Source organism: Pirellulales bacterium, assembly GCA_035656635.1.
Lineage (GTDB): Bacteria > Planctomycetota > Planctomycetia > Pirellulales > JADZDJ01 > DATJYL01.
Map to the genome: position 1 here is coordinate 1 of DASRSD010000125.1, position 43,288 is coordinate 43,288.

The window sequence follows — 43,288 nt, forward strand, 5'->3', positions numbered from 1 at the left end:
AGCATTCTCCCCCTTAAATTACCTATCGAAAACGCGGCTTTTCTTGGTGCTTTCGGTTTCAAAAACAAGTTCACATGAACCATTAGTCCCGACAGAGCCGCAATCGTTTAAAAATCGTCTTTGCCCGCGGAAATACAGAGACGTATTGACCGCCGATAGGTCTTTGGTGATGGCAATGCAAAGATCGGGCCATAAATCTAAAATTGAACATGGAAATTGCTTCGAAGCTTAACACATCAAGATTGTTGAGCCGAGGAGCGCTTAGTTAAGATGTGACGCCGCGCGGAAAACCGCTAACAAATATCGAGGAAGCCGAGAGGATCGATTTGTTCCAGGTTGACTAGTTCAGCGATCCGAAGAACTCAGCCTATAATTCTTTCGATATCTTTCCTTTGTCATTCCCGCCGGAGAAACCCTTGGATTTCAAATCCGATTCACGAAACATTTTGCCCGAACCCTGGCGAACATCGTTGTCAGCTGAAATCCCTGAGGACGAAACGTTGATCGGGTGGTTTGAAACAGATCTCGACAATCAATTGCATTATGCCTCGGGTTTGGTGGTGGTAACGAACCGTCGGATTTTGGCCCTTGCACCCACGAGCCCAGTTCTACCCACGACACACCCTACTCCAAAATTGAATGGCCACCCCGGCATGTGGCAAAACTGGCCACTGACGTCAGATTTGAAATTGCACGTTGTGGAGCAGGCCGCTATTGGCATGTTGGAGCTTTGTAATTCGACAGGCCGTTTGGCACATTGGCGATATACAGCTGCCCGCAGCGCTTTTGCCCGCCGGCTGGAAGCCCAATGGGCGGTATTGCAGTCACGCCTGGAGAACTCGTCCGTTGGCACATCGGTTTTGCCTACCGTTTGCCCAAGTTGTGGCGCCATCATTACCACTATTGATGGCATCTGCACTGCCTGCGCTCCAGCAGCTCCTCCTCCACCGGTTTCCTCGTTGTTCCGTTTGCTTACCTTTGCTAAGCCGCGCGCCGCAATGGCTGTGCTCGGTTTGTTGCTAACCATCGTCGGCAATTTTGTCGGGCTCATGCCTGCTTATCTTACTGGTCCACTGATCGACAACGTTTTGAGCCCCTGGCACGATGGTCGGCAAATCGTCGGCCATTCGGCACAATTTTATTTGGTTCTGATGTTTGTCGCGGCCTTTGTGGCGTGGGGACTTAATTGGGGGCGCCTGTTTGTTACTTCCTGGGTTAGCGAGCGCATTGCTGCCGACATGCGAAGCCGCACCTATGAGCACTTGCAAAGCCTATCTTTAGAATTCTTCGGTAAGAAGCGCACTGGCGATTTGATGTCCCGGATCGATACCGATAGCGACCGCATTTGTGTGTTTCTGTCTGTCAGTCTGGTCGATTTCGTCAACGACATGGTAATGATTGCTATCACCTCTGTCCTGCTACTGTACAAAGATGCCCGTTTGGCCATTTGCACGCTGGTTCCTTTTCCGATCATTTTATGGCTCGTGTATGTGGTAAAGTTGAAACTGCGCCATGGCTTCAGCCAATCGGCAGTGGCGATGGGGCAGCTATCCAGTGTGCTGGCCGATACCATTCCCGGCATCCGCGTGGTCAAGGCGTTTGCCCAGGAACGGCGCGAAATTGAACGTTTCGAACGCGCCAATCAGCATCTGCTCACAGTGAACAGCCGACTGAATGTCATTTGGTCGTTCTTCGGCCCGGTCGTTTCGTTGCTCACCGATATTGGCATAGCCGGTGTGTGGTGCTTCGGTGTGTGGTTGATTTTTCGCACGGCTCCTGGCGAAACTTCAACGCTGGCAGTCGGCACGCTCGTCGTGTTCGCCACGTTGATGAGCAAGTTCTACGGTCGCATGGAAACGATGATTCGCATCGTCTACAGTACTCAGCGCGCCGCTGCCAGCGCTCACCGTATTTTTGAAATTCTCGATCGTGTTTCCAGCGTTCCCGAACCGGTCAAGCCGGTTCATCCCAATCGATTGGAGGGCCGCATTGAATTACGCGACGTCCGCTTTAAGTATGGCACGCGCGAAGTGTTGCATGGCCTCAATCTACAAATTGAACCAGGCGAAATGATCGGGCTTGTTGGCCCGACGGGGGCAGGAAAAAGCACGCTGATCAATTTAATCTGCCGCTTTTTCGACGTCGCCGAAGGAGCTGTTTTGGTCGATGGCGTGGATATCCGTTCTTATCCTGTCAGCGAATATCGCAAGCACATTGGCATTGTGCTGCAAGATCCATTTCTGTTCTACGGTACCATTGCTGAAAACATCGCGTATGGCAAGCCTGGTGCCAGCCAGGCCGAAATTATTGCCGCCGCGCGCGCTGCTCGGGCTCATGAATTCATTTTACAACTACCTGACGGATACGATTCGCTCGTTGGCGAACGCGGCCAATCCCTTTCCGGCGGCGAGCGGCAGCGAATTTCCATCGCTCGGGCGTTGCTCATTGATCCGCGTATTCTGATCCTCGACGAGGCCACTTCGGCGGTCGATACCGAAACCGAACGGGAAATTCAAATTGCACTAGACAATCTGATTCGCGGACGCACCACGTTAGCCATAGCTCACCGGCTTAGTACGCTGCGGAAGGCGAACCGGCTGATCGTGATAGAACGTGGTCGGATTTCGGAAATTGGTAAACATACAGAATTGTTAAAAGAAGATGGCACATACGCCCGGTTACATAAGGCACAAATGGAATTAATGCAAGGCATTGGAGTCTGATAAATTAATCCGTCGTAAACACCTTCAGGGCAAACAACTGATAATGAACAATCGTTTCACCACGACCGATTTCGAACTAACGCACGATGCGTTTGGCCGCGCCGTGCTTAACACAACCGATGGCGCGCGGCATGTAGGTGTGCATCCGGTTCGCGGCTTTCCAATTTCTGATCCGCAGCGCGGCATTGGGTTGTGCACGTCGGAAGGAACCGAATTGGTCTGGCTGGACGATTTGGCCCAGTTGCCTGCGGACGTTCGCAGCGCGGTTGAAGCAGAGTTGGCCCAGCGTGAATTCCTCCCCAAAATCGAGCGAATTTTTTGGGTTTCCATGGAAACCGATCCAAGCGAATGGGATGTGCAAACCGATCGTGGCCGCACTAAGTTTCTGCTCAAAGGAGCCGATGATGTGAGACGGCTGGATCGTCAGCGGGCACTGATTACAGACGCTCATGGCATCCGGTATTTAATCTGCGACCCAGCTTCACTGGACCGCTACAGTCGCCGTATCGTGGAGCGGTATTTGTAAATGGAATGTTGCCCCCGCCCGACATTGTAGGAATGGTGCCCAACAACTTCCTCTTCTGGAAAATCTGCAAAACCGCGTTCAATCGCCCGAGTTTTCCCGAAACGATTGCCTGAAGTTTGTTTGTCTGTCTGGCGCGGGTCTTTTATCTTCGTGCGGGGCAGCCGGAAGAATGAGGAAGTTGTCCCTATTCGCGCGGGGACCCGAAATGACATCGTTGATTTTAATCGCTTCGAACTGCTGAAAAGCAACGCTGCATCGGCCACAGTCGCAGCGCGCATTTTAACAGCCAGTCGACCCCAATTGTCAATGAGATTTTTCTTAGGGTCTCTTTCGAGCAGGTGTGGGAGATAATCGCTGAAATCGATGCTCAGCTTGCGGTGGACTGTGGGGGTAAAGTATGTTGAAAGGAAGGGAATGGCGAAGTGACTGCCGGTGATATGGTGAATTCCATGTGGGTGGATCGATTATTTCTACGGTACCGCGGCCCCGCTCCTATATCGTTAAGGGCAGAGGGATTCGTTTTCACCCTAAAAATCGTCCTGCTTCTGCAATTGCTAATCGCGTGGCCAGTATGGGCTGCAGGGGAAGGTGCTCACAGCGGCGTCGATTCAAACGCGAACGCGCCGGAAGCTAATAGTGGTACGATAATTGTTACGCCAGAGTTGACCGCGGAGCAAATGCAAGTCCGCATTTCGGGACTCATTTCGCAACTAGGAGACGAGCGGTACATAGTGCGGCAGGCAGCGCAGAACGAATTGTCTCGCATTGGGCCGGAGGCTTACGATGCACTGACCGGGGCGGAAGGCAGCCCTGATATTGAAATTTCGTCGCGCGCCAAATACTTGGTGCAAGCGATTCGCGTGCAATGGATCCATCAAAGCGATTCACCGCAAGTTCGGCATATTTTAGACAAGTACGAACTACAGGACGAATCGGGTCGGCTGGTGGCACTCCGGCAATTGGCCGACTTACAGCAAGATGCAGGGCTGGCTCCGTTGTGTCATCTACTGCGCTTCGAAAAATCGCCACTGGTGTCGAGATATACCGCCATGTTGATTATCAATCAGCCGGAGGATGGACGGTATTGGTGGTCGGACCGGCGAAAAACAATTGAAGCGAATTTGGTGCGCAATTCCGGGCCGGGCGCGCAGTGGTTGCGGGCGTATATCCATTATCGCAACGATCCGCAGGCGGCAGCAGCCGAGATCGACAAATTGGTGGATACGGAGCTTGAAGATCTTACGCCATTCGCTAATGAAATGGAGCGACAAAACACGCTCACTTTAGCAAAGCCGATGGTCAGCGCTCTGCAAAGAAAATTCGATCGGGGCGATCGCGCTAAGGAGGTGCTACAAAAACTAGTGCCACTAATGGCCAGCGACCCGCAAACTATCTCCGAATTTGCCAACATGCTGGTGCAACATCAAGCCTGGAAATTGATTGACGAATTGGCGCACCGGGGTGAGGTGGCGTTCAATAACGATCCGACGCTCTTGTATACGCTGGCACATTCGCGCCGCGCACAGGGGAACACCGTGGAAGCCGACGAACTTTCCAAACGTGCGTTCGAGCTGATTGGCGATTCTGTGGAACTGCATGCTGAATTGGGACATCGGCTAAGCAAGCGGGGCTTATTCGAGGCCGCCGAGAGTGAGTATCAGCACGTCATTAAAAAATCGCCGCAAGATACCGAGTTAACCATTGAAGTACAGGGTTTATTGGGTGAAATGCTGCATGATCAGGAGCACAACCAGGAGGCAGCTAAGGTCTTAAAAACCCTCGTCGATGCCATGGACAAAGATGCCACTGTATTGCAGCGCGTAAAGGAAAGTGGCGACACCTATCCGGACAATCAGCGGGGCCAAATGCATTTATACTATGCTTGCTACTATGCCGCCCTGCATAAATACGACGAACAACGGCGCGAACTGGAGGAAGGCGCAAAGTGCGATCCTACAAACCCCGACATTTTGATTGGATTGTATGAGATTTCTGCCAACGATCCGGCGCGCCGCAAACAGGTGCTTGATATGATTCGCGCGGCCGATGCTGGTTACCGCGAAGAAATTTATCGTGTTCCCAATGATCCCAAGGCATACAACGAAGATGCGTGGCTCATCGGCAACACGGAGGGCGATTTTGATTTGGCGATTCAATACTCGCAACAATCGCTGGCGTTGGCAACAGAGGGAGAGCAGGCCGGCCTGCTTGACACATTGGCCCATTGCTACGCTGGTAAAGGCGATTATGAAAATGCGGTGCAGTATCAAACGCGTGCTGCCGAATTGGAACCCCACACATTACAAATCACCAAAGCGCTTGATAAATTCACCAAGAAATTGGCTGAACGTCACGACGAGAAGTAGTAAATAGTGCGTGTATTATTTCCGGCGTCTCGTGCAGACCAGAAACCTACAATCGCCAAATGGTAGACGTCCAAGTACCAGAATGATCATCTACTAGCAGTAAACATCTTGCTCGAACTCAAGCATGAAACACATTCAGGTAGGAAATACAAAGTTTGCTGTAAAAACTGCAGGAGAGAAAGGTTATCCGCTGCTTTTGGTCCACGGATTTCCTCTGGATCACACGGTGTGGCAGCGGCAAATTGATTTCTTCGCCGATCATTGTCGTGTTATTGCTCCTGACTTGCGAGGCTTTGGTTCCAGCGATATCACGCCCGGTTCAGTGAGCATGGAGCAAATGGCCGACGATCTCGCGGGCTTGCTGGAGGCAATGGGCATGCAGGAGAAGGTGATTTTTTGCGGCCTATCTATGGGTGGCTACGTGGGCTGGCAGTTTTGGAAGCGGCACAAGCACAAAGTTCTTGCCATGATTGCCTGCGACACGCGAGCCGTGGCCGATTCGCCGGAAGCCTCCGCTGGCCGGCGCAAAATGGCCGAAAACGTATTGAAAGAGGGAGCCGGCGCTGCTTCAAGCGTGATGATGCCGCGAATGTTCGCGCCAAATACATATCAAGCCAAGCCCGATTTAGTACGACAAGTACAACAAATGATGGAGCGGCAAAAGCCGGAAGGAATTGCCGCCGCCGCGCTGGGATTGGCTGCCCGAGAAGACGTGCGCGAATGGTTGCACACGATTGATGTGCCGACATTGATCTTGGTGGGCGAGCAAGACGCGATTTCCACCATGGATGAAATGCGGCACATTGCCGATGCAATTCTCGACGCCGTGTGGGTTGCTGTGCCGGACGCCGGTCACTTGGCGATTCTAGAAAATCCAGCCGTGGTGAACGAGGCGATCGCGGAATTTATTACGCTCTAGCGTCTGGAAGGCGATTTGCTCAATGCCATCCACGGCTTTTCTACAAAGCCCACTTACCCGGGCAGTCTGAACAGTGATTGGCTACGGACAATGGCGTAATCGTCGGGGAAGGTGTGAAAGGCCTGAATTTTCAGCACACGATTACGGGCTTCGATATTCACGTAACTGAGTGCTCCGAGCGCCATACGGCCGCTGGAATCGAACCGGTGGAGCATCCCCTGGCGAATGTCGCCGGAAATTAGCTCATGCTGGAATGTCCAAAACACCTCAGGCTGGACGGGTTCGAGTTGGAAATTCATTTCATAGTGGACGCCGCCGCGGCACTCTAATTCATCGCTGCGCGCCCCTTTCAAGCGAAAATGCACCAAGCGACGTTTTTGCGGTAGTGGATGTGAAGCGCTGCAGGCCACTTCGGTGAGTATGAGGCCGCGATGCTGCCATGCGACCACGTGACCGGCGCTGGTAATGTGCACGGTAGCTTCATAATCGCCACGGCTCACACGGCGAGTGGCGAAAATTTCGAACAACTCCGGATGCAATGCTCGGCCGTACACTTGGAACACCAACTCAGCAATTTTCGGTCGGACAGAAAGCATTGGGTGTTAAAGCCCTTCTACGGATCTGTGGGATCCGGTTGATGATTTCAGGAAGCAACCGTGACTCTGCGAAGCGTGTGTTCGTCTGAAGTGTCATTATAGTTCAGCGGCAAAATGCCTCAAAGGGAAATTTCTGCACAAAAAATTGTGCCGCAAGGAGGGACTTGACAAAAATAACGGCGCAGCTTTCTTCCGCGATTTCTCGATTGCTAGCAGGAAAAAATTCCGCAAAAGCAATTTTTATGCCGCGCGATGTGGTAGGGAAAAGCGCGTTCGAGCAAAGAGAGTTTTTTGAAAATGTTGCGCAAAAAATCGCGCAGATTTTTTGCCAACTGCTCTTGATTAAGTTCTGTGAACTGTCTTGATTAAAATAGTCCGACTAGCATGTCATAAGCGGCGTGTGTACCCACGGCGATACCAAACCCGCGATATAAAAATAGTATGGCAAAAAATAATCCAGCGATGGCGCGAAACAAAAACGCGTACCACTGGAATGGTTCGCCTAATGCGCCTACATGATGGGCGGCAGCAAAAATCAGGCTGGAAAGCAACGCACTGCCGGCCCAGGCCTGCTGGCAGCCGCACCAGCGCAGGAGCCATGCCAACAACGGCATCATCATCAGGCGGAAAAGCAATTCTTCGTATATGCCTGCCCCCAGAAAGCTGACGAATCGTCGAAAGGCACTGGCCAATGAGGTTCCCAGCGAAGCGTGGAGCATGGCTGGCGGAGCTTCTCGAGTGACAAAGGCCTGTAAGTTCGCTTGAATCCGGGCAACCACTACCAGCGCTATTGCCAGCAACGCGCACTCGGCAAGTTTGGCATATAACACACTAGACGAAACGTGCCACGATTGCCTCGTCACATGGTGCCAGCCGGCCAGCAGGCTTAAAGTTAATAGCGGGAGCAGAAAATATTGGCTGAAGCCGAGCAGATCGAGCAATTGGCGGAGCCACACGTCGGCTCCATTGCGCATAGCTTGGGGCCCCAGCCACGCTACGCCCAATTCATAGATCAAAAGTAAAGGCGTTACAAACGCTAGGCTGGTGAGAGGCCGCCGCGATTGTTGCCAATAATCGCCGTTGAACTTGCCAACTGCGAGGAAATTGCTGGTAGAAGCCGCCTGCATGAACCGTGCGCCGACCGAGAGAATTCGACAATCGCCTTTGCTGAATGAAATCGGTCGACAATTCCGCGGCGCTTGAAGCAGATTGCGCGCGGCGATTTTGTGAGAATGATCGGTGCGCGTGGCATTTGGCGATTGTCAAATTCCCCATTCCAAGGACGTAGCGTGCGCCTCTATAATCGGCACAGCTGGAAGCGTGTATGAACCCGTGAGAATTCACCCACCATGGCTAAGACCTTGCCACCGCGTAAAAGCCGTATTCTAATTGCCGATGATAACGCTCCCAATGTCGAGTTGCTGGAGGCGTTTTTGGCTGATGTCGATAGCGAAATTGCCGTGGCCATGGATGGCCGCGATACTCTGGACAAAGTGGCATCGTTCAAACCGGATTTAATTTTGCTCGACATTATGATGCCTAAGCTCAGCGGCTTTGAAGTATGCCGCAAACTGAAGCAAGACCCCAAGACCAAAAACATTATGGTTCTTATGGTCACAGCGTTGAACGAATTGGGCGATATTGAACGGGCGGTCGATTCGGGCACCGATGATTTTTTAAGTAAGCCGGTAAACAAGCTGGAACTTCTGAAGCGTGTGGAAAACATGCTTAAGCTGCATCATGTGACCGATGAGCTCGAGCGCCTGCGGCGGTATATTGAAGGGATGGAAGATGGCGCTGGCCCAAAATGAGTTGTCTGGCTCTCGTTCACACCCGTTCCGCCGGTTCGGCTTCGAAGAAGTGTTCTACTCCTTCTGCCTTGGCGATGACCGTGATGCCTTTCTCGGTCACAGTGAAACCACGGGCGCGATCCTGTTCTGCGTCGTAACCAATTAACGTGCCGGGCGGAATGCGGACACGTTTGTCGATGATGGCCCGGCGAATTCGGGTGTGCCGCCCAATATCGACGCCTTCGAACAAAATTGAATCTTCCACATGGGCGAAGCTGTTCACGCGGACATTGGGACCGAGAATTGAACGCCGTATGTGGCCGCCGGAAACAATGCAACCGCTACAAACGACGCTATCAATCGCTTCGCCGCGGCGACCGTCGGGTCCATTTTCAGCAAATACGAACTTGGGTGGCGGAAAATTCGGCTGGTAGGTGCGGATAGGCCATTGCATGTCATACATGTTCAACAGGGGATCGACGGCCACTAGATCCATATTGGCTTCGTAGTAGGCATCCAGCGTACCGACATCGCGCCAGTAGGCATCTTGCTTGCGGTTTTCGTCGCGGAATGGAAACGCAAATACTCGGTGGGAATCGACAATGGCCGGCAAAATATTGCGGCCGAAATCGTGCTGACTGTTTTGCTGCGTTGCGTCCAGGCACAATTGCTCAAACAAAAAGCGCGCGCCGAATACATAAATGCCCATCGATGCCAAACAGTGATCTGGATCGCCAGGAATGGTTTTGGCGTTTGGATTTTTTTCTTCAAAGCCGGTAATGCGGCCGCCAGCATCCATTTGCATAACGCCGAAGTGCCGTGATTCTTCCCGCGGCACGCGCAGCGCGCCGACGGTTACATCGGCGTTTTTTTCCAGATGCGCTTGCACCATGGTTTCGTAATTCATTTTGTAAATGTGGTCACCGGCCAGTATGACCACATAGTCGGGCCGCTCTTTTTCCAACGTGTAAATGTTCTGGTACACGGCATCGGCGGTGCCTTGGTACCAATGTTCGTCAATGCGTTGTTGGGGAGGCAGGACATCTATGAATTCGCCCAGTTCGCGGCTCAACAGTTGCAGCCAACCCAGAGCCAAGTGCCTGTCCAAACTGCTGGCCTTATATTGTGTCAGCACCAACACTTTGCGTAACCCGCTGTTTAGACAGTTCGAAAGCGTGAAATCAATAATGCGGTACAACCCGCCGAAGGGAACAGCCGGTTTGGCCCGATCTCGTGTCAGCGGCTCCAAGCGAGTTCCTTTGCCACCGGCCAAAATGACCGCTAACACATTGGGGCGCTTGGGCTGGCCGTTCAAATGATGATGCATCGCATACTCTCCCAGGTATTGCCAAGCTTAAGGTCTTCCATTCTACCGCCGGATGAGTCGGCGGCAAAAGGGGAAGTTTTGATTTGTCTATGCACTGCAACGGCTCAGCTTGGATATCGCGAAACCAACGGCGAGAGTAACCGAATTTATGCATACACCTTCACAACTATGCAGCCCCCACGCGAATAATTCTCACGCTTTATGATTCGCATCACAACCTGCAGCCAAGAAGAAAATGCTGCCGCCACGGAAATCAAACTTAGACCCGACGAAGTAGCCGAAATTGAACAGGCCGTTCCGGAACACGAGTGTCAGGCGACCGCTGCACGGTGCAAGCCATGATAGCAATCGACCGCTGACACACACTAGCTGTGCGAATTTTCGTACAGTTTGGTATACGCCGCCAAAAGTTGATCGATCCGATGGCACTGTTCCACGCACTGCTTAGCGGCGCAACCCAACCGCCGGGCCAAGGCGGAATCTTCCAACAGCGGCAAAGTGGCGCGAGCAAATCCGGCGCGCTCATCCAGCGGCACCAAATAGCCCGTTTCGTTGGGTTTCACTAATTCGCGATTACCGGCGGCATCGGCCGCCACAACCGGTACGCCGGCGGCCATGGCCTCCAACACGGCAGCCGATTGTCCTTCGTGATCGCCGGCATGCCATAACACATCAAAGTGCGGCATAAACTGGAGCACGTCATTTCGGACGCCGAGAAAATGCACCCGATCTTCAATTCGATTCAGCCACGAATAGCGCTCCAAATGATCGCGGCGCGGTCCTTGGCCAATTACCAAAAAGTGCGCCGGCACGCCGACCGCCTTAAGTTGGTCTATTGCCCAAATCAACTCCTTTAATCGTTTTTGCTTGGTCAAGTGCCCCACGTACGCAATCAGCTTGGCGTCCTCAGGCAATCGAAATTCTGTAAGTAGATCACTGCGTGAAACCATATCGGGTGGAGGCGCGGCAGCAGCCCCAGGAATGACGGTGAATTTTTCCGGCGGCAGGCCATGTGCGACGTAATAATTTCGCACGGCGACGGAATTGGTAATCATTCGCTCGGTGCGGTGCGCCAAGCAACGGTCAATGGCCCATTTATAATCGATGCTCCAACTTTCGATGGTTCGTTCTGAGGTCACTAGCCGGCGCATGCCGGCGGCCAGCGCCGCTGTCCTGCCGTACGTGTTGGCCTCGAACTGCCAAGTGTGGACGACCGTAGGCTGCAGATGCTTAATGTGTGTGCGTAGTCTGCGGAACGCAAAGGGATCGATTTTCCAGCGTCGGCCAATTACCGTGACCTTCGCGCCGCTACGTTCTAAGTCGGCTGCAGCAGGCCCCCCGGCGTTCAACGCTGCAATATGAATTTCAAACTTGCTTCGCGGTAAACCGGCGGCCAGCAATTTCAACTGTGCGGTCGTGCCCGACGGCTGCAAATCGGAAACAATATATAAGATGCGCAGGCGCATGGGATCGCAACACGTCCTCTGGCGGTGGACAAATCAAAAAGTACAGCGGGGACGATCCCAGGCCCAGGGCGCGCCTCCTTCCGATCGATGTAAAGATAGCCTCTTCGTTTTCTCGATTCTCGCTCCCTCATTCAGTGTATGCTTTTTCCGATTTCGTGTTCCTCCAATGCCGCCAAATAGGGCAAGTTGCGATAAGCATCTTGATAATCTAACCCGTACCCGACAACAAACGCATTGGGAATTTCGAAGCCCACATACTCGGGTTCCTTGGTTACGGCCTGGCGACCTTGCTTGCGCAAGAGGACGGCACAGCGCACGCTGGCCGGTTTGTGTTTTTGAAGTTCCTCGACCAGCCCAACCAGAGTTTTGCCCGTGTCGAAAATATCGTCGATTAGCAAAACGTGTTGCCCGGCAACATCCGGCAACAAATCAAAGTTGATCGTCAACTGCCCCGGATCAATGGCCGCCCCGCGATAACTGGAGGCCTGCACCAGGCCGACCCGCAAGGGCATGGTGAGCCGGCGAATTAAATCGGCCAATAGCACAATGCTGCCGGTCAGCACGCCAACAATGGTCAGGTGCTGATTTCCGTAAAATTTGTTAATTTGCTGACCCAAACGATCAACGCCGGCGTGCAATTGGTCGGCGGTAAGAACGGTTTTCACAGTGCATCCTTCCGATGGATTTGATCCGGCCACGCGGTCTGGGCGAAATTCAAAGTAGCCGTTATTTTAGGGCGTCGGCGAGAAAATGCGAGGAGCGCCGAAAATAATTCGGCCGCTATTTTCGCGTCGCCTTCGCTACACGACCAAAGTCGCTCGTGGCCGCCTGTTGCGCCTTTTTGTAATTTCCATGATCTGTGCAGTTGGGTTCTCTTTTCGGTGCTCTTCATTCGCGGGGTTCGCTGGCGACAAGCAAATCTTTTTCCAGCGCCGCCAATCGCACCCTCAACCGCTCTTTCGTAGCGATTAAATCGGCCGATTTTTCCGGCGGCTCGTAAGCGAATAAATAGAATTTGAGCTTGGATTCCGTGCCCGAGGGGCGCACGGCAGCCCGATTGCCGGCCGGATCGAGATCGAAAATCAGCAAATCACTTGGCGGCACTTCGTCTAGTGCTTTCTGATCACCAACCACCGACCACTGGCCACTGTCCGCTGCCTTCAGCGCTTGCTGCCGCAAATAATCGCGCACTTGTAGCACGTCGAGGCCGCCCAATTGCCGGGGAGGATTATTCCGCAGGCGGTCCATCACGGCTTTCATTTTTGCCAAGCCATCGGCACCAGGCAGCGTGTGATTGATGCTCTTTTCCAGGTGGCAGCCGTATTGCAAAAACAGTGCGTCAAGTCGCTGATGCAAAGTAAGCCCCTGCGCTTTGCACTCCGCGGCCAGTTCCGCCAGCAGCATGGCCGCTACGGCTCCATCTTTGTCTCGGGCGTAGGTGCCGGCCAAATAGCCGTGGGCTTCTTCAAAGCCGAACACAAATTTTTCCGGGCCGACTTCATCCATTTTGCTGCCGATCCACTTAAATCCGGTAAGCAGATCGCCGAACGCCCGCACGCCAAACTGCTCCGCGATGCGGCAAATCATGTCGCTAGTGACCAGCGTTTTGATGATGTAATGTTCCGGAGTCAAACGGCCCGATTGCTTCAGCCGCCCCAGCAAAAACTCACCCAGCAAAGCGCCAATTTGGTTACCGGAAAAGGTGGACCAATGTTGAGTGGGGAGTGCGGAATGCGGAGTGCGGAGTGCGGAGTTGCTGTGATTGCTCGAAGAGAGCGAAGATTCCAAACTCCGAACTCCCCGCTCCGAATTTTTCAGCAGGGCGGCGCAGCCGATGCGATCGGCGTCTGGGTCGCTGGCCAGGACGATTTCGGCGCCAGTGGTTTTCGCGTGTTCGATCAGCGCATCGAACACGGCCGGGTTCTCCGGATTGGCCACGTGATTGGGAACGTTGGGAAAATCGCCATCGGGCGTGGCATGCGGCTGAAAGACTTCGATGTTCTGGAAACCATCCGCCTGCAAAATCGGAAGTACCGAGGTCAGCCCAACGCCGTGCAGCGGAGAATATAGAATCTTCAAATCGCGCGGACCGCTCGTGGCTTGCCCGAGCACAGCGGCCTGGTAACCGGCATCGCTTTCCACTTGGCAAAACTTAATGCGGCCGGCCGATACCGCCTCGGCGTACGGCGTGCGCTTGATTTCCGTGACACAACCCACGCATTGAATCACGCCTTCATCGTGCGGAGAGCGCAGTTGTCCGCCGGTCGACCAAAATGCTTTGATCGCATTATCGCTCGGCGGATTGTGACTGGCGCTGATCATGATTCCGCAGGCACACCGGTTGTGCCGCACGGTAAACGATAATTCCGGTGTCGGGCGGAAGCCGTCGAGGAATAGCACTTCAAAACCATTGGCGACCATGATCTCGGCGCTAAGCTCCGCAAATTGCCGCGACCTGTGGCGGGTGTCATAAGCAATGGCACAGGAAAGGCGATTTTCCCCATAATTCGCTCCCAGCGACTCGCCGGGGGCTAAATAGGCCAAAACATAATCGGCCAGGCCCTGAACGCTTTCCCCCATGGTCCGATCGTTAATGGCATTGGTGCCGATGGGGTACATCCGTCCGCGGCGGCCGGCGGTGCCGAAGGGAATGATGGTCCAAAATGCGTCGTCTAATTCCTGCCATTGCTGGCGGTCGATGTGTTCAAGCACCAGCGGCGCATAGGCGGCGTATTGCGGCCTGGCCAACCAGGTGCGGATATTTTCCACGGCGCCGGCCGAAAGCTTTCCGGCCAAGACGGCAGATTGAAGCGCCTTAAACGCCGCTTCCGTGGAGACAGGCTCGCTGATGGCAGATTTGATGGTCATGTCGGCAGGGTAGTTGCTGGTGAAAAGCGATGCTGTGTTTTGCCCGCGGTTTCATTCTTCTCCCGAATTTTTATTTTCGCGTCAAAACCCCACTCTTTTGTCTGGCGCGCAATCTCGCCGTTGCGGCAAATCCGCGGGGGGTCGTCCGCTTGCCGGTGACAGAATGCGTCGAGTTTGCGTCCGAGATTGTGCATTTTCGGTAGATTGTTGGGCGAGGGAAGTGACTAGGGGCTAGTGGTTAGGGGCTAGTGTGTGAACAGGTGAGCGGGTGAGGAAGTGCATTGCACAACTTCAGCCACAAGCCCTCGGCTCTGGTTCCTCAGCTCTAGCCACTAATCCCTAGCCACTAGCCACTGTCCTATGCCCGCGCATTTTACCAAACGAGTGGCCCAATTTTAGGAAGATTTTTTGCAGCGCCACTAAAGCCGCAGTTTTTATAAGGAAGCCAGGAAAGCAGGAATATTCTTTTCGCCCCCGGCTTCGCCGGGGGACGCACAATTTTGCACATAGCCCGACTGTGTCAGTCGGGCTGAGGTTGCCTGGGGTCGAGTGCCGCCGAGCCCCCAGCATGGCCAATGACGAATGACCAAGCACCACTGTCCAATTAAACCATGCCCGGCTTTATGTCGCGGAAGCGAGGCACCCTCACCCCGGCCCTCTCCCATCAAGGGAGAGGGAGAAAATGATCGGGCACTTTGCCAAATGATCCCGGCACTTTGCCAAAGGGAGAGGGAGAAAATGATGCGATTCGCTCTCAAAGGGAGAGGGAGTAGCAGCCGGCCTCACACCTTAATTTCGTAGCCTTTGCGTTGCTCGCGGGCGAGCCAGTTATTGGCGTCGGTGTCGCCGACGATTTCTTCCTTGTCCGGATCCCACTTGAGGGTGCGGTTCAAGCGGAGCGAAATGTTGGCGAGATGACAGGTGCTGATGGCCCGATGATGGGTGAACACGTCGGAAATGGGAAGCGAGCGATCGCGCACGCACTCGATAAAGTTGGCCATGTGCGTGCCCCCTTCGGTGCCGTGCTCGGGCAGCTTTTTGCCTTTGCAGAGCTTGATGAGCACGTCTTGGGGAATGGGGTTATCGGCCAGGCCGGCCACGGCATCGCCGGAAATATCTTTCAGCGTATCGCGGGAAACTTTGATTTGCCCCTTGTCTCCTTCGATCCAAATACTGTCTTCGCTGCCGCTGGAAATGGTCAGCTCCGTGCCGTTGGGGAATTTGCAAACCACGTTGAACTTGCGGGGGCAATTGTACTGATCGTGAACGGTGGCAAAGCCGTTTTCGTAGGGGACGGGCATTTCGCCGGTCGATTCAATGCTGGTCGGCCCACTGTGGTCCATTTGCAGAGCCCATTGAGCAATGTCGACGTGGTGGGCGCCCCAATCGGTCAGCTTGCCGCCGGAGTATTCGTACCACCAGCGGAACTCGTAATGGGTGCGGCCGGCCGGAAAGCTGCGGTTAGACGATTGCCCTTTGGTGCCTTGCACGAAATCGAACACAGGCGCCTGGCCCTGCCACAACTCCCAATTGAGCTCCGCCGGCACGTCGACCTTGGGCAGGGCAGGGCAAACCGGATTGGCGCGAATCACAATTTTTGCGCGCTGCACGTTGCCCAGGCGGCCGGAATGGGCCATGGCCACGGCCTGCAAAAATTGCCGATCGAACAACAGCTTGGTGGGAGCGGCGTTTTTGGCGTCTTTTGAATCTTTCGCGTCCTTTTGATCCTTGGCGTCTTTGCTTTCTTTGCCGGCGTTGTCGTCCAGAATGCGCTGGCGGACTTGGAATTCGTCGCGCTGCTGGGTGCCCACTTGCACGACGCGGCCGGTTTGCTTTTGCACCTGGCAGATTTTTTTCCCCTCATCGATGGTCAACGTCATCGGCTTTTCGCAGTAAACGTCTTTGCCCGCCTGCATGGCTTCGATCAGAATTTTGCTGTGCCAGTGGTCGGGCGTGACGACGGTGACAATGTCGATATCTTTGCGATCCAAAATGCGGCGATAATCTTCAAAGGCCTCGGCTTTATCGCCCGCCACTTTCAGGCCGTTCTTTTCCAAGTGGTTTTTATCGACATCGCACACGGCCACAATGTCGCCGAATTTTTTCACTTGCGGGCCAATGGCGCCGTGCCAACGATCGCCGGTGCCAATGCAGCCGATCGTGTGGCGATCGCTTTTGGAACTATCTTGGGCGCCGGCTCGGCTGGTGAACCAGTACGGAGTTAAGGTGGCCGCGCCGGCGGCGGCAGCGGTTTGCAAAAACTGGCGGCGATTTGGTCCGCGGTGCAACATGGAAGTACCTCGTGAAGGCCAGGGGTTGGTTTGGAGAGGCCCCAAGCCAGAAGGCGCGGCGCAAAGAGAGCGCCTGCTGTCGACGGCTTAGCACCAATCCCCCCGAGACGACAAATGTTTGCGTCTCCTTGCCCACTACTGTAACTTCTGGCCGCGGCGGATGCAAAGAGGGTGCGCCAGCGCCGCCAAGTAGAAATTACGCTGCGGCAGACAGCGATGTGGCACACGAACGAGCCACGTCATGCGGCGTGATTGAATCGCTTGCCCGCCAAAGGGAGGCATCGTAGGTTACTCGCCGTACAGCGGTGTGTGGAACAGGAGGGCAGTGCCTAACTCGCCGAGGGCCAGGAATCTGAGCTGTGAGCAACCGCCCCCCTGATCGACAAACCGCTGAGTGAGAGAGTGAAGTTCCGGAAGCGAAAGCGGATTAATACTTGTATATGCACTGTAATTCAGCTTGTCAAGCATTGGCCGCCTTTTCCACAAAATAATTTCTGTGCCGCAGTAATTAGAAATCCGTCTCTCGGCCAATGAATTCGGGAACGAGAAAACGAACATAGCTCGGCTGTGCCAGTCGGGTGCCGAAGTCTTCGGCGGCTTGAAGGTTCGGCGGCAAAAAATCAGCCGGCATCAAAATCGAACGAGGGATGCTTTAGAGGCTGTTTCAAAACTGGGCTTCCATAAAGGGTGGCTGGGGTCGAGTGCCGCCGAGCCCCCAGTAAATGGGCTGCTGGGGGCTCCCTTCGGTCGACCCCCGGCCACCCGATTCTCAGTTTTGAAACAGCCTTTTAGAAAAATCGGCAGACACTCTCGCCCCGGCCTTCTCCCGGAGGGAGAGGGAGCAGTATGGCAATTATTCCGCGGCGATGCCGCTGGCCCGGCGCATTTTTTCGCGGGCCCGAGAGAGCGTGGGCCCAATGCTGTTTTCCGGCATGCCCACCGCCGAGCTGATTTCCTGATAGCTTTTGCCTTCCAAGTGATACATGCGCACTACTTGGGCTTCGGTCCCTTCCAGCTCTTCGAGCAGACGAGCCACTTCATCGCGATCGCTCACCGGTTGCCCCGGTGCAGCGCCGTTGGCCGGTTGTGATTGCACGGCCTGACGTGCGACCCCATCCCCAGTGTGCACGTTGCGGTTGTGAAGGAGCCGGTTAATGACTACGCGGCGGGTGATGACCGTCAGATACGTTGCCAAGCTCGATTCGGCACGGAAGCGGCGCAGCACGGCGAAATCGCCTTTGACAATCATCAAGAATACTTCGCCGACCAAATCTTCGCGGTCGTGTGGAGCGATGCGCAGGCCGCGGCTTTGGGTTGAATGATCGATCACATGCAGCACCAGGCCCATGTAACGATCGACGAAATCTTCCCACGCCCGGGGCTGTCGGGAGAGACAGCGGCTCAACAAATTGCGATCGATTTCCGACAGTGCCACAGCAACAACAACCTTTCGCCCCCGCCAACTGCCCGATGGTTAGGACGATTCCCAGGTTTCGGCGGAGCTGGATGATTCAGCCGCGGTCGCACCGACCGCGCCGCCGACACCTCCTGTGTTTCCAGGAATCGGAAATCCTGTGCGAACTGCAAACAAAAAGTCCGGACTTGCTCGAGCGCGCAAAGGCCCTACGCTTTAGATTTTACGTACAATAAATGGCTGAGGCAAGGCGAAAGAAATTGCGGCTACCAACCCAGTTCATCAGGAATTCTTGTCCGCCGCGCCGTTAAATCTGTGGGAATCTCCGACTTACCCCGACTGTGAGATGATCACGAGGGGGCTCGGTCGGTGCCGTCAAGAATTGCCTGGTCGGCACCGGCCGAATGTCTTTCCTGATCGGCACGCTAGATAGGGCCTCGGGCACGGCGAAAAAAGGACGCAAAACTTACGGCTTTGGCACGTCCAGAGCGGTTGACAGTGCCCGCCAGCGTTACTATGATTCGCGCAGAATCGCTGAATTACCCGCTCAAGTCTTTTCGATATAACAAGTTGTCTCTGGCAACCTGTGATGCAAAGTTTTCTGTGAAAGGAGTGGATGGTCAATGACTCACGTTGTCGCCGAGCCGTGCTTCGGATGCAAGTACACCGACTGTGTCGTGGTTTGCCCGGTCGAGTGCTTTTACGAAGGGGAAAAAATTCTGTACATCCACCCGGATGAATGCATCGATTGCGAAGCCTGCGTTCCGGAGTGCCCGGTCGAGGCCATCTTTCACGAAGATAATTTGCCTGAGCAATGGGCCGATTTCAAACAGCTCAATGCCGAAATGGCGCCGCAGTGCCCGGTGATTACGGAAAAGAAAGAGCCGCTGGCCAAGGAAAGTGAGTAGCAGCAAGCGCTGAAGGAAAGAATTGGTGCCGCGCGACATGTGCTTATCGTGCGCCTCTGTTAGTAGGATGACCGGAGCCGTCGAATTTTTCGATGGCTTTTTTTTCGCGCGAAGCTACGATTTGCTTCGCGCCATTCCGGGGGCTCGGCGGCCTCGACCCCGGCCACCCAAGCGCCCGGTCATCCAGGCTGCAGCGTAGTTAAAAAATTTCACTTCACTGCCAGCATCCGTTCCAGCGCCACCAAAGCGTAGTGGGCGGTTTCGGGCAGCACTTCGATGATGTTCACCGGCGTGCCCGCGGCCAGGTTTTCCAAGGCCCAGCAAAGATGCGCCAGGTCGATGCGGTACATCGTGGCGCACATGCAGACCACGGGCGAAAGAAAATGAATTTCCTGTTCCGGATGCTCGTGCTTCAAGCGGTTCACTAAATGCAGCTCGGTGCCGATGGCCCACTTGGTTCCCGGCGGCGCTTCGCTCACTGTGCGAATAATTTTGCTGGTGCTGCCGCTGACATCGCTTTTATCGACCACTTCCATCGCACATTCCGGATGGACCAGAATTTTGATGCCGGGAAATTTCGCGCGAAACGCATCGACGTGCTCGGGCCGGAACATGGCGTGTACGCTGCAATGTCCCTGCCAGAGGAGCACTTTGGAATTTTCGATGGCAGCGGCCGTGTTGCCACCGAGCGACGAAGCGGCGCCCGCCATGCTGGCGTGCGGATTCCACACGGCCATTTCGGCCAGCGGAATGCCCATGGCCTTGGCAGTGTTGCGGCCCAGGTGTTGATCCGGGAAAAACAGCACGCGCTTCGTGCGTTGGAAGGCCCAGTTTAAGACGGCGGCGGCATTGGACGACGTGCAAACAATGCCGCCATGCCGGCCGCAAAACGCTTTCAAGTTGGCGGCCGAGTTGATGTACGTGACCGGCGTGATGTCAGCCGTGTCGATGACTTCGCCCAGCTCTTCCCAGCAGCTTTCCACCTGATCGATGGCGGCCATATCGGCCATGGAGCAGCCGGCGGCCAGGTCGGGTAGCACTACGGTTACGCGCTCCCCGCCACGCTCCGCCAGTTTGTCGGGCCGGTTGGCGACGATGTCGGCGGTTTCGGCCATGAAGTGGACGCCGCAAAAAGCAATGGAGCGGCAATCGTGGCTGTCGGCCGCCATGCGGCTGAGCTGGTAGCTGTCGCCTTGTAAATCCGACAGCGCGATCACTTCGTCCTGCTGATAGTGATGCCCTAGAATCAATAACCGCGAGCCCAACTCTGCACGCACCGTATTGATGCGGCGCGCTAGCTCCTCGTTCGACAAGCCGCGATACGGCTTGAACTCCTGAGCTGGCAATCCGGAAGGTGTAAGTTGGGCAGTGCTAGCGGGCATGGGCAGTGTTCATGGTTGGTGATCAGTGACCGGTGGTCAGTGGTCAGTGCGGAATTATGGGCCAATTTGTTCGCTATGGAATTATATCGCGCTGGCGGTGCTAGCACACGCACAAACGTAGGGCCGAAAAACTCTGGGCAGAATGGCACATTGGAGCGGCAAAACAAGGCGACAACGCAAAGTTTGCCGCCTCAGCTAGCCGATGATGGAAGTGCGGTAAACGGCAATCATTCACCGTAAGGCCGGGGGCTGCATGTAAGCGGTAATCGCGGGCAGGGCAAACACAGCACCCAACCGAGCAATTTCAAGGCGCATGGCCGACGTCCCTAATTCTTCCGAAGCAACCGCCGAAGCCGACGCATCTGCCGAGGCGGCTGCCATTACACACGCGGCTGCGCCTGAAAGCGCAACCGGCCCGGTAGCCGCGGCAGCAAGTGAGATGCCGGTCGCCACGACGACACCGGAGGTGAACCCCAGCGATGTTGTGCAATCGAAGAGCGCAAGCCGGGCCGTGTCGCCGGCGTTTCCCAACTACACGCGCAATCTGCTAAATGTAAAAGTGCCGGTTACCGTGACGCTGGCGGCGAAAAAGCAACCGCTGAAGCAAATTTTGGAACTGGCGCCGGGTTCGCTTATTCAGTTTGACAAATCGTGCGATCAAACACTGGAGCTGTGCGTCGGCGATCAGTGCATTGCCAAAGGCGTGGCCGTGAAGGTGGGCGAGAAATTCGGCCTGCGCGTAAATGCACTTACATCGCCGGGCGAACGATTCCAAACGGTTAGACCGCTACGGGAACGCTAAATCGCGCTCCGCTTTGCGCGTCGCGGCTAAACTGCACAGCCGGCGAATGAATGTCGCCCGTAAACCATGCTAGGCGGCACTGGCCCGGCCTTGCGGCACGGGCTAAACTGAACGTAACTTCGTCCCTCGAATTTCGTCATTCGTCATTGATATCTATGCTTTATCTCAATATTTGGTTATCGGTGAAAGACGCGGCTGATGTCGAAAAGGTGAGCGGCCTGCTGGCGGAGCAAGCGCGGCTTTCGCGGGCAGAGCCCGGTTGTGTGCGGTTTGAAGTGTATCAATCGAACAATGACCCCACACGGTTTTTACTGACCGAGCGCTGGGAATCGCAAGCGGCCTTAGATACCCACCGGACCGCCAAGGCTTACACCACTGTGTACCATCCGCAAGTGCTGCCGCTGGTGAACCGCGAACCACACCCGTCGAAACTGGTGTCGGGCTAAGTAGAAAGTCGCGATCGTGGGTCGCGCAAAACTGCCAATCGACAATCAATGGATAGACCGGCGCGACCGACGGTCGCGGCTTTATATTTGAAGCGCATGATCGTGCTAATCGACAATTACGATTCGTTCACGTACAACCTGGTGCAGCGGTTGGGAGAGATCGATGCGGCGCTGGATTTGAAAGTGTTTCGCAACGATGAAATTTCGACTGACGAAATCGAGCGGCTGGCCCCTTCGCATTTGATAATTTCCCCCGGGCCATGCACTCCCAGCGAGGCGGGCATTTCGTGCGCGTGCATCGAGCGGTTTTCCGGCAAGCTGCCAATTTTGGGCGTCTGCTTGGGGCATCAATCCATTGGCCAGGCCACCGGCGGACGCATTGTGCGGGCCAAGCAGCTGATGCACGGCAAAGTAGACCGCATTCATCACACGGGGCGCGATTTGTTTGCGGGCCTGCCGAATCCGTTCGAGGCCACGCGCTACCATAGCCTGGTGATTGAGCCAGGCACGCTTTCGCCGGAATACGAAATGACCGCCTGGGCCGACGCTCCCGATGGAGGCCGCGAAATTATGGGCATACGGCACCGGCGGCATCCCACATTCGGCTTGCAGTTTCATCCGGAAAGTTTTTTAACGCCGGGTGGGTACGACATTCTGCGGCGGTTTTTGGCAGTGCGAGAATAAAGGCAGAATGCAGAATGCAGAAAAAGAAGAGCAAAACGGGCAAAAGGAAGAACAGCAGCCAAATCGACGCACAAAAACCGTGGATTGTTTAGAATAGTCCAGCGGTAAGATTTTTGGTGTTGCCTTCCGGGTTCATCTTTCTGCCTTTCGCCTTCTGCTTTTTGCCTTCTGCCTTTTTCTTATGCTTTCTGTTGCTGATGCGTTGAACCACATTCTTGAACACGCGCGGACCAAGCTGCCCGGTGAAGTCGCGCTGGCCGAGGCGGTGGGACTCGTGCTTGCCGAAGAAGTCGCCAGCGACATCGACAGCCCGCCGCACGATAAAGCAATGGTCGATGGCTATGCGGTGCTCTCGGCCGATGTGGTCGCGGGCCGGGCAAAGTTGGGCGTGCTGGAAGAAATTACTGCCGGCGCTGTTCCCACGTGCAAAGTTATTCCCGGCTTCTGCTCGCGCATTATGACCGGCGCGCCGCTGCCTGCGGGCGCCGATGCGGTGGTGATGGTGGAGCGCACGGGCTTCAACCCCTCACCCCTCACCCCTCTCCCACAAGGGGCGAGGGGAATTCTGGGAACAGTTGAAATTCACGATGAACGGTTTCGCGCGGGCCAAAACATCATGCGGCGCGGCAAATCGCTGCGGCAGGGAGAAACCGTGTTGCACAGCGGCGTGGAATTAGGGCCGGCGGAAATTGGTTTGCTGGCCGAAGTGGGGCACACGCAAATTCGCGCGATTCCGCTGGTGAAGATGGCCATGGTTTCCACCGGCAACGAATTGCTGCCGGCCGATCAAAAACCGACTGCGGGAAAAATTCGCAATTCCAATGGGCCCTTGCTGGCCGCGGCGGCTCAACGAGCCGGAGCGACGCCGGTCGATTTAGGAATTGTGCGCGACGAACCTCACGAACTGCGGCGCTGCTTTCGTGCCGGCTTGGAAAGTGACGTGCTGGTCATTTCCGGCGGTGTTTCGGCCGGTGTGCTCGATTTAGTCCCCGCCGTGCTGGTCGAGCTGGGCGTGCGGCAGGTGTTTCACAAAGTCGATTTGAAACCTGGTAAACCCTTGTGGTTTGGGGTGTGCGAAAAACCGTTGGGCGATGGATCGAGCAATCCCAAGAGCAACCCCCGGGCAGAGCCCGGAGCTAACGTCGGCGATCGCACTTTAGTATTTGGTCTTCCGGGCAACCCGGTGAGCAGCTTGGTTTGTTTCGAGCTATTCGTGAAGCCGGCGATCGCGCGCCTGGCGGGTCGGCATTGGGAATCCCCGCATCCAGTGCGGCGCGCGAAACTCACGCGGGAATTTTCGCAGCGGAGCGATCGGCCAACGTACTATCCGGCGCTAGTTGTATCTTCCGCCGAAGGATTGCTGGCGGAGCCCAAGGCGTGGCAAGGTTCGGCCGATTTACGGGGCTTTGCCGGCGCGAATGCACTGCTCGTGTTTCCGGCCGGCGAAAAAATTTACGCCGCCGGCGAGGCTGTGGATGTGCTCATGTTGTCAACGGCGTAGAGCCGGCCGCCAATCAATCTGGTTTCAAAGCAGCAGTTGCTTTACTCTGGAGGCATGGCAGTAACCAGCGCCAGTACAAAAAATCAACCTCGTACCTTTCCCGCGAAGAATTCGCCTGATGCAACCGCGGTGGGCAATTCTTCCTTGGCACTGCGCACGTGGGCGTGGCTGCAGACCACCCTGGGATTAGGCTTGCTCGGCAGCTTGCTGATGTATTTAGCGCAGCCGCCGTGCAAATGGTGGCTGTTAGCGTGGATTGCGCCAGTGCCGTGGCTGCTGTTGTGCCGGCAGGCCAAACTGGTCGGGCGCAGGCCCTACCGCGCTTTGTGGCTGGCCGGGTTTGTGTTCTGGCTGGGGGCGATTCACTGGCTGCGCTTGCCCCACTGGATCACGTATTTCGGCTGGCTCGCGCTGTCGTTTTATTTGGCGTTTTACGTGCCCGTGTTTGTCGGACTGGTGCGCGTCGCGGTACAGCGGCTGGGAATTTCGATTGTCGTGGCCGCGCCGGTCGTGTGGACCGGCTTGGAGCTGGCTCGCGGGCATTTGCTCAGCGGCTTTACCATGGGGGCCTTGTCGCACACACAAGTCCATTGGCTGGCGTTCATTCAAATTGCCGACGTCATTGGCGATTACGGCACTAGTGGGCTGGTGATGTTGGTCGCCGCTTGCATAGCCCGAACAATTCCATGGCGCAGGCAGCGATTTACGCTGTGGCCCATCGCTCCGCTGCCGCTGGTGCTTGCCGGAGCGGTTGTCTACGGTTCTTGGCGCACTGCGGGCGTCATCACGCGGCCGGGCCCCACGGTGGCGCTGATTCAGGGCTCGATCGATGTGGAAGTAAAAACCGACGAAAAGCAGCTCAACGCGGTGCTGGCGGAATATCTGCGGCTTTCGAAGCAAGCGCTCCAGGAGCAGCCGAATTTAGATTTGCTGGTGTGGCCGGAAACCATGTATCCCAATCCGCTCTACACGTTTGCGCCGGGCTTTCAACCGCCCACGAAATGGGAAAACACGCCCGAGGAAATGTCGCAGTGGAGCCTGAAGAATTTGCACGACATGCAAGAATATTTCCACGGCATCGTGGAAGATAAATTCAATGCTCCGCTGCCGCCGCCGTTATTGATCGGCATCGACGCGGCGCATTACAGCAACGAGGGAAGCGAGCATTCCCAGTCCGATTATTTCAACAGCGCACTGTTTGTCGATTCGCAAGGCAATCCGTTGGCCCGGTACGACAAAATGCATCCGGTCATGTTCGGCGAGTACATTCCGCTGGCAGAGTATTTGCCATTTTTGTACAAAATTACGCCGCTGACCGGCGGCCTAACATCGGGCACGAAGGCGGTTTCGCAAAAACTGGGCGACTTTCGTTATGCACCCAACATTTGCTACGAAACGGTCGTTCCGCATCTCATTCGCCGCCAAGTGTGGCAACTGCGCGCGCAAGGCGAAGAGCCCGACGTGCTGGTGAACATCACCAACGACGGCTGGTTCCGCGGTTCCAGCGAGCTCGATATGCACCTGGCTTGCGGTGTGTTTCGGGCCGTCGAAATGCGCAAGCCGCTGTTGATCGCGGCCAATACCGGTTTTTCCGCCTGGATCGATAGCGACGGCCGCATCGTGCAGCAGGGACCACGACGGGCCGCCGAGGTGATTATTGCCCAGCCGGAGCTGGATTCACGGCGGAGCTTTTATCTTGACCACGGCGATTTGATTCCGGGCCTGTGTCTGGCCGGCTGCTTGGGATTGGCCGCCGTAGGGCTGTGGGATTGGCGTAGCCGGCGGCGCGGAAAGCCCGACATGGCCATGAATTAGAGCCGAATGGCGTTCTTTCATGTGGGAGGGTCATTGTGGCATCCTATTTTTCTCAGATTACCGATTTTCGCAGAGTCTCAATTGACATTTTTGCTCGTCCGCAATTATACTAAACGAGTTAGTTCAGGGAACTTATCTCCTGACAGATTAGGTACTTATCGACCCTGCCAATCGGTGTGGAACGCCGAGTTGCCGGGTAGGTTGTCGCCGCTGGTAATCGAAGCGCGGGTAACTCAAGGAACCGGCAGATTTTTCCCCGCGCCCTTTGCGGCGGCCAAAGCAGCTTGCGCCGGAGGGTAGTCCGGCTGCAGGGAGCAAAAAACGATGAACCTTGTCGGCAGAATTTTTGTGGTGCTCGTGCTGATCATGAGCATTGTGTTCGCCACGTTTTCGATCATGGTTTATTCGGCGCATCGCAATTGGCGCGAAGAAATTACGCGCACCGCCGCCGAAGTGCATGGCAACCAAACGGTCGGCTACAAAGAGCAGTTGAAAAGCTCCCGCGAGGAAAATGCCCGGCTGACCAACGAGCGCGACCAAATGGAATTGCAGCTCAACGCCGAGAAGACGGCGAAAATTCAAGCCCTGGCCAAAGCGGAAGCGGAAATCGACAACCTGGCCAAGGAGAACAAGGAGCGCTCGCAGCAATTGGCCGCCAAGGAAGCCGATTTGGCCGCCAACACGAATGCCTTGCACGTGGCGCAAGATAATCTTTCCAATTTGACCACCGAAGTGCAAAAGCTGCGCACCGAAATCGCCGCTTCCCAAAAAGAAACCGACGAGCAAATTAAAATGGCTACCGATTTCGCCGACAAGCTGGCGGTGGCCAACGGCATTCTGGCCAATTTACAAGAACGCAACACGCAATTGGCCACCGATGTGAGCAAAGCCAAAATGATCCTCACGGGCCTGGGCCTGTCGATTGAAGATCCGGCCGACGCCAGTCGCATTCCCGTGGCCGGCCTGATCACCGCCGTATCGCACAGCAAAGTGCAGCTTTCCATCGGCACCGACGACGGCGTGCGCGTGGGACAGGAATTGGATATTTATCGCGGCGAAAAATACGTGGGCAAAGTGCGGGTCATTGAGGTGAAGCCCGACGGCGCCGTTGCTACCATCCTGACCGAATACCAACAATACCCAATTCAAAAGCAAGACAGCGTCGGCAGCCAACTGCAAACCAAGCTGCTGCAAGCTTCGCACACAGGGGGATAATTATGTCGCTGGGCGATCTTGGTCAACCGGAAGCGAGCAGCCGTGGCATGTTCGTGCTGAAGCAATCGGCCAACATTTACACGGCGATGATGATTTTGGCATTTGTGTTCATTTGCATCGGTTGCCTGTTTTTGTTCCTGGAAATGAAGGCGTATGGCTTGCACGTAACCGTTCCCGCCGATGCGAAAGTGCCGCAGGCCACGTGGATGCTGCCCTCGCACTCGGCGATTGTTTCGGCACAGCCGGTTCCGCGGATCATGGAAGTTCCGCCGGTTTAATTTTCGATTTTCTACTTTTCGCATTGTGAGCAAGGATGCTCCGTCGTCTCTCCACGCTGCTGCATGCAGATTTAGCCATTGACCTGGGCACGGCGGCCACTCGGGTGGCGCTGCCGGGCGAAGGCCTGGTGCTGGAAGAACCTTCGGTCGTGGCGGTTTCGCGCAGCGCCAATCGCTTGCTCTCCGGCGGATGCGCCGTGGGGCATTTGGCGCGGCAAATGTTGGGCCGCACGCCCGACTCCGTCAGCGTGGTGCGCCCGCTGGCCGGGGGCGTGATTACGAATTTTCATTTATGCGAGGCCATGCTGCGCTATTTTCTGCGCAAAGCCCGGCCAATGCGATTCGGCTTGCGGCCCCGGCTGTTACTGGCGGCGCCGGCTTGCCTCACGCCGGTGGAAAAACATGCCATTTACACGAGCGCCCATCGTGCCGGCGCCGGCCGTGTGATGTTGGTCGGCGTGGCGCAGGCGGCGGCGCTGGGATTGCGGCTGCCTGTGGCCGAGCCGGTCGCCAGCATGCTGATCGACATTGGCGCCGGCGCAACCGAAGTGGCCGTGCTGAGCTTGGGAGGCGTGGTCTCGCAGCATTCGTGCCACACCGGCGGCGATCAAATGGATCAGGCCATTGTCGACCATCTGCGCCGCAGCCACGGCTTGCGCGTGGGCCTGGCGACCGCCGAGCAGTTGCGAATGGAGCTGGGCAGCGCCTGGCCCGTCGATGACGATCGCGCGAGTGAAGTGCGGGGGCTCGATTTAGCCAACGGCCTGCCGCGGCGGATGGAAATGAACGCGGCCCAAGTGCGCGCGGCGCTAAACGCTCCGCTGGAAAGAATTTTGGAAACGGTGCGGGCCACGCTCGACAAATGCAGCCCCGATTTGGTTTCCGATTTGGTCGAGCGGGGCGTGGAACTGTGCGGCGGCGGCTCGCTGCTGACGGGCTTGGATCGCTGGATTACCGAGCGAACCGGGCTACCGGCGCGTGTGGCGGCGGAACCAACCACGGCCGTTGTGCAGGGAACGCTGACCTGCCTGGAACATCTCGATACGTGGCGCAGTTTTGTGGAATCGAGCGATGCAAGCTTCTGACCCGTTGGTTGAGCGCTGGCGGCGGATGTCGCCCGCCGTGATTTTGGCGGCGGTGTTGGCCGTTGCGCTGGGGTTGGGACTTGCGCCGCCGGCCAGCACCCACTGGCTGCGTGACGCCTGGCGGGAAGCATTGCGGCCTGGCTTAGTGGCGCTGGGGGGCACCACGGGCTGGATGGAAAATCGCTGGGCGGAATTCCGCTGCGGAGATTCGCGGCTGCCGGAAGCGGAGCAAACAATTGCGGCGCTCAACGATCAAGTGCGCGCCTTGCAAACGCAACTGCTGGTGGCGCACAGCGAGCGCAGCGGAAGCACGGCCGGGGGGGCCCAGGATGATGCGCACCCGCCGCTGTTAATTACGCAAACAATTGGCGCCCGCGTGTTGGGTCGGCAAGCGCAACTGTTTTTGCCGCCGCGCGATTTGCTCGACGTGGGCCGAACGAAAGGCGCCCGGCCGCAAGCGCTGGTAATCGACGATGAAGCCGCGGCCAAATCCAGCGGATCTGCCGCACCGCTGTTGGACCAAGGAGAAGATGCCGCGGTGGAGCGTGGCCGATTGGTCGTGGCCGGCAGCCGGGTGTGGGGCAAAGTGGCCGAAGCCGGCCCGCACACCTGCACCGTGCAGCGCGCGACCGACGCGGGTTATCGCGACCTTGTGCAATTGGCTCGACCAAAAGAAGGACGACTTCAATTTACAGCCCGGGGCATGTTGGTGGGCCGGGGCGCAGCGCTGTGCAAAATTGAAATGGTGGAAGCCACGGATCAAGTGACTGTCGGCGATTTAGTGTTCACCGCAGAGGACGGCGCGCTGGAGGCGCCGCTGCTTTATGGCCGTGTGACACGCGTGGAGCGTAAGCCGGGCGGTACGCAATGGGAAATTTGGATGGAGCCGGCGGTGGACAGCCGTTCGTTGCCAATCCATGTGGCGGTATTGCGAGTGGAGTTGAATGCCAGTCGATTGGCCAGTGCGAATAGTGCTCAGTGATCAGCGCGAATAGTGGTCAGTGATCGGTGGTCAGAAAATATATGTCGTCGTTTTTATTCATTCCGATGCTGTACTTGGCCGCCGTGCTGCAAACGTGGTTTGCAATTCGGTGGGATGCGCTGGGCGTGGGGCCGAACTTGCTGGTGCTGGTCGGATTTTCGTGGCTGACACAAGCCGGCAGCCGGCGCGGCCTGCTGGTGGCGGCGCTGGCCGGCCTGGTAAGCGATTTGAATTCCCCAATGCCGCTGGGCTGGGCAGTCGCCTTGTTTGCCGGGTTTGCGTATGGCGTGGTGTGGCTGCGGCAGCGGATCTGCTTAGATAGCTTTCCGGCGCAACTGGGGGTGGTGTGGAGTGCGGCGGCAGGCATCACACTGGCGCAGGGATTATTGAGCATGTGGTCTGCCCAGGCCCCGGCCACATGGAGCATGCTGGTGCAACGCAGCGCGCTGGTCGGGCTGTACACCATGTGCGTGGCGATTCCAATTTTAGTGTTTGTGTTCTGGCGGCGCGATCCGCAAAAACAATTCGGCTAAGCCCAGTGCGGATGGACGTGGGGCAATAAGCATGAAGATTGAACCGGCCGCCGGCCAATTATCTCCCGCCATGCTGCGCAATCGCTTGCGCTGGATGCTGGCAATCATTGTGATGTTATTTCTAACGGTGTATGTCCGGCTGATCGCTTTGGAGGTGCGCGATGGGGCGGAATATCGCGCCATGGCCACCGAGCCGACCGTCCGCAGGCAAACGTCCCCCGGCATGCGCGGTCGGATATTGGCCCGTGATGGCACCGTGCTGGCCTGCGACGAGCCGGTGGTGAATTTGGCGGTGAATTATCGCTGGCTGGAGGAGCCTGCCGACCCGCGCTGGCTAGTGCGGACGGTGCGGGCCCGGCTGTCGTCTGCCCAGCGGCGCGACAAGCAGCTTGTCGCGGAAGAAACGGAGCGTTTTCTCGCCGAGCGAAAGGAATTATGGGCGCGCTTGGCGGCCCTGTGTGGCTGGACCGAATCGCAGTGGCAGGCGCAAAGGGAACGCGTTCAACAACAGGTGGAGGCCATTTCCGCGAGCGTGAATGCGCGGCATCAAAATGGGTCTGGTGTGAAGCCTCGTGCGGCGCGCATGGAAGATGCGAATGTAGATACGCCAACGGGGGTACTCTCGCTGGTGGGACGCAGCATTGCCGATGCGTTTTTCTCCTGGGACGACATTGCGTCTCCACCCCCGGTTACCGTTTCGGAGGAGTTAACCGAGCACCTGGTATTCGAAGGGCTGCCGCTGGACGCCGTGGCCGAAATCGAAACGCATCCGCTGAATTATCCCGGCGTAAAGTTAATTCACTCGTACCGCCGGACCTATCCGCAAGGAGCGTTGGCGGCGCACACCGTGGGGTATCTGGGCCATCCCAAGGCGGAAGAAATTGCAAAATCGAGCGGCCGGCAACCTCGCCCGGGTTATCTCGCAGAACATGATGGCGAAAGCCCCGATGCCTACCAGCCCGACGATTGGCTTGGCCGGGCGGGCATCGAACGTCAATACGAAGCGGTGCTGCGCGGACGGCGCGGTTTAACGACCGAGCAACTTGACGGCCAAGGCCGCATCATCAATTCCTCCGTCGTTTATCAACCGAAGTGTGGCGAGGATGTGGTGCTAACGATCGATCCGGCATTACAACGGGGCGCACAAACATTGTTGGATGAAGCGCTGAACCGGCGGCTTCCGTGCGGCAATGAACAAGTGGATGCCGCAGCCGGCGGCGCGCTGGTGGCCATCGACGTGCATACTGGCGCGGTGCTAGCCGCAGCCTCGGCGCCACGGTTCGATCCAAACCGCTTTCAACTTCGCGACAACAAAACCATTGAAGGCTGGTTGAACGATCCGACCCGGCCGCTGCTGGATCGCAGCGTGCAAATGGCGTTGCCCCCCGGCTCGGTTTTCAAAATTGTGTCGGCGGCCGCGCTCTTGGCCGCAGGAGTAGATCCCCAGGCTCCGCTGGAGTGCCAGGGATATTTGCATCAGCCCGACGTGCTGCGCTGTGCGGTGTATCGACGCTATGGCATTGGGCACGGGCCAGTGACCATGGTCGACGCCTTGGCCCGCAGCTGCAACGTGTATTTCTTTCACTACGCCGAACTGGTGGGCGGAAAGCCCCTCGTCGATTGGGCCGGCCGGTTAGGATTGGGCCAAAAAACAGGAATTGATTTGCCCGGCGAAGCGAGCGGTAAAATTCCAGTCGGTGCCGCCAAGCAGGCAACAAAGGCTGTTGCGTCAAACATTCCGCGGCCAGATGCCTTGATGATGGCCATTGGCCAGGGCCCAATCACCACCACGCCGTTGCAAATTGTGCGCGCGGTGGCAGCCATGGCCAATGGCGGATTGTTGGTCACTCCTTATACGGCGGAACGATTGATTACACCGGCCAGCGCAATTAGCGACGCCATTTCACACCAGCCGCCGGAGCCGGTCAGGGGGCTCAACGCCCAAAACTTGGCAGTCATTCAAAAGGGATTGCGGCAAGTCGTCGCCGATGAGCAGGGTACCGCGCATGCCGTGCTCGATTTAGCGCCTGTGCCCATCGCCGGGAAAACAGGCACGGCAGAAACCGGCGGAAGCTTGCCAGAACATGCCTGGTTTGCCGGCTATGCTCCTGCCAATGACCCGCAGGTGGCATTTGTCGTCGTCATTGAGCACGGCGGCAATTCGGCCCCCGCGACTGGCCCCATCGTAGAGTATTTGGCAATGCGCATGGAGGAGTTGGGCTATTTTGGAAACCGGAGCCAACGGGTAGCGGCAGGCATCGGCCGTGGCAGGCCACAACCTGATATGGTTAAATGACCGGCCCTCCTCCGCCAGGCTGTGAATCGGCTCGGCTCAAATCAGCCGCTGGGCGAACTCTACTTGCTATCAATCTGTCTTCGCCCGCATGGCCGAACTGCCCACCATTGATGATGAAACGTTTCGCAAGCAGTTTGAAGATTGCGTCTTCCCGGCAGATCAATGGCATCATCGAGAACACGTAAAGATTGCCTATCTTTACTTGCAGCATTATCCGCTGTCAGAAGCGGTCGAGCAAATGCGAACTGCACTCAAACGATACAACGCGGCGCAGCAGGTTCCAGACGCGCTCGATCGTGGGTATCACGAAAGGCTCACACTGGCTTGGATGCGCTTAGTGCACTTCACGCTTTGTGAATATGGCCCGGCTGATAATGCTGATGCGTTCTACCAGCAGCATCCGCAATTGTGGCAAATGAAAGTGCTGCGGCTGTTTTATTCGCGCGAGAGAATCATGTCTTGGGAAGCAAAAAAGAATTTCTTGCCGCCAGATATCACGAAACTTCCGGAGCCAAAATCTTCTCAGTCAAGCTGTTGACGCGAACGTAAATCTTGTATTAACAGGAACTTGAGCTGCGATAATTCGCTATCTTATCAAACCCCGTAAGTTTTCTATTTTTACATGCATATTCGGCCAGGGGCTTGTCGGCTAGTAACCCATTTGGTCTAAGGGTTGCACCATCGAACGTTAAATACTTCCCAACCTAGCGATTTTCACATTGCCGTTGAGAAGTGTTGAATGTCGGTGGTCACAGGGCAAGGCTGTGGTAGCACGGTCTGCTGCTTGTCCGGGATGGCGGAAGAGCTCCCGCTGTGTATGGCAAGCACTGTGACTGTTGTGTTTTGTTGACCCTTCGATGTTTCATGTCAGTGGAGGATTTTGTTATGAAGATCGTTAAAGTTGTGATTTTGGCTGTGGCTGTTGTGGCTGCCTCGTTGCCTGAACTGTCTCAGGCTTGCGGTCGCCGCTGCCGTCGTTCCTGCTGTGAGTCCTCTTGCTGCTCCAGTTGTTCTTCTGGCTGCAGCTCGGGTTGCACTAGCAGCGGTTGCGAAGCCGCCAAGTAAGTCCTGTTAACTTGGGATGGATTCCAAACTTGACCGCACGGAAGATGGCGGTCGCTTGACCGATATATGCCCCGCTCTTGACGGCTTCGGCTGGCAAGCGCGGGGCAATTCTTTTGGGTCCTCAAAACAAGGGCGCGCCATGCGAGCCAAAACTCCCGACTGACACAGTCGGGCTAAGTTCACGCGGCCCTAGCTCAGAATCATTACTGTTTGGCCGCGTACAGCTCCGCGTATTCCAGCACCCACAGATCAATCATTTCCATGAACCGCTCCAAATGCACGTCGGCCAACGGCTGGAAATGAGTGCGGTTATATATTTCCTTGTTGCGGATGGTTCCATGGGCAGTTAGTTCCAACACCCGAGCCGAGCTATACGGCCGAACCGTCGTTTCCAGCCGGCTAAATACATTGGAACGCGGTTGCCCGCGAGAGAAATCAGCATCGTCGCGGCTGACCGCCGCCCCCCAACCCCGATCGCTGACAACGTTCTCGTATTTAAAGCCGGGAAAGTGTTGCGGCAACCGGCGGAGGCACATTTCCACATGTTCCGAAAGCTGCAGGCGATACTGCGAGTGCAAACGCTTGCATTGCTCCTCGCTAAGTGCTTGGGCGGCCTCCGCTCCGCGCCGCTGTTGGGCTGCCTGATTGCCCCGTTGAATCGCACGTTGAAGCCGCTCGTCAAAATCCACTGGCAAGAGTCCGGGAAGAGGGAAACAAGGAAAAGGGGTGAAGACTACCGCTAGGCGGTCGAATCGGCCGGAGCGGAGGATGCTATATCAGGCGCTGCCTCAACCGGTTGCCCAGCAGGTTCGCTGGTCTGGGCGGAATGCATTGGCACTTCCGCAGGAGACGTGCCGCTGGGCGTTGGTTCCTGGTGTGCTACGTCCACATGCGCGTTGCTTTCAGCAATTTGCGGAGCTTGGGTATCTGGCTTCGTTTGCGCCGAATTGGACTGTGGTTGCTGTGCAGCGACGGGGGACGCATCTTCCTGGTCCGTATTGAGTTGATGAAACTGAAACAAATCGCTGAATGTGCGAAGCGGTTCTTTGCCTTCTTTCATCGCCTTCGTAATGGGAATTAGCGGCTTGGGTTTGGGCTTGGGACCGCGCGAATGAGCGTGTTGATGTTGTTGATGCGGGCGACCGCCCGAACCACCATAGCGCTTGCCGCCGATGTGGGGTGGACGAACGCCGGAACCCCGGCCGGCACCGGAAGGCGGCGCGGATGTTGGTGGGCTTGAACCTTCTCCGGCGGCAATCGGTGGCGCCTGGCCGCCAGCTTCGGAAGGTTGTGACCCGGCGTTGCCATTTCCGGCGGCAGCAGGCGCCCGGCCTGGACGCGCAGGACGCTGGCGTCGCGGCGGACGTTCTCCACGGGGCGCCCTTTCGCCGCGTGGCGGTCGGGCTTGCTGCCCCTCTCCACTGGCTGGTCCCCGATGCGGTTCATGCCGCGGCGTGCCGGGAGCAATCATCGTTAGTGAAACACGGCGGCGGGTTTTATCCACCTCCACCACCCAGACTTTGACAATGTCGCCCACCGAAACCACATCGTGCGGATCGCGCACAAACCGGTTGGCCAGTTGGCTGACATGCACCAGCCCACTATCGTGCAGGCCGATATCGACAAACGCTCCGAAATCGACCACGTTCAAGACGCTGCCCATCAATTCCATGCTGGGCTGTAAATCTTCCAGCTTCAGCACGCCACGCTTGAAAATAGGCTGCGGTAAATCTTCGCGCGGGTCACGGCCCGGGCGGGTAAGTTGCGCCAAAATATCACGCAGCGTAAGCAAGCCCACTTGCCAATCGGCGGCCAACTGCTCGGCCTGCCCTGCGAGTTCCGAAATTTTTTGGGCCACCGCCGCGATGTTTTCTTTCTGCCGTAAATCGTCGATCGAAAAGCCTAGCTTGCCCAAAATTTTTCGGGCGACTTCGTAACTCTCGGGATGAATCCAGGTGGCATCCAGGGGATTGTCGCCATCGGCAATTTTCAAAAAGCCTGCCGCTTGCACGAATGTGGCTTCCCCGAAGCCCGATACTTCTTTCAACTGCTCCAAATTGCGGAACGGACCGTTGGCCAGACGGTGATCGTACAACCGCCGGGCCGTAAGTTGATTCAGTCCGCTGACGTAGCGCAACAGCGCCGGGCTGGCCGTGTTCAAATCGACGCCCACGTAATTTACGCACGATTCGACAACAGCATCCAGCGAAGTTCGCAGATGCTTGGCTTTCACGTCGTGCTGATACAGCCCTACGCCCAAGCTGCCGGGATCGATTTTTACCAGTTCGCTCAGGGGATCCAGCAATCGCCGGCCGATGTTAATGGCGCTGCGGAGAGTGGCATCGTACTCGGGTAGTTCCTCGCGGCCCAAGGGACTAGTGGAATACACGCTGGCGCCGGCTTCGTTCACAATGACGTAGGCCACGCCGTCGTCTTTCAGTTCGTTGGCTAACAGCTCGGCCAGCAAATCTTCCGTTTCGCGGCAGGCGGTGCCATTGCCCAGCGCCATGACGGCCAGATTGTGCTGCTTGATGAGCTCGATCAGCTTCGCGCGGCCTTCGGCTTTGCGTTCGTCTTTGCCGACCAAGTGAATCACCGCTTGATCCAGCAAATTGCCAAATTCGTCCAGCGCCGCCAGTTTGCAACCGCTTTTAAAGCCTGGATCCAGCGCCAGCACGCGCCTTCCACGCACCGGAGGCAACAGCAGCAAATTACGCAAATTCTTGGCGAACACCACCACGGCGTGCGCTTCAGCCGCATCGGTCATTTCGCGGCGAATTTCCCGCTCCAAGCTGGGCAGCACCAACCGTTGCAGTGCATCGCGGGCGCAACCTTTGATGAATTCGGCATGCGGATGTTCCGGGGGCGTGACAAAAGTTTCGATTTCCTGAATCAACCCCGCATCGTCGGCTTCGATTTTCACGCGGAGCATTTTTGCCCGCTCGCCGCGATTGATGGCCAACACCCGGTGCGGAGGAATTTTGCCCAGCGGTTCTTTAAAATCGAAATAATCGCGGAATTCTTTTCCCTGGGCCTCGGCGATTTCGGTTTTGGTGCAGACCAAGCGCCCGGTCTTTTTGACAATCCGCCGCAAGCGGGAACGCAAATCTGCCCGTTCGCTGAAATCTTCCGCCAGAATGTGGCCCACGCCCAGCAGCACATCGGCCACGGTGGCCAACTGCCGGTCGGGATCGACGAAATCAGCAGCCCGGCGGTCCAAGTCGGCAGCGGCCGAACTGGCCTGCAACACTTCCTCGGCCAACGGCTCCAGCTTCCGTTCCCGAGCCAACGTAGCCAGCGACTGCTTCTTTGGCTTGTAAGGCAGGTACAGGTCTTCCAGCCACTTGATGTTTTCGGCCCGTTCGATGGCTTGCGCCAATTCGGGAGTGAGCTTGCCTTGGCTGTCGATGGAGCGGAGGATGGTTTGCTTCCGCTCGACCAGCATTCGCAGGCGACTTACCTGATCTTGAATGCAGCGAATTTGTTCTTCGTCCAAGCCGCCGGTCTGATCTTTGCGATACCGGGTGATAAACGGAATGGTGTTGCCGGCATCTAACAACTGCGCGGCGCTTTCGACTTGCGCCAGCGGCAGCGAAAGATGATGGGCTACAGGCGCAAGATCAATGGTAGTGGTAAAGCCCATGCAATGGAGCCAGGTGACCGCATCTCATCAGAGTCGCGAATATCGCACCGGAGATGCTCGGTTAGCGTGTGCGCGTGAGTTGCAAGTGAAACTGCCCTTGCGGCCAACGAAGCGAATATAAAAAAGACGCGCACCGTTTAGGCTGCGCGAGTGTTACACTGCCACAATGTACGCTGCGGTTGGTAAAGTTGTCAAGCTGGGGCAATTACCATGGCGGCCGATTCATTTTTCCACTCGAATTGCTTGCGGTCGGCCGGCGCGTTATTCTCGAAAGCTTAAAGCTTGCGGTAAACCTGCTCCAATTGTTCACCTTGAGGCGAGCGAGGTTGCTTGCCCACTTTGTTTTTCCATGAGCACACCATCACGCGGCGCTTGGCTGGCCCTGAATTTTGCGGCCACGATTTTTGTCAGTGCATTTTTGCTGTTTCAAATTGAGCCACTGGTCAGCAAGTACATTTTGCCCTGGTTCGGCGGCACGCCGGCGGTGTGGACAACTTGTTTGTTGTTTTTCCAAACGCTGCTGTTCGGCGGCTATGCTTACGCACATTTCAGCCAAATGTGGCTAAAGCCCAAGCAGCAAGCGCTAGTTCACCTGGCATTGATGATCGCGGCGCTGGTGTTTTTGGTTGTTCTCGGCGCGGTCCCCGGCGAGGCCTGGAAACCGACCGACAGCTTGCAGCCGGTGGGGAAAATTTTAACGCTGCTGGCCGCCAGCGTGGGCTTGCCGTTTTTTGTGCTCTCTTCGACCGGGCCGCTGATTCAGGCCTGGTTTGCCCGGGCCTATCCGGGCCGAATTCCGTACCGACTGTATGCCTTATCGAATGTGGGCTCGCTATTGGCGCTATTGAGCTATCCGTTTTTCTTCGAGCGCATTTGGAGCGTGCCGGAGCAAGCCACGTTTTGGTCGGTTGGATTTTATTTGTATGCGGCGCTGTGTGGCTGTGCCGCCATTGTCATCGGATTTGCACTGCACTGGACCGAAAGTTCCGCGACTGATCCAAATGTGACCGATTTGCATAGCGCCAACCCCGTGGCGATGGATGTGCCCGCTCAAGCCACTGCGGCCAGCGAAGTCAGTGCATTAGCGGCAGATTTGCACAACCTGGCGGCGCCCACGCTCTGGCGGCGCATGATGTGGCTCGTGCTGCCGTGCTTTGCCTCGGTCGCTTTGTTGGCCATCACCAACCATGTGTGCACCGACGTGGCGGTGATTCCGTTTTTGTGGGTCGTGCCGTTGTCGCTGTATTTGGTGACGTTCATTATTGCCTTCGATCATCCGCGCTGGTATCGGCCCGTGCTGACGGCCCTGTTTACCATGCTGGCGATTTATTTCGTGGCGATGGTGTTTCACAACGGTCAGTCGGAAGTCGAGCTGTACGATTGCGGCACGCCGGGAAAAATTGCCCATTACGTGAAGTATCACCGCTTTACCGACGATGATTTGCCGGAAGCGGAACGGCCGGAATCGCCGAGCCTGGAATTGGGGTTCCTGACGTACGCGGGCCTGAACTTTGCGGCGCTATTGGGCGTTTGCATGTTGTGCCACGGCGAGCTGTTCCGGCTGCGGCCGCATCCGCGCTATTTGACGGGTTACTACTTGATGATTTCGGCCGGCGGCGCGCTGGGAGGCGTCGCGGTGACTTTGCTGGCGCCGCGGTTTTTTGTCACGTTTTTTGAGTGGAATTTATCGCTCTTTTTGGGATTTGTGCTGGCCAGTTGGCTGATTTTGCGCGGAATTTTGTCGGCATTCAGCGGCCGTGCAGCAGGCAGCACCGCGCGCACTTGGAGCATTGGGCATTCCCTCGGCGCGTTGGCGCTGGCTCTGCCGGTGCTGCTGGTAACGGGCGTGGGAATTTTTGATATTTGCGCTTATTTTCAGCCACGGATTGAGCAGCACGAAGAAATCCTGTTGCAGAAACGAAATTTCTTCGGCACGCTGCGGGTGGATGCGCGAAAAACGAACCAGCCTGAGAACGAAATTCATGTGTTGAATCATGGCCGGATTACGCACGGGCTGCAATATGTTAGCGAAGATCGCCGCCACATACCGACTACTTATTACGCTCCGGAAACCGGCGTGGGCCGGACCATTGGCTTTTATCGCGAAAATAAAAACGTGCATGGGCTGCAGATTGGAGCCGTGGGTTTGGGCACCGGCACCTTGGCGGCCTATGCCGATCAGGGAGATTCGATTCGTTTTTACGAAATCAATCCGAATGTGATTGAAATTACCGAGCCCGGCGAATATTTCACGTATTTGAAAGACTGCCGCGAGCGCGGCGCTAAATGCGAAATTGAATTGGGGGACGCTCGGTTGACACTGGAGCGTGAATTAAAGGAAGGCCATCCGCAAAAATTCCACGTGCTAGTGCTCGATGCGTTTAGCGGCGACGCCATTCCGGTACATTTACTGACACAGGAAGCATGCCAATCGTACGTCGATCAAATCGCCAAGGATAGTGGAGATGCCGATGGCGCCATTGCCGTGCACATTACCAATCGCTATGTAGATTTAGAGCCCATTGTGCTGGGGTTGGCCGAGCATTTTAGACTCGACCATGTATTGATCATCAACAACGGCGGCGATAACCAAATGTACCGTTCCGACTGGATGATTCTCAGCCACAATCGGGATTTAATTGCCGCACTATCTCAGTATGGCGAGCCACCCCCCGAAGAGCGCGACCCCAAGGAGCCGAAAAAGAAGCCCATTTTGTGGACTGACGGCAAAAGCAATTTATTCGATGTGTTGAAGTAAGAAGCGGTTAGCAATTAGCATTTGGAAACCATTCTGTTTCCGGCTAACTGCTAATCGCTAACCGCTAATTGCTACTCGTTCAAACATCGGCGCTGCGGTCCATGCGTGGAACCATTCGTGCATGTCAGCAGCAAGCTGCTCGATTTCCCCGGAATAGACCGCGGAGGCGGCGCTGACGGCATCTCCCACGGTTTGGCCGCATCGCAGAGCATCGAGCAGCACGAATTGCGGCCGGCTAAGCTCGTAACGCCGCACAACATAATCGCGCCTGGTAAGCGCTAGCCACGAGTTTTGTGGCTGCGGAATTTCCACGGCGTGATTTGCATTCTCGGTGGCCTTCATGGCCGTGTAATAATCGTGCAAGGGAAATCGCAGGGACAATAGGCGCACGCAGGGCGCGATTGACAACCGTGCCTGCGGCCAACGCTGGGCGTCGATCGCCAACAAATCTGCGTGCGAAATGGGAAGCGTTGCCTCCAAGCCCGGCCCGTCAAAAACTTCGCTGATCGTACGCTCCAGTTGGGCCAGGTCGATCAGAAAATCGATCCAATCGCTGTTGGTCTGCTTGACTCCGCCGGCAGGCGCCGGCCGTGAGTCGTTCAAAAATTGCACGAAATCCGCCCCCAATTGATTTAATGTGTAACTGTGCGACGGATGCCGCTGTAAATAGGCCACGGCGAATTCCGCGAACGCTTCGTCTCCGACCGTGCGATTAAAGACAGGAAACTCCGCTTGCAGGCATTCAATTAATCGGGCGTGATAGGCATTGGCGTAAATTGCCAATCGCTCGACGCTGGATTGGCGAAGAGAAGGCTCGACAATTTGCTCCACTTGAGCCGGCGCTGCCAATCCGGCTTCTACACCCAGCGGATGCGTGATGACCGATTGCATCCAGCGCTGCACGTTTTGAAGGGATTGCTGTTTCATCTGGTTTGCGGAGTTCACTCCACGTCGGCTAGCACCAACGTCGCCGGATGCGGCGGCGTGCCAGCGGCTTGCTGATGGGGTTGTGGAACATTGCGAAGGCGGTTGTTCGATGCGGGAAAGTTGGCTGTCATATATTGCCGGGCTTTGAGAATTTCAGCGTGCACGACGGGAAACGGTGGAATTTTGGCATCCCACTCCAACAGCGATGCCACGCCGCCGGTTTTTTCGTGCGCCAAGCGGTACAGTTCCCATACGGGATCAACCACGTGGTTGTCGTGCGTATCGAGCAAGTGTGTAGGCCGCGACGCGTGGCCGGCCAGGTGCATTTGCACAATCCGCGGGTACGGCAAGTTGCCAATGTATTCCGCAGGGTCGAAATCGTGATTGATGCTCGACACGTACACGTTGTTCACATCGAGCAGCAAGCCGCAATTGGTTTCCTCCGCCACGCAGGAAAGAAATTCCCATTCGCTCATGCTCGAGGCGGCAAACGTGACGTAACTGCTGGGGTTTTCCAGAACCAGCGGCCGCTCCAAATAATCTTGCACCGTGTGCACGCGCTGCACCACATGTCGCAAGGTTTCCTCATTAAACGGCAGCGGCAGCAAATCGTGCGTGTTCAGGCCCAGCACGCCGGTCCAGCACAAATGGTCGGAAATCCAACCGGCTTTCACTTCCTGGGCCAGCCGTTTCAGCTTCGCCAAATAATCGAAATTGAGCGGATCGGTGCTGCCAATGGAAAGCGACACGCCGTGCATCACCACCGGGTAGCGCTCGGCAATTTGCTCCAGAACGTAGCGCGGCCGACCCTGCGAATCGATAAAATTTTCCGAAATGATTTCGAACCAATCGACCGTTGGGCAGTGCTGCAAAATGTGAGAAAAATGCACACTCCGCAATCCTACGCCCAGGCCGAGGTTGGGAAATCCAAGTCGCGGCACAGTCATGAAACAATCCATCGATAAAAACAAAATGGCGCCGGGCTACATGCCCTATACGGCGTGCTGCCGTTACCGCAGTATATGAAATGATTGCCGAGTTCGCATCTTTCCAGAACAGCCATTAAAAGATATTGTGAAGGTGCATCGGAGCCAGGGCCAATCCATAACGATTGCAGGCGATCGTCGTCAAAAACTTTTTCGTCTCAGAGAATTGCATGAGTGCTGAAGCCCGATTGATCGAACTGCAAATTCAACTTCCCCCCGCGCCCAAGCCTGTGGGACTTTACAAGCCGGTGGTCGTTTGCGAAAAATGGGCGTACCTATCGGGGCATGGCCCGCTACGGGCCGACAAATCGCTGATTACCGGCCGCGTGGGGGCGGATTTAGATTTGAAAGCCGGACAAGCTGCCGCGCGCCAAACCGGTTTGGCAATTTTGGCATCACTGCGCGAAGCCTTGGGAAGCCTCGATCACGTCCAGCGAATCGTAAAAACATTTGGGTTGGTAAATTGCACGGCAGACTTCCATCAACAGCCGGCGGTGCTCAACGGCTTTAGCGAGTTGATGGCCGAAGTGTTCGGCCCCGATGCCGGCGTCGGAGCCCGCAGCGCCGTGGGAGCCATCGCGTTGCCGGGAAACATGGCGGTCGAAGTGGAAGCGATTTTTGAAATCGGTTAGCGCATTGATTTTAAGATTCACGCGCACGCAGAAGAGTACAACCATGATGCAACCCGGGCCCGCCCGAGCGCAATTTTCCGCCGCACTTTCCACCGCGCCGGAAACCACGGCGGCTGTCGATGAAGTTTGCCGCAAAGCGCTCTCTCAATTAGGAGCCAAGCCCGATTTAGCTCTGGTATTTGTCTCGCCCGATCATCGCCAGTCCTTGGACCAAGTGGCCGCGCAGGTGTGCCAAGCCATTGGCTCGGAAATGCTGTTGGGCTGCACCGGCGAATCGATCATTGGCAAAAACCGCGAATACGAGTCGCAGCCAGCTATCTCGCTGTGGTTGGCGGTCTTGCCCAACACGAACGTAAAATTGATGCACCTCAATTTCGAGCAGACCCGAGAAGGAAGCATTTTTACGGGTTGGCCCGCCGATTTACCCGACACCTGGCCTGGCGGAACGGCGATGTTACTGTTGGGCGAACCGTTCAGCTTTCCAGCGGACGAAATTGTACGGCGACTGAACGAAGACCGCCCCGGCGTGCCGGTGTTAGGCGGCATGGCATCTGGCGGCGTGGCGCCGGGCGAAAATCTGCTGGTGCTGGGTCCTGGCCAGCGAACGGAAGGAGCGGTGGCCGCCCTGATTTACGGCCGCGTCCGAATTCGCAGCGTGGTGTCGCAAGGTTGCCGGCCCGTGGGCAAGCCGTATGTGATTACGCGGGCAGATTCCAACGTAATTCAAGAACTCGGCGGAGTGCCGCCGCTGGTGCGATTGCAGGAGGTATTCCAAACGCTAACGGAGCAGGAAAAGCTGCAAGCGCGGCGCGGGTTGCACGTGGGCCGGGTGCTGAGCGAATATCAAGATGAATTTCATCGCGGCGATTTTATTGTGCGCAACGTGATTGGGGCTGATCCCAATTCCGGAGCCATTTCCATCGGCGATTACATGCGCACCGGGCAGACCGTGCAGTTTCACATTCGCGATGAGGTGACCGCCGACGAGGATTTGCGACATTTGCTGCGAACCGCCGTCATGAGCGGCGGCGAGCCAGCGCCGGCTGGCGCGCTGTTATTTACGT

35 protein-coding genes are annotated in these 43,288 nt (G+C 56.4%); 22 read left to right on the forward strand and 13 right to left on the reverse strand.

The window, feature by feature from the left end; translation table 11 throughout:
* The first annotated feature begins 470 nt into the window (after nucleotides 1–470).
* The 4 genes from VFE46_11585 (at nucleotide 471) to VFE46_11600 (ending at nucleotide 6,534) form a co-directional block, all read left to right on the forward strand.
* Nucleotides 471–2,723 (forward strand): ABC transporter transmembrane domain-containing protein, encoded by a 2,253-nt coding sequence (locus VFE46_11585; protein HZZ28634.1) that lies wholly within the window; start codon nucleotides 471–473, stop codon nucleotides 2,721–2,723.
* Between the two features lie 43 nt (nucleotides 2,724–2,766).
* On the forward strand, nucleotides 2,767–3,249 hold the full coding sequence (locus VFE46_11590) for a DUF1854 domain-containing protein (protein HZZ28635.1): 483 nt from the start codon (nucleotides 2,767–2,769) through the stop codon (nucleotides 3,247–3,249).
* A 422-nt stretch (nucleotides 3,250–3,671) separates the two neighbouring features.
* Nucleotides 3,672–5,615, forward strand: a complete 1,944-nt coding sequence (locus VFE46_11595) for a hypothetical protein (protein HZZ28636.1) — start codon at nucleotides 3,672–3,674, stop codon at nucleotides 5,613–5,615.
* A 124-nt stretch (nucleotides 5,616–5,739) separates the two neighbouring features.
* A complete protein-coding gene (locus tag VFE46_11600; GenBank protein ID HZZ28637.1) occupies nucleotides 5,740–6,534 on the forward strand; it encodes an alpha/beta fold hydrolase in 795 nt (264 codons plus the stop codon).
* 53 nt (nucleotides 6,535–6,587) lie between these two features.
* Here VFE46_11600 and VFE46_11605 read toward each other — a convergent pair whose 3' ends face one another.
* Nucleotides 6,588–7,130, reverse strand: coding sequence for a DUF2617 family protein (locus VFE46_11605; protein HZZ28638.1), 543 nt, complete (start codon nucleotides 7,128–7,130; stop codon nucleotides 6,588–6,590).
* A 164-nt stretch (nucleotides 7,131–7,294) separates the two neighbouring features.
* Between VFE46_11605 and VFE46_11610 the strand changes: the two genes are divergently transcribed.
* Nucleotides 7,295–7,495, forward strand: a complete 201-nt coding sequence (locus VFE46_11610; protein HZZ28639.1) for a hypothetical protein — start codon at nucleotides 7,295–7,297, stop codon at nucleotides 7,493–7,495.
* Here the strand turns inward: VFE46_11610 and VFE46_11615 are convergent, their stop codons facing one another.
* On the reverse strand, nucleotides 7,496–8,257 hold the full coding sequence (locus VFE46_11615) for a CPBP family intramembrane glutamic endopeptidase (protein ID HZZ28640.1): 762 nt from the start codon (nucleotides 8,255–8,257) through the stop codon (nucleotides 7,496–7,498).
* Between the two features lie 222 nt (nucleotides 8,258–8,479).
* Here VFE46_11615 and VFE46_11620 point away from each other — a divergent pair, with 222 nt between their 5' ends.
* Nucleotides 8,480–8,941 (forward strand): response regulator, encoded by a 462-nt coding sequence (locus tag VFE46_11620; protein ID HZZ28641.1) that lies wholly within the window; start codon nucleotides 8,480–8,482, stop codon nucleotides 8,939–8,941.
* 16 nt (nucleotides 8,942–8,957) lie between these two features.
* On the opposite strand, the gene glgC is transcribed toward VFE46_11620, so the two are convergent.
* The 6 genes from glgC to VFE46_11650 form a co-directional block, all read right to left on the reverse strand.
* The gene (glgC, locus tag VFE46_11625) at nucleotides 8,958–10,247 is read right to left on the reverse strand and encodes a glucose-1-phosphate adenylyltransferase (GenBank protein HZZ28642.1); all 1,290 of its coding nucleotides are present in this window, start codon (nucleotides 10,245–10,247) and stop codon (nucleotides 8,958–8,960) included.
* Between the two features lie 365 nt (nucleotides 10,248–10,612).
* Nucleotides 10,613–11,713, reverse strand: coding sequence for a glycosyltransferase (locus VFE46_11630; protein HZZ28643.1), 1,101 nt, complete (start codon nucleotides 11,711–11,713; stop codon nucleotides 10,613–10,615).
* Between the two features lie 131 nt (nucleotides 11,714–11,844).
* Complete coding sequence (hpt, locus tag VFE46_11635) at nucleotides 11,845–12,378, reverse strand: hypoxanthine phosphoribosyltransferase (GenBank protein HZZ28644.1); 534 nt, start codon at nucleotides 12,376–12,378, stop codon at nucleotides 11,845–11,847.
* Nucleotides 12,379–12,601: 223 nt separating this feature from the next.
* Nucleotides 12,602–14,581: a phospho-sugar mutase gene (locus VFE46_11640; GenBank protein HZZ28645.1), complete on the reverse strand. Its 1,980-nt coding sequence runs from the start codon at nucleotides 14,579–14,581 to the stop codon at nucleotides 12,602–12,604.
* Between the two features lie 782 nt (nucleotides 14,582–15,363).
* The gene (locus tag VFE46_11645) at nucleotides 15,364–16,872 is read right to left on the reverse strand and encodes a Gfo/Idh/MocA family oxidoreductase (GenBank protein ID HZZ28646.1); all 1,509 of its coding nucleotides are present in this window, start codon (nucleotides 16,870–16,872) and stop codon (nucleotides 15,364–15,366) included.
* Between the two features lie 853 nt (nucleotides 16,873–17,725).
* Nucleotides 17,726–18,307, reverse strand: coding sequence for a sigma-70 family RNA polymerase sigma factor (locus VFE46_11650; protein ID HZZ28647.1), 582 nt, complete (start codon nucleotides 18,305–18,307; stop codon nucleotides 17,726–17,728).
* Between the two features lie 602 nt (nucleotides 18,308–18,909).
* Between VFE46_11650 and VFE46_11655 the strand changes: the two genes are divergently transcribed.
* On the forward strand, nucleotides 18,910–19,194 hold the full coding sequence (locus VFE46_11655) for a ferredoxin family protein (GenBank protein HZZ28648.1): 285 nt from the start codon (nucleotides 18,910–18,912) through the stop codon (nucleotides 19,192–19,194).
* 209 nt (nucleotides 19,195–19,403) lie between these two features.
* Here VFE46_11655 and nadA read toward each other — a convergent pair whose 3' ends face one another.
* Complete coding sequence (gene nadA, locus VFE46_11660; GenBank protein HZZ28649.1) at nucleotides 19,404–20,576, reverse strand: quinolinate synthase NadA; 1,173 nt, start codon at nucleotides 20,574–20,576, stop codon at nucleotides 19,404–19,406.
* A gap of 313 nt (nucleotides 20,577–20,889) precedes the next feature.
* On the opposite strand from nadA, the gene VFE46_11665 reads away from it, so the two are divergent.
* The 12 genes from VFE46_11665 (at nucleotide 20,890) to VFE46_11720 (ending at nucleotide 32,751) form a co-directional block, all read left to right on the forward strand.
* Entirely contained in the window at nucleotides 20,890–21,378 is a 489-nt protein-coding gene (locus VFE46_11665; GenBank protein ID HZZ28650.1) for a FliM/FliN family flagellar motor switch protein, read from the forward strand.
* 155 nt (nucleotides 21,379–21,533) lie between these two features.
* Nucleotides 21,534–21,824 (forward strand): putative quinol monooxygenase, encoded by a 291-nt coding sequence (locus tag VFE46_11670; protein ID HZZ28651.1) that lies wholly within the window; start codon nucleotides 21,534–21,536, stop codon nucleotides 21,822–21,824.
* A 96-nt stretch (nucleotides 21,825–21,920) separates the two neighbouring features.
* Nucleotides 21,921–22,508: an aminodeoxychorismate/anthranilate synthase component II gene (locus VFE46_11675; GenBank protein HZZ28652.1), complete on the forward strand. Its 588-nt coding sequence runs from the start codon at nucleotides 21,921–21,923 to the stop codon at nucleotides 22,506–22,508.
* Nucleotides 22,509–22,689: 181 nt separating this feature from the next.
* Complete coding sequence (glp, locus tag VFE46_11680; GenBank protein HZZ28653.1) at nucleotides 22,690–24,009, forward strand: gephyrin-like molybdotransferase Glp; 1,320 nt, start codon at nucleotides 22,690–22,692, stop codon at nucleotides 24,007–24,009.
* A 54-nt stretch (nucleotides 24,010–24,063) separates the two neighbouring features.
* A complete protein-coding gene (lnt, locus tag VFE46_11685) occupies nucleotides 24,064–25,824 on the forward strand; it encodes an apolipoprotein N-acyltransferase (protein ID HZZ28654.1) in 1,761 nt (586 codons plus the stop codon).
* 324 nt (nucleotides 25,825–26,148) lie between these two features.
* The gene (locus VFE46_11690; protein HZZ28655.1) at nucleotides 26,149–27,039 is read left to right on the forward strand and encodes a hypothetical protein; all 891 of its coding nucleotides are present in this window, start codon (nucleotides 26,149–26,151) and stop codon (nucleotides 27,037–27,039) included.
* 2 nt (nucleotides 27,040–27,041) lie between these two features.
* A complete protein-coding gene (locus VFE46_11695) occupies nucleotides 27,042–27,317 on the forward strand; it encodes a hypothetical protein (GenBank protein HZZ28656.1) in 276 nt (91 codons plus the stop codon).
* A 35-nt stretch (nucleotides 27,318–27,352) separates the two neighbouring features.
* A complete protein-coding gene (locus tag VFE46_11700; protein HZZ28657.1) occupies nucleotides 27,353–28,402 on the forward strand; it encodes a rod shape-determining protein in 1,050 nt (349 codons plus the stop codon).
* The gene (locus VFE46_11705) at nucleotides 28,389–29,384 is read left to right on the forward strand and encodes a rod shape-determining protein MreC (protein ID HZZ28658.1); all 996 of its coding nucleotides are present in this window, start codon (nucleotides 28,389–28,391) and stop codon (nucleotides 29,382–29,384) included. Before VFE46_11700 ends, VFE46_11705 begins: the two co-directional genes overlap by 14 nt.
* A 41-nt stretch (nucleotides 29,385–29,425) precedes the next feature.
* Entirely contained in the window at nucleotides 29,426–29,917 is a 492-nt protein-coding gene (gene mreD, locus VFE46_11710; protein HZZ28659.1) for a rod shape-determining protein MreD, read from the forward strand.
* A gap of 31 nt (nucleotides 29,918–29,948) precedes the next feature.
* Nucleotides 29,949–32,213 carry a penicillin-binding transpeptidase domain-containing protein gene (locus tag VFE46_11715; protein HZZ28660.1) on the forward strand — a complete coding sequence of 755 codons (2,265 nt, stop codon included), beginning with the start codon at nucleotides 29,949–29,951 and terminating at the stop codon, nucleotides 32,211–32,213.
* A gap of 88 nt (nucleotides 32,214–32,301) precedes the next feature.
* Nucleotides 32,302–32,751, forward strand: a complete 450-nt coding sequence (locus VFE46_11720; GenBank protein HZZ28661.1) for a hypothetical protein — start codon at nucleotides 32,302–32,304, stop codon at nucleotides 32,749–32,751.
* 730 nt (nucleotides 32,752–33,481) lie between these two features.
* On the opposite strand, the gene VFE46_11725 is transcribed toward VFE46_11720, so the two are convergent.
* Both VFE46_11725 and VFE46_11730 read right to left on the reverse strand, forming a co-directional pair.
* Nucleotides 33,482–33,967: a hypothetical protein gene (locus VFE46_11725; protein HZZ28662.1), complete on the reverse strand. Its 486-nt coding sequence runs from the start codon at nucleotides 33,965–33,967 to the stop codon at nucleotides 33,482–33,484.
* Between the two features lie 50 nt (nucleotides 33,968–34,017).
* Entirely contained in the window at nucleotides 34,018–36,921 is a 2,904-nt protein-coding gene (locus VFE46_11730; GenBank protein HZZ28663.1) for a Tex-like N-terminal domain-containing protein, read from the reverse strand.
* Between the two features lie 349 nt (nucleotides 36,922–37,270).
* Here VFE46_11730 and VFE46_11735 point away from each other — a divergent pair, with 349 nt between their 5' ends.
* Complete coding sequence (locus tag VFE46_11735) at nucleotides 37,271–39,679, forward strand: hypothetical protein (protein HZZ28664.1); 2,409 nt, start codon at nucleotides 37,271–37,273, stop codon at nucleotides 39,677–39,679.
* A gap of 57 nt (nucleotides 39,680–39,736) precedes the next feature.
* Here VFE46_11735 and VFE46_11740 read toward each other — a convergent pair whose 3' ends face one another.
* On the reverse strand, nucleotides 39,737–40,606 hold the full coding sequence (locus VFE46_11740; protein ID HZZ28665.1) for a DNA-binding domain-containing protein: 870 nt from the start codon (nucleotides 40,604–40,606) through the stop codon (nucleotides 39,737–39,739).
* 14 nt (nucleotides 40,607–40,620) lie between these two features.
* On the reverse strand, nucleotides 40,621–41,553 hold the full coding sequence (locus tag VFE46_11745; protein ID HZZ28666.1) for a DUF692 domain-containing protein: 933 nt from the start codon (nucleotides 41,551–41,553) through the stop codon (nucleotides 40,621–40,623).
* A gap of 209 nt (nucleotides 41,554–41,762) precedes the next feature.
* On the opposite strand from VFE46_11745, the gene VFE46_11750 reads away from it, so the two are divergent.
* Both VFE46_11750 and VFE46_11755 read left to right on the forward strand, forming a co-directional pair.
* Nucleotides 41,763–42,224, forward strand: coding sequence for a RidA family protein (locus tag VFE46_11750; GenBank protein ID HZZ28667.1), 462 nt, complete (start codon nucleotides 41,763–41,765; stop codon nucleotides 42,222–42,224).
* Between the two features lie 43 nt (nucleotides 42,225–42,267).
* Nucleotides 42,268–43,288, forward strand: a 1,021-nt coding sequence (locus tag VFE46_11755) for an FIST N-terminal domain-containing protein (GenBank protein HZZ28668.1), incomplete at its 3' end; no start/stop codon positions are given.

Coding starts and splice junctions, on each gene's coding strand:
- VFE46_11715 (HZZ28660.1), top strand. CDS start 29,949: ATGAAGATTGAACCGGCCGCCGGCCAATTATCTCCCGCCATGCTGCGC.
- VFE46_11620 (HZZ28641.1), top strand. CDS start 8,480: ATGGCTAAGACCTTGCCACCGCGTAAAAGCCGTATTCTAATTGCCGAT.
- VFE46_11605 (HZZ28638.1), bottom strand. CDS start 7,130: ATGCTTTCTGTCCGACCGAAAATTGCTGAGTTGGTGTTCCAAGTGTAC.
- VFE46_11705 (HZZ28658.1), top strand. CDS start 28,389: ATGCAAGCTTCTGACCCGTTGGTTGAGCGCTGGCGGCGGATGTCGCCC.
- VFE46_11675 (HZZ28652.1), top strand. CDS start 21,921: ATGATCGTGCTAATCGACAATTACGATTCGTTCACGTACAACCTGGTG.
- VFE46_11590 (HZZ28635.1), top strand. CDS start 2,767: ATGAACAATCGTTTCACCACGACCGATTTCGAACTAACGCACGATGCG.
- VFE46_11720 (HZZ28661.1), top strand. CDS start 32,302: ATGGCCGAACTGCCCACCATTGATGATGAAACGTTTCGCAAGCAGTTT.
- nadA (HZZ28649.1), bottom strand. CDS start 20,576: ATGCCCGCTAGCACTGCCCAACTTACACCTTCCGGATTGCCAGCTCAG.
- VFE46_11730 (HZZ28663.1), bottom strand. CDS start 36,921: ATGGGCTTTACCACTACCATTGATCTTGCGCCTGTAGCCCATCATCTT.
- VFE46_11600 (HZZ28637.1), top strand. CDS start 5,740: ATGAAACACATTCAGGTAGGAAATACAAAGTTTGCTGTAAAAACTGCA.
- lnt (HZZ28654.1), top strand. CDS start 24,064: ATGGCAGTAACCAGCGCCAGTACAAAAAATCAACCTCGTACCTTTCCC.
- VFE46_11665 (HZZ28650.1), top strand. CDS start 20,890: ATGGCCGACGTCCCTAATTCTTCCGAAGCAACCGCCGAAGCCGACGCA.
- mreD (HZZ28659.1), top strand. CDS start 29,426: ATGTCGTCGTTTTTATTCATTCCGATGCTGTACTTGGCCGCCGTGCTG.
- VFE46_11700 (HZZ28657.1), top strand. CDS start 27,353: ATGCTCCGTCGTCTCTCCACGCTGCTGCATGCAGATTTAGCCATTGAC.
- VFE46_11645 (HZZ28646.1), bottom strand. CDS start 16,872: ATGTTGCACCGCGGACCAAATCGCCGCCAGTTTTTGCAAACCGCTGCC.
- VFE46_11640 (HZZ28645.1), bottom strand. CDS start 14,581: ATGACCATCAAATCTGCCATCAGCGAGCCTGTCTCCACGGAAGCGGCG.
- VFE46_11670 (HZZ28651.1), top strand. CDS start 21,534: ATGCTTTATCTCAATATTTGGTTATCGGTGAAAGACGCGGCTGATGTC.
- VFE46_11690 (HZZ28655.1), top strand. CDS start 26,149: ATGAACCTTGTCGGCAGAATTTTTGTGGTGCTCGTGCTGATCATGAGC.
- glp (HZZ28653.1), top strand. CDS start 22,690: ATGCTTTCTGTTGCTGATGCGTTGAACCACATTCTTGAACACGCGCGG.
- VFE46_11630 (HZZ28643.1), bottom strand. CDS start 11,713: ATGCGCCTGCGCATCTTATATATTGTTTCCGATTTGCAGCCGTCGGGC.
- VFE46_11655 (HZZ28648.1), top strand. CDS start 18,910: ATGACTCACGTTGTCGCCGAGCCGTGCTTCGGATGCAAGTACACCGAC.
- VFE46_11735 (HZZ28664.1), top strand. CDS start 37,271: ATGAGCACACCATCACGCGGCGCTTGGCTGGCCCTGAATTTTGCGGCC.
- glgC (HZZ28642.1), bottom strand. CDS start 10,247: ATGCATCATCATTTGAACGGCCAGCCCAAGCGCCCCAATGTGTTAGCG.
- VFE46_11695 (HZZ28656.1), top strand. CDS start 27,042: ATGTCGCTGGGCGATCTTGGTCAACCGGAAGCGAGCAGCCGTGGCATG.
- VFE46_11740 (HZZ28665.1), bottom strand. CDS start 40,606: ATGAAACAGCAATCCCTTCAAAACGTGCAGCGCTGGATGCAATCGGTC.
- VFE46_11745 (HZZ28666.1), bottom strand. CDS start 41,553: ATGACTGTGCCGCGACTTGGATTTCCCAACCTCGGCCTGGGCGTAGGA.
- VFE46_11750 (HZZ28667.1), top strand. CDS start 41,763: ATGAGTGCTGAAGCCCGATTGATCGAACTGCAAATTCAACTTCCCCCC.
- VFE46_11615 (HZZ28640.1), bottom strand. CDS start 8,257: ATGCAGGCGGCTTCTACCAGCAATTTCCTCGCAGTTGGCAAGTTCAAC.